This is a genomic window from Symbiobacterium sp., assembly GCF_040797425.1.
Taxonomy (GTDB): domain Bacteria; phylum Bacillota; class Sulfobacillia; order Symbiobacteriales; family Symbiobacteriaceae; genus Symbiobacterium.
The window spans coordinates 1-52,271 of sequence record NZ_JBFNEH010000026.1 but is presented as its reverse complement, the minus strand read 5'-3'; the positions used below and the strand labels follow the sequence as shown (position 1 = coordinate 52,271).

At 69.2% G+C, this 52,271-nt stretch carries 49 protein-coding genes and 1 pseudogene; 43 read left to right on the top strand and 7 right to left on the bottom strand.

Features of this window, described 5'->3' with window-relative positions; all coding sequences use genetic code 11:
- The first annotated feature begins 557 nt into the window (after positions 1 to 557).
- The 26 genes from AB2385_RS09805 to ileS all read left to right on the top strand — a co-directional run bounded on the left by AB2385_RS09805 (position 558) and on the right by ileS (position 28,632).
- The gene (locus tag AB2385_RS09805; protein ID WP_367654794.1) at positions 558 to 2,048 is read left to right on the top strand and encodes a UDP-N-acetylmuramoyl-L-alanyl-D-glutamate--2,6-diaminopimelate ligase; all 1,491 of its coding nucleotides are present in this window, start codon (positions 558 to 560) and stop codon (positions 2,046 to 2,048) included.
- 1 nt (position 2,049) lies between these two features.
- Complete coding sequence (gene murF / locus AB2385_RS09800) at positions 2,050 to 3,651, top strand: UDP-N-acetylmuramoyl-tripeptide--D-alanyl-D-alanine ligase (RefSeq protein WP_367654793.1); 1,602 nt, start codon at positions 2,050 to 2,052, stop codon at positions 3,649 to 3,651.
- A 45-nt stretch (positions 3,652 to 3,696) separates the two neighbouring features.
- Positions 3,697 to 4,701 carry a phospho-N-acetylmuramoyl-pentapeptide-transferase gene (gene mraY / locus AB2385_RS09795; protein WP_367654792.1) on the top strand — a complete coding sequence of 335 codons (1,005 nt, stop codon included), beginning with the start codon at positions 3,697 to 3,699 and terminating at the stop codon, positions 4,699 to 4,701.
- 97 nt (positions 4,702 to 4,798) lie between these two features.
- The gene (gene ftsW / locus AB2385_RS09790; RefSeq protein WP_367654791.1) at positions 4,799 to 5,899 is read left to right on the top strand and encodes a putative lipid II flippase FtsW; all 1,101 of its coding nucleotides are present in this window, start codon (positions 4,799 to 4,801) and stop codon (positions 5,897 to 5,899) included.
- Positions 5,900 to 6,015: 116 nt separating this feature from the next.
- A complete protein-coding gene (murG, locus tag AB2385_RS09785; protein WP_367654790.1) occupies positions 6,016 to 7,116 on the top strand; it encodes an undecaprenyldiphospho-muramoylpentapeptide beta-N-acetylglucosaminyltransferase in 1,101 nt (366 codons plus the stop codon).
- Between the two features lie 115 nt (positions 7,117 to 7,231).
- On the top strand, positions 7,232 to 8,158 hold the full coding sequence (murB, locus tag AB2385_RS09780) for a UDP-N-acetylmuramate dehydrogenase (RefSeq protein ID WP_367654789.1): 927 nt from the start codon (positions 7,232 to 7,234) through the stop codon (positions 8,156 to 8,158).
- A gap of 50 nt (positions 8,159 to 8,208) precedes the next feature.
- Positions 8,209 to 9,483: a UDP-N-acetylglucosamine 1-carboxyvinyltransferase gene (murA, locus tag AB2385_RS09775; protein ID WP_367654788.1), complete on the top strand. Its 1,275-nt coding sequence runs from the start codon at positions 8,209 to 8,211 to the stop codon at positions 9,481 to 9,483.
- Positions 9,484 to 9,640: 157 nt separating this feature from the next.
- Positions 9,641 to 10,522 (top strand): diacylglycerol kinase family protein, encoded by an 882-nt coding sequence (locus AB2385_RS09770; RefSeq protein ID WP_367654787.1) that lies wholly within the window; start codon positions 9,641 to 9,643, stop codon positions 10,520 to 10,522.
- A gap of 90 nt (positions 10,523 to 10,612) precedes the next feature.
- A complete protein-coding gene (locus tag AB2385_RS09765; protein WP_367654786.1) occupies positions 10,613 to 11,386 on the top strand; it encodes a cell division protein FtsQ/DivIB in 774 nt (257 codons plus the stop codon).
- Positions 11,387 to 11,407: 21 nt separating this feature from the next.
- A complete protein-coding gene (locus AB2385_RS09760) occupies positions 11,408 to 12,142 on the top strand; it encodes a DUF881 domain-containing protein (protein WP_367654785.1) in 735 nt (244 codons plus the stop codon).
- On the top strand, positions 12,142 to 12,522 hold the full coding sequence (locus AB2385_RS09755) for a small basic family protein (RefSeq protein ID WP_367654784.1): 381 nt from the start codon (positions 12,142 to 12,144) through the stop codon (positions 12,520 to 12,522). Before AB2385_RS09760 ends, AB2385_RS09755 begins: the two co-directional genes overlap by 1 nt.
- 159 nt (positions 12,523 to 12,681) lie before the next feature.
- On the top strand, positions 12,682 to 13,917 hold the full coding sequence (ftsA, locus tag AB2385_RS09750) for a cell division protein FtsA (RefSeq protein ID WP_367654783.1): 1,236 nt from the start codon (positions 12,682 to 12,684) through the stop codon (positions 13,915 to 13,917).
- A 24-nt stretch (positions 13,918 to 13,941) separates the two neighbouring features.
- Positions 13,942 to 15,006, top strand: coding sequence for a cell division protein FtsZ (gene ftsZ, locus AB2385_RS09745; RefSeq protein ID WP_367654782.1), 1,065 nt, complete (start codon positions 13,942 to 13,944; stop codon positions 15,004 to 15,006).
- A 330-nt stretch (positions 15,007 to 15,336) separates the two neighbouring features.
- On the top strand, positions 15,337 to 16,287 hold the full coding sequence (spoIIGA, locus tag AB2385_RS09740) for a sigma-E processing peptidase SpoIIGA (protein WP_367654781.1): 951 nt from the start codon (positions 15,337 to 15,339) through the stop codon (positions 16,285 to 16,287).
- A 52-nt stretch (positions 16,288 to 16,339) separates the two neighbouring features.
- A complete protein-coding gene (sigE, locus tag AB2385_RS09735) occupies positions 16,340 to 17,026 on the top strand; it encodes an RNA polymerase sporulation sigma factor SigE (protein WP_367654795.1) in 687 nt (228 codons plus the stop codon).
- Positions 17,027 to 17,165: 139 nt separating this feature from the next.
- Complete coding sequence (gene sigG, locus AB2385_RS09730; RefSeq protein ID WP_367654780.1) at positions 17,166 to 17,939, top strand: RNA polymerase sporulation sigma factor SigG; 774 nt, start codon at positions 17,166 to 17,168, stop codon at positions 17,937 to 17,939.
- A 206-nt stretch (positions 17,940 to 18,145) separates the two neighbouring features.
- A complete protein-coding gene (locus AB2385_RS09725; RefSeq protein ID WP_367654779.1) occupies positions 18,146 to 19,063 on the top strand; it encodes a site-specific DNA-methyltransferase in 918 nt (305 codons plus the stop codon).
- 536 nt (positions 19,064 to 19,599) lie between these two features.
- Positions 19,600 to 20,169, top strand: coding sequence for a stage II sporulation protein R (spoIIR, locus tag AB2385_RS09720; protein WP_367654778.1), 570 nt, complete (start codon positions 19,600 to 19,602; stop codon positions 20,167 to 20,169).
- A 159-nt stretch (positions 20,170 to 20,328) separates the two neighbouring features.
- On the top strand, positions 20,329 to 20,574 hold the full coding sequence (locus AB2385_RS09715) for a YlmC/YmxH family sporulation protein (RefSeq protein WP_367654777.1): 246 nt from the start codon (positions 20,329 to 20,331) through the stop codon (positions 20,572 to 20,574).
- Positions 20,575 to 20,745: 171 nt separating this feature from the next.
- On the top strand, positions 20,746 to 21,669 hold the full coding sequence (pgeF, locus tag AB2385_RS09710) for a peptidoglycan editing factor PgeF (protein WP_367654776.1): 924 nt from the start codon (positions 20,746 to 20,748) through the stop codon (positions 21,667 to 21,669).
- Between the two features lie 31 nt (positions 21,670 to 21,700).
- Positions 21,701 to 23,089 (top strand): HlyD family efflux transporter periplasmic adaptor subunit, encoded by a 1,389-nt coding sequence (locus AB2385_RS09705; RefSeq protein WP_367654775.1) that lies wholly within the window; start codon positions 21,701 to 21,703, stop codon positions 23,087 to 23,089.
- Between the two features lie 50 nt (positions 23,090 to 23,139).
- Entirely contained in the window at positions 23,140 to 23,832 is a 693-nt protein-coding gene (locus AB2385_RS09700; protein WP_367654774.1) for a YggS family pyridoxal phosphate-dependent enzyme, read from the top strand.
- 53 nt (positions 23,833 to 23,885) lie between these two features.
- The gene (locus AB2385_RS09695; RefSeq protein WP_367654773.1) at positions 23,886 to 24,503 is read left to right on the top strand and encodes a cell division protein SepF; all 618 of its coding nucleotides are present in this window, start codon (positions 23,886 to 23,888) and stop codon (positions 24,501 to 24,503) included.
- 38 nt (positions 24,504 to 24,541) lie between these two features.
- Positions 24,542 to 24,823, top strand: a complete 282-nt coding sequence (locus tag AB2385_RS09690; protein WP_367654772.1) for a YggT family protein — start codon at positions 24,542 to 24,544, stop codon at positions 24,821 to 24,823.
- A 21-nt stretch (positions 24,824 to 24,844) separates the two neighbouring features.
- Positions 24,845 to 25,348, top strand: a complete 504-nt coding sequence (locus AB2385_RS09685) for a DivIVA domain-containing protein (protein WP_367654771.1) — start codon at positions 24,845 to 24,847, stop codon at positions 25,346 to 25,348.
- 467 nt (positions 25,349 to 25,815) lie between these two features.
- On the top strand, positions 25,816 to 28,632 hold the full coding sequence (gene ileS, locus AB2385_RS09680; protein WP_367654770.1) for an isoleucine--tRNA ligase: 2,817 nt from the start codon (positions 25,816 to 25,818) through the stop codon (positions 28,630 to 28,632).
- A gap of 185 nt (positions 28,633 to 28,817) precedes the next feature.
- Here ileS and tatA read toward each other — a convergent pair whose 3' ends face one another.
- The 6 genes from tatA to AB2385_RS09650 all read right to left on the bottom strand — a co-directional run bounded on the left by tatA (position 28,818) and on the right by AB2385_RS09650 (position 35,527).
- The gene (gene tatA / locus AB2385_RS09675; protein WP_367654769.1) at positions 28,818 to 29,018 is read right to left on the bottom strand and encodes a twin-arginine translocase TatA/TatE family subunit; all 201 of its coding nucleotides are present in this window, start codon (positions 29,016 to 29,018) and stop codon (positions 28,818 to 28,820) included.
- 103 nt (positions 29,019 to 29,121) lie between these two features.
- The gene (locus tag AB2385_RS09670) at positions 29,122 to 30,003 is read right to left on the bottom strand and encodes an ABC transporter permease (RefSeq protein ID WP_367654768.1); all 882 of its coding nucleotides are present in this window, start codon (positions 30,001 to 30,003) and stop codon (positions 29,122 to 29,124) included.
- Positions 30,000 to 31,085 carry an ABC transporter permease gene (locus tag AB2385_RS09665; RefSeq protein ID WP_367654767.1) on the bottom strand — a complete coding sequence of 362 codons (1,086 nt, stop codon included), beginning with the start codon at positions 31,083 to 31,085 and terminating at the stop codon, positions 30,000 to 30,002. The genes AB2385_RS09670 and AB2385_RS09665 overlap by 4 nt, the downstream gene beginning before the upstream one ends.
- A complete protein-coding gene (locus AB2385_RS09660; protein WP_367654766.1) occupies positions 31,078 to 32,583 on the bottom strand; it encodes an ABC transporter ATP-binding protein in 1,506 nt (501 codons plus the stop codon). The genes AB2385_RS09665 and AB2385_RS09660 overlap by 8 nt, the downstream gene beginning before the upstream one ends.
- A gap of 74 nt (positions 32,584 to 32,657) precedes the next feature.
- Positions 32,658 to 33,764: a BMP family protein gene (locus AB2385_RS09655; protein ID WP_367654765.1), complete on the bottom strand. Its 1,107-nt coding sequence runs from the start codon at positions 33,762 to 33,764 to the stop codon at positions 32,658 to 32,660.
- A gap of 389 nt (positions 33,765 to 34,153) precedes the next feature.
- A complete protein-coding gene (locus tag AB2385_RS09650; RefSeq protein WP_367654764.1) occupies positions 34,154 to 35,527 on the bottom strand; it encodes a dipeptidase in 1,374 nt (457 codons plus the stop codon).
- Between the two features lie 327 nt (positions 35,528 to 35,854).
- Between AB2385_RS09650 and AB2385_RS09645 the strand changes: the two genes are divergently transcribed.
- The 14 genes and pseudogenes from AB2385_RS09645 to AB2385_RS09580 all read left to right on the top strand — a co-directional run bounded on the left by AB2385_RS09645 (position 35,855) and on the right by AB2385_RS09580 (position 49,159).
- The gene (locus AB2385_RS09645) at positions 35,855 to 37,624 is read left to right on the top strand and encodes a peptide-binding protein (protein WP_367654763.1); all 1,770 of its coding nucleotides are present in this window, start codon (positions 35,855 to 35,857) and stop codon (positions 37,622 to 37,624) included.
- Between the two features lie 36 nt (positions 37,625 to 37,660).
- Entirely contained in the window at positions 37,661 to 38,134 is a 474-nt protein-coding gene (locus tag AB2385_RS09640) for a DUF5665 domain-containing protein (RefSeq protein ID WP_367654762.1), read from the top strand.
- Positions 38,135 to 38,182: 48 nt separating this feature from the next.
- Positions 38,183 to 38,992 carry a yteA family sporulation protein gene (locus AB2385_RS09635; RefSeq protein WP_367654761.1) on the top strand — a complete coding sequence of 270 codons (810 nt, stop codon included), beginning with the start codon at positions 38,183 to 38,185 and terminating at the stop codon, positions 38,990 to 38,992.
- Positions 38,993 to 39,862: 870 nt separating this feature from the next.
- Complete coding sequence (gene lspA / locus AB2385_RS09630) at positions 39,863 to 40,321, top strand: signal peptidase II (protein ID WP_367654760.1); 459 nt, start codon at positions 39,863 to 39,865, stop codon at positions 40,319 to 40,321.
- Complete coding sequence (locus AB2385_RS09625; protein ID WP_367654759.1) at positions 40,318 to 41,232, top strand: RluA family pseudouridine synthase; 915 nt, start codon at positions 40,318 to 40,320, stop codon at positions 41,230 to 41,232. The genes lspA and AB2385_RS09625 overlap by 4 nt, the downstream gene beginning before the upstream one ends.
- Before the next feature lie 4 nt (positions 41,233 to 41,236).
- The gene (gene pyrF / locus AB2385_RS09620; RefSeq protein WP_367654758.1) at positions 41,237 to 42,190 is read left to right on the top strand and encodes an orotidine-5'-phosphate decarboxylase; all 954 of its coding nucleotides are present in this window, start codon (positions 41,237 to 41,239) and stop codon (positions 42,188 to 42,190) included.
- Between the two features lie 207 nt (positions 42,191 to 42,397).
- Positions 42,398 to 42,940, top strand: a complete 543-nt coding sequence (gene pyrR / locus AB2385_RS09615) for a bifunctional pyr operon transcriptional regulator/uracil phosphoribosyltransferase PyrR (protein ID WP_367654757.1) — start codon at positions 42,398 to 42,400, stop codon at positions 42,938 to 42,940.
- Between the two features lie 38 nt (positions 42,941 to 42,978).
- Positions 42,979 to 43,911 (top strand): aspartate carbamoyltransferase catalytic subunit, encoded by a 933-nt coding sequence (locus AB2385_RS09610; protein ID WP_367654756.1) that lies wholly within the window; start codon positions 42,979 to 42,981, stop codon positions 43,909 to 43,911.
- Positions 43,908 to 45,212, top strand: a complete 1,305-nt coding sequence (locus AB2385_RS09605; RefSeq protein WP_367654755.1) for a dihydroorotase — start codon at positions 43,908 to 43,910, stop codon at positions 45,210 to 45,212. Before AB2385_RS09610 ends, AB2385_RS09605 begins: the two co-directional genes overlap by 4 nt.
- Positions 45,209 to 46,144 (top strand): dihydroorotate dehydrogenase electron transfer subunit, encoded by a 936-nt coding sequence (locus tag AB2385_RS09600; protein WP_367654754.1) that lies wholly within the window; start codon positions 45,209 to 45,211, stop codon positions 46,142 to 46,144. Before AB2385_RS09605 ends, AB2385_RS09600 begins: the two co-directional genes overlap by 4 nt.
- A pseudogene (locus AB2385_RS09595) lies at positions 46,134 to 47,054 on the top strand (dihydroorotate dehydrogenase); the annotation flags it as partial. The gene AB2385_RS09600 and the pseudogene AB2385_RS09595, both read left to right, overlap by 11 nt.
- Before the next feature lie 469 nt (positions 47,055 to 47,523).
- Entirely contained in the window at positions 47,524 to 48,120 is a 597-nt protein-coding gene (gene pyrE / locus AB2385_RS09590) for an orotate phosphoribosyltransferase (protein WP_367654753.1), read from the top strand.
- A gap of 100 nt (positions 48,121 to 48,220) precedes the next feature.
- Positions 48,221 to 48,475, top strand: a complete 255-nt coding sequence (locus tag AB2385_RS09585) for a zinc ribbon domain-containing protein (protein ID WP_367654752.1) — start codon at positions 48,221 to 48,223, stop codon at positions 48,473 to 48,475.
- Between the two features lie 423 nt (positions 48,476 to 48,898).
- Positions 48,899 to 49,159, top strand: coding sequence for a hypothetical protein (locus AB2385_RS09580; RefSeq protein WP_367654751.1), 261 nt, complete (start codon positions 48,899 to 48,901; stop codon positions 49,157 to 49,159).
- Between the two features lie 36 nt (positions 49,160 to 49,195).
- On the opposite strand, the gene AB2385_RS09575 is transcribed toward AB2385_RS09580, so the two are convergent.
- Positions 49,196 to 49,567: a hypothetical protein gene (locus AB2385_RS09575; protein ID WP_367654750.1), complete on the bottom strand. Its 372-nt coding sequence runs from the start codon at positions 49,565 to 49,567 to the stop codon at positions 49,196 to 49,198.
- Between the two features lie 172 nt (positions 49,568 to 49,739).
- On the opposite strand from AB2385_RS09575, the gene AB2385_RS09570 reads away from it, so the two are divergent.
- From AB2385_RS09570 to AB2385_RS09560, 3 genes are all read left to right on the top strand, one after another.
- A complete protein-coding gene (locus AB2385_RS09570; protein WP_367654749.1) occupies positions 49,740 to 50,054 on the top strand; it encodes a YbjQ family protein in 315 nt (104 codons plus the stop codon).
- A 68-nt stretch (positions 50,055 to 50,122) separates the two neighbouring features.
- Positions 50,123 to 50,470, top strand: a complete 348-nt coding sequence (locus AB2385_RS09565) for a cupin domain-containing protein (protein ID WP_367654748.1) — start codon at positions 50,123 to 50,125, stop codon at positions 50,468 to 50,470.
- 200 nt (positions 50,471 to 50,670) lie between these two features.
- On the top strand, positions 50,671 to 51,771 hold the full coding sequence (locus AB2385_RS09560) for a glycerol dehydrogenase (RefSeq protein ID WP_367654747.1): 1,101 nt from the start codon (positions 50,671 to 50,673) through the stop codon (positions 51,769 to 51,771).
- The last annotated feature ends 500 nt before the right edge of the window (positions 51,772 to 52,271 follow it).

Sequence of the window (52,271 nt, the reverse complement as noted above, 5' to 3'; positions counted from 1 at the left end):
TGGGACGCGGTGGTCGGCGAGTCGTGAACCGTGAGTCCGGAAGGGATGGGCGGTGGGAGGTGTGCCGTGCGTGGGAGGCCATGGGCGGTGGGGGGGTGCGCCATGAGTGGGACGCGGTGGTCGGCGAGTCGTGAACCGTGAGTCCGGAAGGGATGGGCGGTGAGAGGTGAGCTGCGCGTGGGAGGCCATCGGCGGTAAGTGGTGGGCTGGGAGTGGGAGGTGGTAGGCGGCGAGTCGGGTGTGCGAGTGCGAGAGCGTGGGCTGTGAGCCCATGGCCGGTGAACCAGCGGCCTGCGGTGGGCGGGAGGCTGCCGCGGGGACTGCGCGTGGGCGGTGAAAGCCGGGGCGCGGGCGGTGCGCCCCAGGTTACGGCGATCCCCTGCGACGGCTTCCACGTCCGATCGCAATCCTGCCCCTGACGGCCCATGAGCCGCTACCCGGTGCTCGCGAAAAAAGACCAAAAGGGGACCGAATTCAGGCAGGTATTTCACATCTGTCATGTGGAAATAATGGGGGACAGAAGGTGCACCCTCCCGTAAAGTGAGGCGAATCGCTCGATGCGGGTGAAGGATTGCCTCTTCCTCGGCCGACTGCTCCAGGGGGATCCGGCGGCACAGATCACCGACGTCGTCTACGATTCGCGGCAGGTGGGACCAGGCGCCCTCTTCGTGGCCCTGCCCGGGCGGCGCACCGACGGCCACGACCACACCGGCGAGGCGGTCCAGCGCGGGGCCGCGGCCCTCCTGGTGGAGCGCCCGGTGCCGGCGCCGCCCCAGGTGGCGATGATTCAGACCGAGTCCACCCGCGCAGCCCTAAGCCGGGTGGCGGCGCGGTTCTGGCGCTACCCTTCCCGCCGGCTGCGGGTGGTGGGCGTCACCGGCACCAACGGGAAGACCACCACCACCCACCTCGTTAAGGCCGTGCTGGAGCGGCAGGGCCACCGGGTGGGGCTCATCGGCACCGTGCACACCCTCATGCCCGGTGAGGAGCTGCCCGCCAGCCTCACCACCCCGCAGGCCTCCGACCTGCAACGGCTGCTCCATCAGATGGTGGCCGCCGGATGCACTTACGCCGTGATGGAAGCCTCCTCTGAAGGACTCGACATGAACCGTGTAGATGATGTAGAGTTTGACCTTGGGATATTCACGAACCTAACACAAGATCATCTGGACTATCACGGCACCTTCAGCGCCTACCGCGAGGCGAAGGCCCGGCTGTTCCGCATGCTGGGCCAGCCGGGCTTCAAGCCCCGCAAGGCCGCGATCCTGAACGTGGACGACCCGGCCAGCCAGTACTACCGCACGGTGGCCGAGGTGCCGGTTTACACCTACGGTTTCAGCCCGCAGGCGATGGTCCGGGCCGAGGACGTGGACATCAGCGCTGCGGGAACCCGGTTCCGCCTGTGCACCCCCCACGGGGAGATCGACGTCGCCCTGCGGCTGGTGGGCCGGTTCAACGTCTACAACGCCCTGGCGGCCGCCACCGCCGGCGTCGTGGAGGGCGTCGACCTGCCCGCGATCCGGGACGCCCTGGAAGCGGAGGAGGGGGTGCCCGGCCGGCTGCAGCCGGTGCGGGCGGGTCAGCCGTTCGGCGTGTTCGTGGACTACGCCCACTCCCCCGACTCGCTGGAGAACGTGCTCCGCACCGCCCGGGGCTTCACCCGGGGGCGGCTGATCGCCGTCTTCGGCTGCGGCGGCGACCGGGATCCCACCAAGCGGCCGATCATGGGCCGCATTGCCGCCGCCCTGGCCGATCACACCATCATCACGTCCGACAACCCGCGGAGCGAAGACCCCGTCCGGATCGTCCAGCAGATCGAGGCCGGCCTGGTGGATCACCTCCCCCCGGGCCGCACCTACGAGGTGGTCATCGACCGGGCGGAGGCGATCCGCCGGGCCGTGAACATGGCCGAGGCCGACGACGTGATCGTCATCGCCGGCAAGGGGCACGAGACGTACCAGATCTTCAAGGACCGCACCATCCCCTTCGACGACCGGGAAGTGGCCCGCGCGCTGATTGAGGCGCGGGCCGGAAAGGGCGGATCGTGAGTTGACACATCTGTTTACCGCTGCGGAGATCGCCGCCATCACCGGAGGGCAGGTGATGGCAGGCGACCCGGAGGCCCGGGTCACGGGCCTGGCGTGGGACAGCCGGCAAGTCTCGCCCGGCGACTGCTTCGTCGCCCTCATCGGCGAGCGGGCGGACGGACACGACTACGCCGGCCAGGCCGCCGCGGCCGGCGCCTCCTGCATCCTGGCGGCGCGTCGGGTGGACGCGCCCGGCGCCGCCGTCGTGGTCTGCCGGGACCCATTGCTCGGTCTGGGCCAGCTGGGCCGTGTGCTCCGCGACCGGTATCCGCACCTCGTCGTGGTGGGGGTGACGGGCTCGGTGGGCAAGACCACCACCAAGGAGATGGTGGCGGCCGTGCTGGCCGAGCGGTTCCGGGTCTTCCGCACCCGGGGCAACCTGAACTCCCAGGTGGGCCTGCCCGCCTCGCTGGCCGGCCTCACCGCCGCTGACGACGTGGCGGTGCTGGAGATGGGCATGCGCGCCCTGGGCGAGATCGCGTACCTGGCCTCCATCGCCCGTCCCCAGGTGGGCGTCGTGACCAACGTGGGCATCACCCACCTGGAGCTCCTCGGCACCCAGGAGAACATCGCCCTTGCCAAGTCCGAGCTGGTGCGGGCGCTGCCCGCCGACGGCGACGCCATCCTGAACGCCGACGACCCGCGGGTCCGGGCCATGGCGGCCGTCACCCCGGCCCGGGTCTGGTTCTACGGCCTGACGGCGCCGGCCGCCGCGGCCGAGTGGGCCGCCCGGGAGAGCGCCAGGACCGGCAACGGGCACGGGGTCGAGCGGTGGGTCACCGCCGCGGACGCCCGCCCGGCGGGCGACATGGGCCAGCGGTTCAGACTCGTGAGCTCCCTGGGCGAGGTCGAGGTCGACCTGCCCGCCCCGGGGCAGCACAACCTGCTCAACGCCCTGGCCGCCGCCGCGGTGGGCCTCTCCCAGGGCCTCACCCTGGGGGAGATCGCCCGGGGCCTGGGCCGGTTCCAGAACACCGGCAGCCGGATGCGGCGGCTCACCGCCGGGGGCGTCCGGATCCTCGACGACACCTACAACGCCGCGCCGGCCTCCGTCATCGCCGCACTGGAGGTGATGCGGGGCATCGCCGGTCCGGCCGGCCGCTGCATCGCCGTACTGGGCGAGATGTACGAGCTGGGCGCGATGGAGGAGGAGGGCCACCGGCAGGTGGGTGCCGCCGCCGCCCGCCTGGCCGACGAGCTGGTGGCCGTGGGCAGGCTCGGCCGGCACATCGCCGCCGGCGCCCGGGACGCGCTGGCGGCGGCAGGGGAACGGGCACAGCGCGCACAGGGTGGCACGGCCGACGGGGCGCAGCAGGCGCTGGCCGCGTCCTCCGCCGACGGCCCCCCGGAGGCGCCGGGTGTCTCGGAGGGCGGTCACAGCGGCGCCGCAGCAGGCGTCCGGGTTGCCGCGATCCACGAGGTGCCTACCAATGCCGACGCCATCGCCTGCCTGAAGTCGCGCCTCAGGCCGGGTGACACGGTGCTGGTAAAGGGTTCCCGGGGCATGGCGATGGAGGAGATTGTACACGCCCTCGCGGAATACCTGGAGCAGACGCAGCCGTAAACCCGCAGCGCACTGCGGTAATACATGAAGGAAGGTTACGATCCTATGTTCAATGCCACGCTGCTCCGCCTGGCCGGCGCAGGCGTCCTCGCGCTGATCGGCGCGCTGGCGCTGGGCCCCGCGGTGATCCCGCTCATGCGCCGCCTGAAGTTCGGCCAGACCATCCGGGCGGAGATGTCGGCCCACCACCAGGCCAAGGCGGGCACCCCCACCATGGGGGGCGTCATCTTCGCCATCCCGGCCATTCTGGCCACGCTTATCTTCGCCCCCCGCACGGGCGACGCGCTGCCCCGCCTCATCATCGCCCTGGTGCTCACCGTGGGCCATGGACTGGTGGGCTTTGCGGACGACTACATCAAGGTGGTGCTGAAGCGCTCGCTGGGCCTGCGGGCCCGCGACAAGCTGCTGGCGCAGGTCTTCCTGGCGGCCGTGCTGGGTTACGGGGCGGTGGAGGTGCTCGGCCTGGGCACCGCCGTCACGCTGCCCTACCTGGACGTCAGCATCGAGTTGGGCAAGCCGCTCTACTACGTGCTGGTGCTGTTCATCGTGTGGGGCACCGCCAACGCGGTCAACTTCGCCGACGGGCTGGACGGGCTCCTCGGCGGGCTCAGCGTGATCACCTTCACCTTCTACGGCCTCTTCGTCGCCCTGGCCCTGGGGCAGACCGACCTGGCCGTGCTCAGCATCGCCCTGGTGGGCGGGTGCCTGGGCTTCCTCTACTACAACCACTACCCCGCCCGCATCTTCATGGGCGACGTGGGCTCCTTCACCCTGGGCGGCGCCCTGGCCGCCCTGGCGGTGCTCACCAAGACCGAGTTCCTGCTGGTGGTGGTGGGCGGCGTCTACGTGATCGAGGTCATCTCGGTCATCCTCCAGGTGGCCTCGTTCCGCCTCACGGGCAAGCGCATCTTCCGGATGGCGCCGCTGCACCACCACTTCGAGCTGCTCGGCTGGTCGGAGTGGCAGGTGCTTCTCCTCTTCTGGGGCGTGTCGCTCGTGCTGACGGTGCTGGGCTGGCTCGCACTTCCCGGCATGCTGGGCGGGCGGTAGCGTCGGCCCGGACGGCGCCGGCGCAGGACAGGCGCAACAAGAGAGGCCCGGCCGAAGGCAGGCCGGGACAGCGTCACATCGAGGGGGTCGGCTCTCCTTGCAGCCCATCCGCAGGAGTCCGGACTACACCCTCCTGGCAGTGGTTGCGCTCTTACTCGGCATCGGAATTGTTGCGGTGTATACGTCCAGTACCGCCATCGCAGAGGCGGACTTCGGCAACCGGTACTACTTCCTGATCCGCCAGGCGATCTGGGTGACCATCGGCCTCGGCGCCATGGCCATCTTCGCCCAGATTCCCCCGTGGTTCTGGCAGGAGCGGAGCCGCCCGGTCTTGGTGGTGGCCGTCGCGCTCCTCATCCTGGTCCTCATTCCCGGCGTGGGCATCTCCCGCCTCGGGGCGCGCCGCTGGCTGGGCTATGGTCAGCTGGCCTTCCAGCCCTCCGAGGTGACCAAGTTCGCCTTCATCATCTGGCTGGCCACCTACCTCGCCCGAAACGCCCGGAACGTGCAGGACTTCGTCCGCGGGCTCCTGCCGGCCCTGGCGGTGCTGGGCCTGCTGTTCGGCCTGATCATGCTCGAGCCCGACCTGGGCACCTCGCTCACGCTGGCCGGCACCGGCGCCCTCATGCTCTTCGCCGCGGGCGCCCGGCTGAGCCACCTTGCGAGCCTGGGCGTGGTGGGCGTGATCGGCATCTTCGTTCTGGCCCGCATTGACGAGGAACGCTGGAGCCGCATCACCACTTTCCTCAACCCGTGGGCCGATCCCACCGACTCGGGCTACCAGATCATCCAGGCCCTGCTGGCTTTCGGCTCCGGCGGCCTCTTCGGCGTGGGCCTGGGCGAGAGCCGGCAGAAGTACTTCTACCTGCCGGAGCGGCACACCGACATGATCTACGCCGTCTGGGGCGAGGAGATGGGCTTCATCGGCGCCGTGCTGGTGCTGCTTCTCTTCTTCGCCTTCGCCTGGCGGGGCTACCGCATCGCCATCCAGGCGCCGGACCGGTTTACGAGCCTGCTCGCCGCCGGCGTCACCTCGCTCATCACGCTGCAGGCGGCGCTCAACATCGCCGTCGTCACGGCCTCCGTCCCGTCCACGGGCATTCCGCTGCCCTTCCTGAGCTACGGCGGCACGTCGCTGCTCATCACCCTCTCGGGGGTCGGCATCCTGCTGGGGGTCTCACGGTACTGCCGCAGTTGATACCCGGGCGGGCGCTCGCCCGCGCCGGCGCGTCCGCGGGACGCCTTCTCAGCCCGGTCTGCCGCAGCTTTCGAGGCACTGCCACACTCGCGCACAGCTTGTAAGGGGGTTTTGCCATGCGCTACCTGATCACCGGCGGCGGCACCGGCGGCCACATCTACCCGGCGCTTTCCATCGCCCGCTCGCTCAAGGAACTCGATCCCGAGGCCGAACTGCTTTACGTGGGCACCGCCACCGGCCGCGAGGCGCAGATCGTGCCCCGGAGCGGCCTTCCGTTCGCCACCATCGCCAGCGGCGGCGTGGTGGGCCTGGGCCTCCGGCAGAAGCTGCGGGGCGGGTTCCGGGCCGCCCTGGGGGTGCTGGAGGCCATGCGCCACATCCGCCGCTTCCGCCCCCACGTGGTGATCGGCACCGGCGGCTTCGTCGCCGGGCCGGTGCTGGCTGCCGCCCGCGTGCTCCGGGTGCCGATGGTCATCCAGGAACAGAACGCCTTCCCCGGCGTTACCAACCGCCTGGCCGCCCGGTGGGCCGAGGCGGTCTTCGTGCCGTATGAGGAGGCGCGGGCGCACTTCCCGGCCCGGGCCCGGCTGGTGCGGGCGGGCAACCCCGTGCGGCCGGAGGTGGCGGAGGCCACCCGGGAGGCCGGCCGCGCCGCCCTGGGGCTCGACCCCCGGGACCGGGTGCTGGTGATCATGGGCGGCAGCGGCGGCGCCCGCGATTTCAACCGCGTCGCCGCGGAGGCCGTCCTCCGCCTGCAGGTGGACCGCCTGCGGGTGGTGCACATCACCGGCGAGCGATACTTCGAACAGGTGAAGGCGCAGTACGGCGACCGTGCACCCTTCGTCACACTGCTGCCTTATGCTCATAACATGCCAGAGGTCTACGCCGCCGCCGACGCCGGCCTCTTCCGCGCCGGCGCCCTCACGCTGGCCGAGATCCAGGTGCGGCGGCTGCCCAGCGTGCTCATTCCCAGCCCCAACGTCACCCACAACCACCAGGAGTGGAACGCCCGCTCCCTGGAGCGCCGGGGTGCGGCCCTGGTGCTGCGGGAGGCCGGCCTCACCGCCGACGCGCTGGCGCAGGCCCTCACCGCGGTCCTCACGGACGAGGCCGTTGCCGGGCGCATGCGGGCCGCCCTGGCGGAACTGGCGGACCCGGACGCCGGCCGGGAGATCGCGCGGCAGATTGTGGCCATTGCCGGCCGGCGCTCGCGCTGATGGGCCTCGGCCCGTCCGGCCGGGCGCCTGCTGCCGGGTGCCGTTCCCCCATCCCGACTGCCGGCCCGGGTTCCGCGGTGTGGCCCGGGGCCTGGCCCCGAAGGAGGATCACCCTATGTCACCCATCGACGCACGGCTGCGTAGCATAATCCGCGACCCGGGCCGCATCCGCCGGGATGAGCCCCTGAAGCGGCACACCACCTTCCGCATAGGCGGTCCGGCCGACTACCTGGTTCAGGTAGCCAACCGCCAGGAGCTCTCCGGCCTGTTGCGCCTCGCAGGCGAGGAGGGCCTTCCCGTCTACATCCTCGGCAACGGCAGCAACCTGCTGGTCTCCGACGAAGGGGTCCGCGGGCTGGTGCTGAGCCTCACGGGCGAGTTCGGCCGTCTCGCCGTGGAGGGCAGCACGGTCCGCGTCGGGGGCGGCTACAACCTGCCGAAGCTGGCCTACGAGGTTCAGAAGCGGGGCCTCGGGGGCATCGAATTCGCTTGTGCGATCCCCGGCACCGTGGGTGCCGGGCTGGTGATCAATGCCGGCGCGCACGGCGGCGATCTATCCCAGGTGGTAACGGAGGCGACCGTCGTGTGGGGCGACGGACGAGAGCAGCGCCTGACCCGCGACGAGATCGGATTCGGCTACCGGAGCACCCGCCTTCAGGGGACCTCGGCCATCGTGGTCGAGGTGGTCATGGCCCTGCACCCCGCCGACCCGGCGGAGCTGCAGGGGGCGATGCGGCAACATCTGGAGCGGCGCCGAGCCACGCAGCCCCTCGGCCACCCCAACGCGGGTTCCATCTTCAAGAACCCGCCGGGTGACTACGCCGGCCGCCTCATCGAGCTGGCCGGGCTGAAGGGGGCGCGGGTGGGCGACGCCCAGGTCTCCGAGAAGCACGCCAACTTCATCGTCAACCTGGGCCAGGCCACGGCGAAAGATGTGCTGATGCTGATGGACCGGGTTCGCAGTACCGTTGAACAGCGGTTCGGAGTGCGGCTGGAGGCCGAGGTGAAGATTTGGGGCCACAACCCCTACTTCCAGCCCTGACGGGCCGGCCTCCGGGAGGCGGGCTCCGGCCGCAGGAGGTCGCATGCAGTGTGAAGCAACATGAGCGCTACGTGGTCGCAGGCGGGCGCCGCCTGGTGGGGCAGGTGGAGGTCAGCGGGGCGAAGAACGCCGCCCTGCCCATCCTGGCGGCAGCGCTCCTGACGGCGGGCGAGTCGGTGATCCACAACGCGCCGGTGATTCGCGACGTCGCCGTGATGGTCGAGATCCTGCGCAAGCTCGGGGCCCGTGTGGAGGAGGGGCCGGTGGGGACTCACGGGCGCACCCTGCGGATTCGGGCCGACGGCCTGAACGGTCTCGAGGTGGGGGCAGACTTCACCCGTGAGATGCGCTCCTCCATCTTCCTGATGGGGCCGCTCCTGGCCCGCGTCGGGAAGGTTCGCATCTCCTACCCTGGCGGCTGTGCGATCGGCCCGAGGCCGATCGATTTTCATCTCCGAGGCCTGGAACTCCTCGGCGCCCGCATCGAGGAGCGCTTCGGCTTTATCGAGGCCAGCGTGCCCCGGCGGCTGAGGGGCACCGAGATCTACCTGGACTTCCCCTCGGTGGGCGCCACCGAGAACCTGATGATGGCCGCGGTGCTGGCCGAGGGGACCACCGTCATCCGGAACGCCGCGCGCGAGCCCGAGATCGTCGACCTCCAGGATTTCCTGAACAAGCTCGGGGCGAAGGTGCGCGGGGCGGGCTTCGACGTGATCCGCATCGACGGGGTCGAGCGGCTGGGCTCGGCGGAGCACACGGTGATTCCCGATCGCATCGAGGCGAGCAGCTTCCTGGCCGCCGGGGCGATCACCGGCGGTGAGGTGACGGTGCGGGGGGTAATCCCCGAGCATCTGGACGCGGTGACGGCCAAGCTCCGGGAGATGGGCGCCGTGGTGCGGGAGTCGGCCGACGCGGTGACCATCGCGGGCCCCGGGCGCCTCCTGGCGACCCACCTGAAGACGCTGCCCTACCCGGGCTTCCCCACCGACATGCAGCCGCAGATGATGGCGCTGATGGCCGTGGCGGATGGGACGAGCATCATCACCGAGACGATCTTCGAGAACCGGTTCAAGGTGGCCGATGAACTCCGCCGGCTCGGGGCCAACATCAAGACGGAAGGGCGCACGGCGGTGGTACAGGGGGTGCGGTCGCTCTCGGGCGCAACGGTGGTCTGTCCCGCCCTGCGGGAGGGCATGGCCCTGATCCTGGCCGGCCTGGTGGCCGAGGGTGAGACCGAGATCGAGGACATCTACCACATCGACCGGGGTTACCAGAACCTGCAGGAGAAGCTGAGCCAGCTGGGCGCAGCGATCAAGCGCATCTAGGACACCGGGACCGGCGGGGGCCGGTCCCGGTGCTGCGCGCCGGGCCGGGCGGTGCGCATGCGCGCGGCGGCTGATCCCCATAATTCGGAAGGAAATTGAGTGCGGCGGAGGGAATGACCTACAAGGAGCCGCATACCCCGCCCGGAGGTGGTCGCTGATGCCCCGCGTCTGTTTCATCGTCAACCCCGTCGCCGGACACGGGCGTGCGCTGGCCGAGTGGAAGCGGATCGAGCCGCTGGCGGCGCAGCTGGGCGAATACTGCGTGAAGTTCACGAAAGGCCCCGGGCACGCCACCGAACTGGCCCGGGAGGCGGTGCGGGAGGGGTACGACCGCGTCGCCTCCATGGGGGGCGACGGCACCCTGAACGAGGTGGGCAACGGCCTCGTGGGCAGCGGCGCCGCGTTGGCGGTGATTCCGGCGGGCACCGGCAACGACTGGGTGCGCACAGCCGGGGTGCCCCGGGACTCGGCGGAGGGCTGCCGCCTGGCGTTCCAGGGGCGGGTGGCCAAGATGGACGTGGGTCTCGCCCACGGCCACCGCTACTTCTTCAACGGGGCGGGCTTCGGGTTCGACGCTGAGGTCTGCGCGCGGGTGAACTCCTACGGGCCGCGGTTTCGAAAGCTGAGCTACGTCCGGGGGGTTTTCGACGCCCTCAACCACTTCACCGGCGTGCCGGTGGACGTGGAGATCGACGGACAGACGCTGCACCTGCCGCGGGTGCTGTTGCTGGAGGTGGGCAACGGACGCTACTTCGGCGGCGGGATGCAGATCTTCCCGGGCGCCGACTTCTCTGATGGTCGCTTCGAAATCGCCTGGGGCGAAAACCTGAGCCGGCTGGAGCTGCTCCGGCTCGTGTCGCTGATCTACAGCGGCAAGCACGTCGGCTATCCGAAGGTGCGGATGATGCAGGGGCGCAAGGTGTCGGCCAGCTCCCCGGAGCGGGTGGTCTTTCAGGTGGACGGCGACGTGATCGGCCGCCTGCCGGTGACCTTCGAGCTCATCCCGCAGGCGCTGGATGTGGTGCTGCCAATCTCGTAATCGCCTGACACAAATGACCGGCGGCGTCGGTCGGGCGGTCTGCGCTATAATTGATTTGCCTTCTGAATGAAGGGGCGGTGACGGCTGAGCATGAGTGAGGTGCGGAAAGTGGGGGCCCGGACCGCACGCTCGTCGGGCCGGTGGGGTCTGGCCCTCGCACTGCTGGTCCTGCTCTGCACCTGCCTGTTCGCTGCCTACCGCTCGGCCCTGTTCCGGCTGGAGCGGGTGCAGATCGCCGGCAATCAACGGCTGAGCCAGGCCGACGTGATGGCGGTCGCCGGGGTGAGCCCCGGGGCGCTCCGGTGGGAGCTGACGGCCGACCGGGTGCGGGAGCGGCTCCTGGCCGAGCCGTGGATCGAGTCGGCCACGGTCACCTGGAACCGCAACGCCCTCCTGATCAACATCACGGAGCGGTCGCCGCTGGCGCTCCTGCAGTACAGCGGGCGCTTCTACCTGGTGCTGGACGCCGAGGGGCGCATCCTCGAGCAGCGCATGCTGGAGGAAGGCGAGCGGCTGCCGGTGGTGAGCGGCGTGAAGGTGGACCGGGCGCTGCGGGGCGAGGTGATCGACGACCTGGGCCTGCGGGATGCGCTCACGCTGCTCTGGTGGACCGGCGATCCGCTGCTGGAGCAGCTCTCCGAGGTGCACGTGCGGGAAGACCGCTACCTCAGGCTCTATCTCACCGGCGGCACCACCGTGGAGGTGGGCGTGCTGCCGGATGACGCCGCCCAGCGGGAGCGGCACATCCAGACGCAACTGAAGGGTCTGCTGGACCACCTGGACCGGGTTCCTGCGACGGCCCGTGCCACCTGCCAGATCGACCTCCGGGTCTTCGGCAAGGTGCTCGGGCTGCAGTGTCAATAACGCGGGGGTGGGGGCGAAGCCATGATGAACAGGCTGCGGCGCGTGCCCTGGGCCACGGCGCTGGTGAGCGTTGCGCTCGGCCTCATGCTCTCCATGCAGTTCAAGGTGCAGCGGCAGGTGGCCCTGGCTGACCTGGCTGCGGTACAGCGCACCGAGGAACTGGTGGCGCAGCTGGCCGAGGCCGAGAAGCACCGGGACGAGCTGGCCGCCGAGGTCGAGCTCCTGCGGCAGCAGCAGCTGATTTCGGTGAAGACGCAGAACGAGTTTCAGGCCCTGGCGGAGCAGCTGGAGCAGGCGCAGCTGCACGCGGGCCTGCTGCCCCTGGTGGGGCCGGGCGTCACGGTGACGATGGCAGACTCTTCCCTGCCGGTCACCCCGGGTGAGAACCCCAACAACTTCATCATCCACGACGAGGACGTCCTGCGCGTGATCAACGAGCTGCGGGCCGCCGGCGCCGAGGCCATCGCCATCAACGGGCAGCGGGTGACCGGCCGCACCGAGATCCGCTGCACCGGCCCCGTCGTCACCATCAACGGCGTGCGCACCGCGCCGCCCCTCACCATCGTGGCCATCGGCAACCCCGACGAGCTGGAGCGGGCGATCATGATGAAGGGCAGCGTCGCCGAGTCGCTGAAGTTCTGGGGCATTCAGGTGACGGTGAAGAAGGAGACTTCGGTGCGCGTGCCCGCGTACACAGCCCGCCTGCGGCTGGAGTATGCCCAGCCGGCGCTGGAGGTTGAGGAGGTCGCCCCCTGATGTGGATCGTCATCGTCGGGTTCGTGGTCGGAATTCTGCTCGGCGTCTTCTCGCCGTTCACCCTGCCCATCGCCTATGCCCGTTACCTCTCCATCGCCGTGCTGGCGGCACTCGATACCACCTTCGGCGGCCTGCGGGCCAGCCTGGAGGGCACGTACGATAACAACATCTTCATCACCGGCTTCTTCACCAACGCCCTGCTGGCGGCCGGCCTGGTCTACCTTGGCGACCGGATCGGCGTGGAGAACCTCTACCTGGCGGGCGTGGTGGCCATGGGCATCCGGATGTTCCAGAACCTGGGCATCATCCGGCGGCTGCTTCTCAAGCGGTGGGGCTTCCCCGGGCGCGACGAGAGGCCGCAGTCCGGTACCGACCAGTGAACGAACGGCCTGTTCCCCTGCGGGACAGGCTCCTCTTGTACCCGGGGCCGCTCCCAAGATTTATAGCGCCACCCATATTCAGGAGGAGGATTCGCAAACCGGGCGTGGAATGAACTTAAGAAGTGCACGCACGATCGGAGAGTGGAGGGGGCTGGCTCGGTGGCGGAGAACCTGGTGCTGGGTCTTGACCCCGGCAGCAGCCACGTGGCCGCGGCCCTGGCGGAGCGGACCGCCGAAGGCGACGTGCAGATCATCGGCGTCGGGCTGGTGCCCTCGGCCGGCGTCTACCGGGGGCTGATCAGCGACCTGGGCGCAGCGGCAGACGCCATGCGCCGTGCGGCCGACGCCGCCTGTGCGATGGCCGACCGCCCGCGCGTGAGCCGTGCCGTGATCGGCGTTTCCGGTGCACACCTGCGTTCCGAGGTGGGCGTGGCGGAGGTGTCGGTGCCCCGGCCCGCGGCGGGGGTGTCGCCCGAGGCCGTGCGCAGCGCGCTCGACGCCGCAGGGGCGGCGGTGGCGCCGGAGACCGGCCGCGAGCGGGTACACGTGATTCCGCGCAGCTACCGCCTCGACGGCAGCGTGCCGCTCCGGGATCCTCTCGGCCTGTGTGGCCGCACCCTGGAGGCGGAGGTCCTGGTGGTCACCGGTGACGCCCTGCAGGTCCAGAACCACCTGCGGGCCGCACGGCACGCCAGCTTCGAGGTGGCCGACTACCTGGTGACCGTCCGTGCCGCCGGCGAGGCGGTGCTCACGCCGGAGGAGCGGGAGCAGGGCGTCCTGCTGCTGGACATCGGCGGTGGGACCACGGGCGTCGCCGTCTACGACGGGGGCCATCTGTTCCACCTGGCGGTGCTGCCGGTGGGCGGGGACCACATCACCCACGACCTGGCCACCGTGCTCCGCCTGCCGGTGGAGACGGCGGAGCGGGTGAAGCGGGAGAAGGGATGGGCCTCGCCGCTTCTGGCGCCTGAGGGCAGCTTCGAGGTGCCCACCCCGTCGGGGCTGAACCGCCGGGAAATCACAGTAAAGCATGTGGCAGAGATCATCGGCTCGCGCGTGGAGGAAATCCTCCAGATGGCGGCCGCTGCAGTGAAGCGATCAGGTTACACAGGTCTTTTTCCGGCAGGGCTTGTGCTCACCGGAGGGGGAAGCCGCCTTCAGGGGCTGGACGCCTTCGCCGGCGACTGCCTGAATCTGAAGGCGCGGATCGGCACGCCGCCGGGTCCGCTGGCCGCTGAGCCGGAGATGGCCGTGGCTGTCGGCCTGGCCCTGTGGGGCGCCCGGGCGGTGCCGGGCGACGAAGCGGAAGCCCGGGACGAGCCCGAGGAACCGGCCCGGGAGAAGCCAGCCCGGACAGGTCGGATCCGAGACTGGCTGAGAGCCCTGTTCCACTAGCGCCACGCAAGGAGGATCACAGCCGTGAACGAGTATCAGCCGGGGTTTGAGCAGTTTGCCTGCATCAAGGTCATCGGCGTTGGTGGCGGCGGCAATAATGCGGTGAACCGCATGATTTCGGCCGGCCTCAAGGGCGTCGAATTCATCGCCGTCAACACGGACGCGCAGGCGCTGAAAAACGCACAGGCTCCAACCCGGCTCCAGATCGGAGCCAAGCTCACCAAGGGGCTGGGCGCGGGCGCCGATCCTGACATTGGCACCCGGGCGGCCGAGGAGAGCCGGGAGGAGATCGCCAACGCCCTGCGCGGCGCGGACATGGTCTTCGTGACGGCCGGCATGGGCGGCGGCACGGGCACCGGCGCGGCGCCCATCGTGGCGGAGGTGGCCAAGGAACTGGGCGCGCTCACCGTGGGCGTGGTCACCAAGCCCTTCACGTTCGAGGGCCGCAAGCGGATGACCCAGGCGGAGAAGGGCATCCAGAACCTGCGGGAGAAGGTCGACACCCTGATCACCATCCCCAACGACCGCCTGCTGCAGGTGGTGGACAAGAAGACCAGCCTGATGGAGGCCTTCCGGGTCGCCGACGACGTGCTGCGTCAGGGAGTGCAGGGCATCTCCGACCTGATCGCGGTGCCGGGGCTGATCAACCTCGACTTTGCAGACGTTCGCACGATCATGTCCAACACCGGCTCGGCCCTGATGGGCATCGGCGTGGGCCGGGGCGAGTCCCGCGCCGCCGATGCGGCCCGGGCCGCCATCTCGAGCCCGCTGCTCGAGACCTCCATCGACGGCGCCAAGGGCGTGCTGCTGAACATCACCGGCGGCGCGGACCTGGGCCTGATGGAGGTGAACGAGGCCGCCGAGATCATCGCCCAGTGTGCGGACCCCGAGGCCAACATCATCTTCGGCGCGGTGATCGACGAGTCCATCCAGGACGAGATCCGGGTCACCGTCATCGCCACCGGTTTCGGCGACGTGGACTTCCCCGGCTGGGGACGGCGCCGGCCCGGCCAGGCGCAGGTGGGCGAGGTGAAGCCCGTCCTGGACGAACTGGACATCCCGGCGTTCCTCCGGCGCAAGCCGCAGTAGCGGCGCCGGCGGAGCCTGCTGCAGTTGCATACGGTCTGTGGCGGGGCGCCCCCGGGTGGGGGCGCCCCGTTCGCACGCCCGGGCGGACGTGGGTCTGGGCGACCCAGGCGGCGGGCGCCTCGGGATGGTGCGCCTCCCGGGGGGCGGACCCGTGCTTCTCACACCCGGGTTTGCGCCGGCAGCGACCCGCTTCGACAAGAAGCGCCAAGAAAAGCCGCCAGCTTCCGACCGCAACCGACAATGCCGCTGCGCTAAGATGGTGGCATAAATCCGGGACTTGCTTCGTACTCTCGCGCTGCGGGAAGGGGAGCCGACACAGGGGGGCCGGGCGTGCACTACCGTTGGGATCTGGTCTTCCTGATCAACCTCGTCCTGGACCTGGCCCTGCTGGGCTTCGCCGCCCGCGTGGCCCGGGTGCGCTTCCGCGTCTGGCGTCTCTGGGTGGCGGCGCTATTGGGGGCGAGCCTTGCGGTGGCGGGGCCGGCAGCCTTGTCGGCTGCGGCCGGCGGAGGCGGGGGATGGGTCGTCCCGGTGGCCGCGCTGATGGCCGCCAGCGGGCTGATGGTGCTGCTTCTCGTCTGGCCTGGCCCCTGGGGGCGGTTCGCCGCCGTGTTCGGCTTCTTCTGGGTCGGCCTGGCCGCGGCGGGCGGCCTGCTCTACCTTCTGGCAGAGCGCTATCCTGCCCTCTTCGACTCCCCGCCGGCCATCCTGGTGGCCACGGGGGTGGGAGTGGCCCTCGGCGGCGTGCACCTGGTCTGGCAGGCCCAGCGGGAGCGGGCCGAGGTGGACGACGGGCTCTTTGAGCTGGAGGTGCGCCTCGGGGGCGCACGCTCGGTCGTGGTCGCCCTGCTCGACTCGGGCAACCACCTGCGCACCCCCGTCGGCCGGGCGCCGGTGGCCGTTGTGGAAGGCGAGCGGCTGCGTTCCTGCCTGCCGGAGGAGGTGCTCCGCGCCGCCGGAGGCGGACTGGACGCCCTGGATGGGCTGCCCCCCCAGTGGCAGACCCGGTGCCAGCTCGTACCCTACGCGGCGGTCGGGCAGACCGGCCGGCTGCTCCTGGTGGTGCGGCCCGACGGCCTGGCCGTTCGGCCCCGGGGGCGGGGCGACTGGGCCAGGGTAGAGGGGCAGATCGGGCTGACGACCGGCCCGCTGGATCCGGAGGGGCGCTACGCCGCGCTGCTGCCCGGGGAGATGGTGGCGGAGGCCCGCCATGCATTCAGCCGGAGGCTGAACCACACGGGAGAGAGAGGAGAGGAGAGGCCCGATGCACAGGTTCACTAGGCCACACCTACTGGCGCTGCAGGGAGCCCTCTTCCGGCTGTACGCCCGCGTGATGCGTTGGCTGGTGGCCAGGCGCCTCGTGAGGCCCAGGCCGATCTACTACGTCGGCTCCAGCGAGGCGCTGCCGCCGCCGCTCACGGGGGAAGAGGAGGCCGCCCTCCTCGCCCGCCTGACGCAGGGCGACGAGAGCGTCAAGAACACGCTGATCGAGCGGAACCTGCGGCTGGTGGTCTATATCGCCCGCAAGTTCGACAACACCGGCGTGTGGGTGGAAGACCTGGTCTCCATCGGCACGATCGGGCTGATCAAGGCGGTGAAAACCTTCGATCCGTCCAAGCGGATCAAGCTGGCCACCTATGCTTCCAAGTGTATTGAAAACGAAATTCTAATGTACTTGCGCCGTTCGGCGCGCACCCGCAGCGAGGTCTCTTTCGATGAGCCGCTCAACAAGGACTGGGAGGGGAACGAACTCCTCCTCTCGGACGTGATGGGCACCGACAGCGACATCACCTACCGGGGCCTGGAGGAGGAGGTGGACCGCCTCCTGCTGCGCAAGGCCATGGCCAAACTCACGGGCCGGGAGAAGCGCATCATGGAGCTGCGCTTCGGCCTGAAGGACGGCCGCGAGCGCACCCAGAAGGAGGTGGCCGACCTGCTCGGCATCTCGCAGAGCTATATCTCGCGGCTGGAGAAGCGGATCTTCAAGCGGCTGAAAAAGGAGATCCTCCGGATGGAATGACCATCCGCGGTATCGTTTAGAGTAATACATTATATGTAAGCGCTTACGGAACATGGAATAGCGGTTCGGAGCCGTGGACATACTCCCACTTGAATGGGGCAGCCGTCCGGCGCCCCCATGGGGGAGGCATTGTCCCGGCATGATGATCAACAAAGTGGAGATCCCCGGAGTCAACACCGCCAAGCTTCCGGTTCTGACCAACGCCGAGATGCGGGAACTGTTCGTGCGGATGCGCAGCGGTGAGACTCAGGCCCGCGACCAGTTGATCACCGGAAACCTGCGCCTGGTGCTCAGCGTCATCCAGCGCTTCAACAACCGGGGGGAGTACGTGGACGACCTGTTCCAGGTCGGTTGCATCGGCCTGATGAAGGCGATCGACAACTTCGACCTGAACCAGAACGTGAAGTTCAGTACGTACGCCGTTCCCATGATCATCGGCGAGATCCGGCGCTACCTGCGCGACAACAACCCCATTCGGGTGAGCCGCTCCCTCAGGGACATCGCCTACAAGGCCCTGCAGGTGCGCGACAACCTGGTCGGGCGTCTCTCCCGGGAGCCGACCGTGCAGGAGATCGCCGACGAGCTGGGACTCCCGCTGGAGGAGATCGTCTACGCCCTCGACTCGATCCAGGAGCCGGTCTCCCTCTTCGAGCCGCTCTACCACGACGGGGGCGACCCCATCTACGTGATGGACCAGGTGAGCGACGAGTCGCAGCACGACGGCCAGTGGCTGGAGGGCATCAGCATCCGCCAGGCCCTCCACCGGCTGAACGAGCGCGAGCGGCTGATCCTCACCCTCCGGTTCTTCGAGGGGAAGACCCAGATGGAGGTGGCCGAAGAGATCGGCATCTCCCAGGCCCAGGTGAGCCGCCTCGAGAAGGCCGCGCTCTCCCACATGCGGAAGTACGTCTGAATCGCTGCATACGGGGCCCCGCCCAGGTTCGGGTGGGGCCTGTACGTTTTTGGCGCGGGAGGGCCCGTCCGGCGCCGCCGCCAAGCAGGACGAATCCCCGCGAGCGCCGAAACTCACGTCACCAGTCTTTTCCCCGGCACCCAGTCCCCGGGGCGGTGAGGAACTGGAGCAGGTCGAACCAGCACGATGAAGAGGTGGGGAAACGGATGGCGAAAAAGACGGCGACGTCCTCCTTCGGCACGCCCAGGCGGGAGGGGCACGACGCCTCTGAGTTCTACAGCCGCAACCTGTATGCCGGGTTGCCTGCGCTCCGGGTGGACCTGGACCTGCCCGGCGCCGACGAGGTCCGATCGGTGCCCGACCGGCCCCGGGAGGAGTGGGTCGACCAGATTTACTGTCATACGTCCGAGCGGATGGTGCACGTGCCGGATGACTCGGTGGCCCTGGCCTTCACCTCACCCCCGTACAACGCGGGCAAGGAGTTCGACGAAGACCTGGACCTCGCCGAGTACTTCGGTCTGATCAGCCGGGTGGCCCGGGAAGTCTACCGGGTGCTGCAGCCGGGGGGCCGGTACCTGGTGAACATCGCCAACCTGGGGCGCAAGCCGTACATCCCCATGCACGCCTACTTCTACGCGCTGCACATGGCGGCCGGCTTCCTCCCGGCCGGGGAGATCATCTGGCGGAAGGGCAGGGGCATGAACAGCAACTGCGCCTGGGGCACCTGGCGCTCGGCGCGCCGTCCGGTGCTGCGCGACGTGCACGAGTACATCCTGGTCTTCAGCAAGGAGCGGTTCGGCCGGCCGGATGCGGGCGAGAGCACCATCTCGGGCGAGGAGTTCATGGAGGCCACGCTCTCCGTGTGGGAGATCCAGCCGGCGTCGGCCCGGAAGGTGGGTCACCCCGCCCCCTTCCCGGTGGAGCTGGCGGAGCGGGCAATTCGGCTCTACACCTACAAGGGCGACGTGGTGCTCGACCCCTTCAACGGCTCGGGTGCCACCTGCGTGGCGGCCCTGAAGAACGGCCGGCACTACGTGGGCTACGACATCGTGCCGGAGTACTGCGAGCTGGCCCGGAAAAACCTTGCCGCTGTATCCGGCGGCCCCACGGGTCCACAGGGGTAACCGCCAGGCCCCTTAGCACCCTTCAGCGATAGCTGGAAGGACCCTTGACGTGGTTATCAGGCCCGGTGGGACCGGCCGTGTCCAGTGTTTCAAACGTGAACGGTAACGCAATGAGCCACGGGCAGGAGGGGGAGTGGCTCAAATCGTTACCGCTCCGCCTTTCGGCCTACCCCCAAAGGGTGGGGAGCCAGACAGACACGGCCCCTTGAGCACCCCTCAGAAGTGGCTGGAGGGGCCCTTGACGTGGTTTTCAGGCCCTGTAGGATCGGCAACGACCAGCGGTCTGAACGTGAACGGTAACGAAATGAGCCACGGATTGGAGGGGAAGTGGCTCAAATCGTTACTGTTCAGCCCCAGGCTGAACCGTTGGGGGCGTCCGCTGGGGGGAGCTCACCCGGGCCACCTCTGGAGAGCAGCTATCCGGACACGGGTTGTAATGTGCGAGTCATTATGTCACCGCGTATAGATTATCGTCAACCTGGCAAGACTCTTCCTGAGGAGACGGGGGCACCACCCCCGCCGAGGGAGGAGAAACGATGAACCGGAAGCTGATCACCGGCTGGCTCCTGATCGCCCTGGGCCTGGCGCAGGTGGCCGGGGGCGTGGCCATCGCCCGGGCCGCCGGCCCCGCGGCCGGGCTGGCCGATCCGAACCTGGTGCGCATCCACGTGATTGCCCACAGCGACGACCCCGCCGACCAGGCCCTGAAGCTGGCGGTGCGCGACGCCGTGCTGGACCGCCTGCGGCCCGCCCTGGCCGGGGCCGGGAGCCGCGCGGAGGCCGAGGCGGAGATCCGGAAACTGCTCGGCGAGCTGGAGCGCACCGCGGCCGCGGTGGTCGCCGCCCAGGGGTTCGAATACCCTGTGCGGGCGGAACTGGGCAGCTTCCACTTCCCGGGCAAGGCCTACGGTGACCTCTACCTGCCCGCGGGCCGGTACCGGGCCCTCCGCATCCTCATCGGCGACGCTCGGGGGGCCAACTTCTGGTGCCTGGTCTACCCGTCGTTCTGCTACACCATCCGGGAGGTGCGGATCCCCGCTGTACAGACGGCGGCCGCGGCCGGCCTTCCCCGGCCCCTCATCTGCCCCTGCGTGTGCCCGCTGTAGCCCGCCCCTCGGGGACGGGCAGGTGGCCCGCCCTGCGAACAGGGACTGGCCGAACAGCCCGGCAGCGGGGCGCCCGGCGCCGACGGCCCGCCTCCGCGCAAACGGACAATCCCTCCCCGCATAGGATGGGGTGATCAGCGCGGGAGGAGGGCGGTCGTGGTGGCCAAGGCGTCGGACCTGCGCAAGGACGTCATCGACATTCGATCCGGGCGGCGGCTGGGCGAGTTAATCGACATCGAGATCGATGAGAAGTCCGGGCGCATCACGGCAATCGTGGTTCCGGGGGAAGGGCGCTGGTTCGGCCTCTTCGGCGGCGGCCCCGACATCGTGATCCCCTGGACGAAGATCGTCTGCATCGGGCCGGACTGCATCCTGGTCGAGATCGACCGGCCGGTGCCGCTCTGAGCCCGGGCCCTGACCACGCCCGCATACATCCCGTGCGGAGCGGTTCACCCTTCGGCGTGGTGAGCCGCTCCGCACGTTTGCCGCGACCGTGCGGCGCGGCGCATCGCACACACCGATTCTCTGGTAGAATAATGAATATGAAAAATGCACGATGAGAGGGGTTGGCGCCGGGTGGGCGAGGCCGCGTGGGGCGAACATGACGGGGTGGCGCTGCTGCACCTGACCGCCCTGGAGGCGCTGGGAGGCGTGCAGGCCGTGTTCACCGGCCGGCACGGCGGGGTGAGCGCCCGCTGGGGCGACGGCCTCAACTGGAGCATGAGCGTGGGCGACCTGCCCGAGAACGTGGAGGAGAACCGGCGGCGGAGCCTGACCGCGCTGGGCCTTGCGCCCGGCGATGCCGTGATGGCCGGCCTGGTACACGGCAGCCGGGTGGTGGCGGTGCCGGCGGACGAACCGCCGGAGCGGGTGTGGGGCCTCGGCGGAATGCTGCCCGCCGGCGGGCCGGGGAATCGTACGCCGGGCGCGCGCGGGGGGCCGGATGCCGACGGGGCGCGGAGGTCCAACGTGCCTGGGGCCGGGCAGATTCGGGTGGTGCCGGATACCGACGCACTCATCACCGACCGGCGCCGCCTGGCCCTGGTGGTCACGGCGGCCGACTGCGTTCCCATTTACCTCTACGATCCCGTCCGCCGGGTGATCGGCGTGGCCCATGCGGGCTGGCGCGGCACCGTGGCCGGCATCGCCGCCGCCACGGTTCGGGCGATGGCGGTCCGGTTCGGCTGCGACCCGGCGCAGGTGCACGCCGCCATCGGCCCCTCGATCGGCCCCTGCTGCTACGAGGTGGACGAGCCGGTGGCCGGCCCCGTCCGCCAGTACTACGGAGACCGGGCCGCGGCACTGCTGCGCCCCGCCGCCCGGCCCGGGCGGTACATGCTCGACCTCTGGAGCGCGAACCGGCTGGACCTCGAGTCCGCCGGGGTGCGGTATGTGTCCACGGCGGGCGTCTGCACGTCGTGCCGGTGTGACCTGCTCTTCAGCCACCGGGCGGAGAACGGCACCGCCGGCCGCGGCGCGGCGATCATCGCCCTGCGCTGAAGACCTCCACTCGAGCCGGGAGGGGGTTGGCATGCCCTCGCAGAACCACAGACCGCCTCGACTCAGGCACCGTCGCCGGCGGCGTTGGCCCGTCCTGCTGCTGGCGGGCAGCGCCGTCGTGGTCGCCGTCTACGCCTTCCGGGGCGGGCCCCTTCCGGCCACCGTGGCCGAAGACCCGGAGCCGCTCAGCGGGGTGCGCGTCGGCACGCTGGCGGTCACCCTGGATGCCGACGCGGTCCTCGTCCGGCGTGAGCAGGTGGTGCGGACACCCCGGGCGGGCTTCGTCCGCCACCTGGCTGAGGAGGGTGCCCGGGTGCGCGTCGGCGGCGAGGTGGTCGAGTTCACCCCCGGTGGGGCGGCAGCGGTGACGGTCCAGGAGCAGCCCAGGCAGAACACCCCGGTTCCGGCCGGCAGCGGTGAGTCGGGGTCCGGCGCCCCGACCCGAGACGCCACCGGGCCGCTGCCCTTGCTGCCCTCCGCCGCCCGCCAGGAGTTCGAGCGGCTGGCGGCCGACATCCACGCCACGGCGGTGGCCCTGAACGAGGCGCAGGCCCGGGGCGAGCCCACGGCCGCGTACCAGGAGCGGCTGGACGAGCTGGCCCGGGCCCAGAACGCGCTGCTGCCGGCCCTGCGGGAAGAGGCGGCCAGTGGCGGCGGCGCTGCGGCGTCGCTCCCTTCGCTGCCGGCGCGGTCGGCGTCGACGGCCGGCGGGGCCGGAGGCGCCGCGACGGGCCCGGGCGGGGGGACGGAATGGGCGGAAGAGCCGATGTGGACCGGCGAGGCGCAGGTGGTCACCACGTCCGTCTCCGGCGTCGTGCTCTACCAGACCGACGGCCTCGAGGAGGTGCTCACGCCGGAGGCCGTGGCCCGCTGGGGCCCGCGGGACCTGCTGAACCTGCCCTACGCGGACGTGACCGAGCTCGCCGAGGGGCCGGTGGCCCGGGGCGGTGCGCTCTTCAAGCTGGTGGACGATCTGGAGATGGAGATGCTGCTCCTGGTGCCGGCAGACCGCCTCACGGCCGGCATGCGGTCCGATCTGCTCGAGCGGGGGGCGTCGCTGGAAGTGGCCGGCCGCGATCTGCCGCTCCAGGCGACGGTGCTCCGCATCGCCGAGGAGGGCGAGCACGTCCTGCTGCACCTGAGCGCACCGCTGCCCTCCGGCGATGCGCTGCGGCTCCGGCGCATGCGGGTGACCCTGCGGCTGGCCGAGTACGAGGGCACGATCCTGCCCCGGGCGGCGGTGGACGTCCAGGAGGGCCGGACGGGGGTGTGGGTTGCACGACGGGGCGGCTACGCGTTCGTGCCGGTACGGGTCCTCGGCGGCACCGCCGACGAGGTGGCGGTGGAGTCGAACCTGCCGCGCGACGCCCAGGTGCTGGTGGCGCCGCCGCCACCGGCCGCCCGGCGGCTCACGGAGTAGAGACAGAGGTTGGGAAATCCATCCGGCACTGGAAGGGAAGTTGATTCGCGGTGTCGAACATCAAGGAAAACATAGGGTTGATTCAGGAACAGATCAGGCAGGCCGCGCTGCGGGCCGGGCGCGACCCGGCCGGGGTGAAGCTGATCGCCGTCTCCAAGACCCGCACGGTCGCCGAGATCGAGGAGGCCCTCGCCTGTGGGATCCGCGACTTCGGCGAGAACCGGGTGCAGGAGCTGCGCAGCAAGGCCCCGCTATTGGCGGAGGAGGGCCCGACGTGGCACCTGATCGGCACATTGCAGACCAATAAGGTAAAGCAGGCTCTGGAATGGGCCGAGCTGATCCACTCGCTGGACCGGGTGTCGCTTCTGGAGGAGCTGGTCAAACAGGCGGAGCGCCGCGGGCGTCCCTGTGACGTACTGGTGCAGGTGAACGTCTCCGGCGAGGCGACCAAACACGGCCTGGCTCCGGGGGATCTGGAGCCGTTCCTGCGCCGGGTGGCGCAGCAGCGGTGGGTGCGGGTGCGTGGCCTGATGACCATGGCGCCGTATTCCCCCGACCCCGAGCAGGCCCGCCCCTACTTCCGCCGCCTGCGGGAGCTGCGGGACCAGATGCGCGCCCTGGGGCTGGAGGGGGTCAGCATGGAGCACCTGTCCATGGGAATGTCCGGCGACTTCGTCGTCGGTGTGGAGGAGGGCGCCACCATGGTCCGCGTGGGCACCGCCATCTTTGGCCCGCGGGACTGAGGGGCGAGTGAATGGGGCACGTGGAAAGAAGCACCCGGGGAGGTAACCTGTACATGCCGAACAAGCCGGGCCTGTGGAGTAGACTGGTTGACTACCTGGGGTTCGGTCCCGAAGAGGACGAGTTTGAGGACGAGGAGCTGGAAGAGGAGGTCGCTCCCGTCGCGTATCAGGAGGAACCTCGCCGTACGGCTGTGACCGACCGGCGGGACAAGGTCGTACCCATCAGCGCGGTTCCGGCAAAGCAGGGGGCGCTGAAGGTGATCGTCGTGGAGCCCCGCTCCTTCGAGGAGGTCCAGACGATCGTCGACCAGATGAAGGCCAGGCGGCCGGTCATCCTCAACCTTGAGGGGCTGGACAAGGATCTGGCCCAGAAGATCCTCAACTTCCTCAACGGCGCCATCTACGCGCTCAACGGCGAGACCCAGCGCGTGTCGGCGGGCATCTTCTTCTACGCCCCGCCCGGCGTGGACGTCTCCACCATGGGCCGCGGGCTCACCGGCACGGCGATCGGCGGCGGCGCTGTCGACCTGCCCCCCGGTGTGCTCGAGAAGCTGACGGGCCAGACGGCCAGCACCCGCGAGAACGATCTCCTGGCCAGGGCGACTGGGCGCAAGGAGGAGGGCGCCCCGACCTCCATCGACCGGTCGAAGTTCGACTGGCGTAACAGCTAGGCGCCCCCTGACTTCGTACGAGAGGAGATCCAAACTGGATGATGGGACTCCTTTACCGCACCCTCAGCATCTTCCTCTCCATCGTCGAGGTGCTGATCTGGGCGCGTGTGCTCATGTCGTGGTTCCGACCCCGTTATCGAACCAGCAGCAACAGCTGGTTCTTTCAGCTTGAGGAGTATGTTTGGCGGGCGACGGAGCCGTTGCTTGCCCCCATCCGCAACATCCTCCCCAACACGGGCATGGTGGACTTCTCGCCCTTCGTGTTGTTGATCCTCGTAGCGATGGTGCGGCGTTTGCTGGTGGGGTTGCTCCTCTACTAGGGGCAGGAGGACGAGAACAAGATGGCGCTCACCCCTGTGGATATCAGCAATAAGGAATTCCCGGTGCGGATGCGCGGCTACGACCGCGATGCGGTGGACGATTTTCTCGACCAGGTGGTGCAGGAGTTCGAGCAGCTGATCCGGGAAAACACCAGCCTGCGGGAGCAGATTGAGCAACTGCAGCAGCGGCTGGAGCAGTACAAGGACCTCGAACAGTCGATCAACCGGACGCTGATGCTCGCCGAGCAGGCGGCGGAGGAGATCAAGGAGAGCGCCCGCCGCGAGGCGGAACTGCTGATGAGCCAGACCCGGGCCCAGGTGGAGCGCATGTTGGAGAACGGCCAGGCCAAGGCGCGGCAGATCATGGCCGAGAACAGCGACCTGATCCGGGTGCTGGAGACCCTGCGCACCCAGGTGCGGGCCATGCTGAAGGCACAGCTGGACGCCCTGGATGGGCTGCCTGACCCGCTCAGCCAGCTGACCGCGCCGCGGCTGAACAGCCCCGGCAACGGCGATCAGGGTTAGCGAAGCGCCTTGACAGCCCGGACCGCCCGTGGTAACCTAAGCCAATAATGTCACCGGCGATGATGAGGACGAGTAGCAGGCGGACGCGGGTCAGAGAGCCGGTCACCGGGTGCGAGACCGGTCCCGGGCGCAGCCTGTGAAGATCACCTCGGAGCTCCTGCCCGAGCCCCGCACAGGGTGCAACCCCGGCGGGAGGTAGGCGCAGGCGGTTTCGCCACCGTTATCCCGGCGTCAGAGTGCGCAACAGGCACGGGCCGTTGCAGACAGCGGGCGGGTTGCAGGCGGCGGACGGGGTCCGCGAGGCTCCCCCGTTCCGGCCCGGATTTCCGGATGGGGAACGACTCGACCCGCTGACCAGCACGTCCCGGGATCGTGTGGCCTGTTGCACAAGAAGGGTGGTACCGCGAGCAGAGCCTCGCCCCTTACCGGGGCGAGGCTTTTCAGTTCTTCTGGGGGGAGTTGCATCGATGTCTGAGAAAACCGACTACAAGGCAACGTTGAACATGCCCCGCACCGACTTCCCGATGCGGGCCAATCTGCCCACCCGGGAGCCGCAGCAACTCAAGGCCTGGGAGGAGATGGACCTCTACCACACGGTTCAGCGGGCCACGGCCGGCCGGCCGAAGTTCGTGCTGCACGACGGCCCTCCCTACGCCAACGGCAACATCCACCTGGGCACGGCCCTGAACAAGATCCTGAAGGACATCATCGTCAAGCACGCCACGATGGTCGGCTACGACGCCCCGTACGTGCCCGGCTGGGATATGCACGGCCTGCCCATCGAGCTGCAGGCCCTCAAGGAGATGAAGATCGACCGCAGCAAGATCGATCCGCTGGAGCTGCGGAAGCGCTGCCACGAGTTCGCCCACCACTGGCTGAACGTCCAGCGGGAGCAGTTCAAGCGGCTGGGGGTCCGGGGCGACTGGGACCATCCTTACAAGACCCTCAGCCCTGAGTTCGAGGCCAAGGAGGTAGAGGTCTTCGGCGCCATGGCGGCGCAGGGCCACATCTACCGGGGGCTGAAGCCGGTCTACTGGTGCCCGCACTGCGAGACCGCCCTGGCCGAGGCCGAGATCGAGTACGCCGAGAAGACCTCGTTCTCGATCTACGTGCGCTTCCCCGTGGTCGATGCCCGGGGCCGGCTGCCCGAGGGGAGCTACCTGGTGATCTGGACCACCACCCCGTGGACCATCCCCGCCAACCTGGCGATCTGCGTTCACCCCGACGTGGAGTACGGCATCTATCCCACCGAAAAGGGCACGCTGGTGCTGGCCACCGCCCTGGCGGAGAAGTTCTTCGCCGCCGTGGGCCTGCCCGCCGCAGAGGCGACCGCCACCCTGAAGGGGTCCGAGCTGGAGGGGATCACCTACCGCCACCTGCTCTACGACCGGGTTTCGCCGGTGATCCTGGGCGAGCACGTCACCACCGAGGACGGCACCGGCCTGGTGCACACGGCCCCGGGGCACGGCCAGGAGGACTTCGAGGTGGGCCAGAAGTACGGGCTCTCCGTGCTGAACCCGGTGAACGACAAGGGCGTGTTCACCGAGGAGGCCGGGCCCTTCGCCGGGATGTTCATCGAGAAGGCGAACCCGGAGATCATCCGGGCCCTGGACGAGGCGGGCATGCTCATGGCCCAGGGCAAGATCCGGCACCAGTACGCCCACTGCTGGCGCTGCAAGAACCCGGTGATCTACCGGGCCACGGTGCAGTGGTTCGTGCGGGTGGAGGGCTTCATGGACGCCGCCAAGGAGGCCATGAACCACGTCCGGTGGATCCCCGAGTGGGGCTATAACCGCATGTACAACATGATCGAAGGCCTGGCCGACTGGTGCATCAGCCGGCAGCGCTCCTGGGGCCTGCCGATCCCCATCCTCACCTGCTCCCACTGCAACGAGCCCTCCTTCGACCCGAGGGTCTTCGCCCGGGTGGCCGAGATCTTCCGCACCGAGGGCTCGGACGCCTGGTGGCGCCGCCCGGCCGAGGACTTCATGCCCGAGGGCGGCCTCACCTGCGCCAAGTGCGGCTCCCACAGCTTCCATAAGGAGAAGGACATCCTCGACGTCTGGTTCGACTCCGGCTCCACCCACGTGGGCGTGCTCGAGACCCGGCCCGAGCTCACCTGGCCGGCCGACATGTACCTGGAAGGCTCCGACCAGCACCGCGGCTGGTTCAAGTCGTCGCTGCTCACGTCGGTGGTGGCGCGGGGCGGCAAGCCGCCCTATAAGGCGGTGCTCACCCATGGCTTCACCGTCGACGAGCAGGGGCGGAAGATGTCCAAGTCGCTGGGCAACGTGGTCGACCCGGCGAAGGTCATCCAGCAGTACGGCGCCGACATCCTGCGCCTCTGGGTCGCCTCCACCGACTACCGGAACGACATGGCGCTCTCGGAGAACATCCTGAAGCAGGTGGCCGACGCCTACCGGAAGATCCGGAACACGCTCCGCTACCTGCTGGGCAACCTGTACGACTTCAACCCCGAGACCGACATGCTCGGGCGCGACGACCTCCTGGAGATCGACCGCTGGCAGATGCACCGCCTCCAGGAGGTGGTGAAGCGGGTCTCCGACGCCTACCGGAAGTACGAGTTCCACGTGGTCTACCACACGCTGAACAACTACTGCGCGGTGGACCTCTCGGCCGTCTACCTCGACATCCTGAAGGACCGGCTCTACACCAGCGCCCCCGCCTCCCGCGAGCGGCGTTCGGCGCAGACCGTCCTCTACCACGTGGCCGACGCCCTCATCCGCATGCTCACGCCCATCCTCTCGTTCACCGCCGAGGAGGCCTACGGCTACCTGCCCAAGCCGGCCGATTCGCCGATTACCTGCCAGTTGCTCACGATGCCCGAGGTGGACCCCGCCTGGGTGGACGACGCCCTGGCCGAGGAGTGGGCGAAGCTGATGGAGGTGCGTGAGGCGGTGCAGCTGGTGCTGGAGAAGGCCCGCACCGACAAGCTGATCGGCTCCAGCCAGGAGGCCGCCGTCCACCTCTACACCACCGGCGGCGAGGGGTCGCTGGCGGAGCTGCTGGAGAAGCACCTGCCCGACCTGCCCTCGGTGTTCATCGTGTCGGATGTGAAGCTCTTCACGGGCGGCCAGTCCGCTCCCAGCGGCACCTACTTCGGCGAGGGCCCCGGCGACCTGTCGGTCGAGGTGGTGAAGGCCAGCGGCCAGAAGTGCGAGCGCTGCTGGAACTACCGGGAGCTCGGGGTGGTCGCCGAGCACCCGACGCTCTGCGAGCGCTGCGCCGGCGTGGTGCTCTCGCTGAATCTCGAACAGGGCTAGTCGTTCCCTTTCGGCCCCGCAGGCGAAGGCGGTTCCGCCGCAGCCTGCGGGGCCTCGCCGCGCCGGCGGGCGCCCGGCCGTGGCCGGAACGGGAAGGAGGGCGACCCCGGAGCACCCAGACAACAGCGCAGGGCTGCGGCCTGAGGCCACAGCCCTGCGTCGTGATCCGCGTACCGATCAGGGAGCTACTTCGTCACGCTCTCCTTGATCTCCTCAATCTCCTTTTTCACCTCGGCGATCTCTTCATCGGCGCCCTTGACGGACTCCTTGAAGCTCCGGATGGACTCGCCGAGGGACCGCGCCAGCTGAGGCAGCTTGGCGGGTCCGAAGATGAGGAGGGCGACGACGAGAATCAGGATCACCTCGCCGGCTCCGAACCTGCCCATGGGTACTCCCCCCAACATCCGGGCCTTTCTCGGTCGTGCGTCAACTGGGAAAGAGCCGGGCTCAACGGTTGACCTGGGATGGCCCTACCCAACGGTACGCTGACTAGGTGGTCTTCTTGTACGGCACGCCGTCGGCCGCAGGGGCGACGGACTTGCCCACGAAGCCGGCCAGGATCAGCATGGTGAGCACGTACGGGATCATGTTGAAGAACTGGGACGGGATGCCCTCGATGCCCATCAGCTGGAAGATCGTGCTCAGCGACTGTGCGGCGCCGAACAGCAGCGTGGCACCCATGGCGCCGATCGGGTTCCAGTTGCCGAAGATCATGGCGGCGAGGGCGATGAAGCCCTTGCCGGCGCTCATGCCGCGGACGAACCGGGAGAGCAGGCCGATGGAGAGCGCCGCACCCGCCAGGCCGCCCAGGACGCCGGAGAGGAGCACGCCGGCGTAGCGCATCTTGAACACGTTGATGCCGAGGGTATCGGCCGCCAGCGGATGCTCACCCACCGACCGCAGCCGCAGGCCCCAGGGGGTCCGGTACAGGACCACCCAGGAGAGGATGGCCAGGCCGAAAGCGATGTAGACGATCAGGTTCAGGGGGCCGATGTCCGGCAGCGAGGCGACCTTGGGCGAGCCGCCGCCCTGGCCCCAGACCCGGTTCAGCATGAACTCGGTGAAGCCGGTGGCCAGCAGGTTGATGGCCGTGCCGCTCACCACCTGGTCGGCGTGGTACTTGATCGAGGCGATGGCGTGCAGCCCCGCCATGACCACGCCGATGGCGATGGCGCCCAGCAGGCCGAGCCAGGCACTGCCGGTGAGGAACGAGACGTAGACCGCACCCCAGGCACCCGCCAGCATGATGCCTTCCAGGGCGATGTTGACGACGCCCGACCGCTCCGAGAAGACGCCGCCCAGCGCCGCCAGCAGGAGCGGGGTGGCCGCCCGCAGGGTGGCGATGACGAAGGTGAAAAGCGCCCAGCTCATGCCGCCGGCACCCCCTTCTTCGCGCTGCGCTTCTGCAGGAAGTTCCAGAGGCTCTCAGCCGCGACGAACAGGATGACGATACCCTGCACGATGGAGACCACGGCCTTGGGCACGTCAGCCATCGCCTGCATCAGGGGACTGCTGGCGTCAAGCGCACCGAAGAGCAGCGCCGCAAGACAGACGCCCACCGGATGCAGCCGGCCCACCAGGGCGACGGCGATGCCGTCGAACCCGTAACCCACCAGCGTCGAGGTTTCGTTGAACCGGTGGTTCAGGCCCATGGTCTGAACCGAGCCGGCCATGCCGGCGATGGCGCCGGAGATGGCCATGGTGAGGATGAGTGCCTTGGCGACCGAGATGCCGCCGTACTCCGCCGCACCCGGCGAGTAACCCACGGCGCGGATCTCGTAGCCCAGCGACGTCTTGAAAAGGATGAACCAGACCACCACGGCGGTGGCCAGGGCGATCCAGATGCCGGTGTGCAGCCGGGAGCCGGGGATGAGCCCCTGCGTCAGCCAGGCGGTCTCCTGCAGGTCGTAGGAGGAGGCCCGGCTGTTGTCCGGCCGCAGGTAGGTCTTCAGGAGCCAGTCGCAGAGGAAGAGGGCGATCCAGTTCATCATGATGGAGTTGATGACCTCGTGGACGCCCTTCCAGGCCTTGAGCAGGCCCACGATGCCGCCCCAGATGGCGCCTGCGACGGCGCCCGCGGCCAGCGCCAGGATGGGGTGCAGCCACGCAAACCCCTGCGGCGGGGTCCACCAGACGCCCACCACCACCGTGGCGACCTGGGCCACCAGATACTGGCCTTCCACGCCGATGTTGAACAGGCCGGCCCGGTAAGCGAAGGCCACCGCCAGGCCCGTGAAGATGAGCGGGATGGTGGAGACCAGGACGTTACCGAACATACGGGGGCTCCCGGCCACCGCCTGCACAAAGGCCTGAGCAGCTTTGACCGGATCCTTCCCTGCGACGATGATGCAGAGGATGCCGACCGCCAGGCCCACCACGGTGGCCAGCACGGGTACGGCAAAGGTCCGCAACCCCTGCTTGAGCGTTTCCTTCCACCGAGCTTCCTCAGGCACCGGCGCCACCTCCCATCATCAGGAGACCAAGCTTCTCCTCGGTGGCTTCGTGCCCGGGCACCTCGGCCACCACCTGGCCCTTGTACATCACCAGGATGCGGTCGGCCAGGTTCATGATCTCGTCCAGCTCAAGCGAGACCAGCAGCACGGCCCGGCCTGCATCCCGCTCCGCCACCAGGTTGCGGTGAATGAACTCGATGGCGCCCACGTCGAGGCCCCGGGTGGGCTGGACGGCGATGAGCAGCTTCGGATTCCGGAGGATCTCGCGGCCCACGATGACCTTCTGCTGGTTGCCGCCGGAGAGCGACCGCGCCAGGTAGTCGTAGCGGGGCGGGCGCACGTCGAACTCGCTGATCACCCGCTTGGCCTCGTCGACCATCTTCTGGTAGCTCAGGACTCCCCGCCGTGCAAACGCCCGGTGGTTGCCCAGGGCGGCGTTCTCGGCCACCGTGAAGTTCAGCACCAGGCCGCGCTTCTGCCGGTCCTCGGGGATGTGGCCCACCCCGGCCTCGCGGATGCGCCGCGGGCTCTGGCCCGTCACGTCCTGGCCGTTCACCACGACCCGTCCGGCGGTGGGTTTGCGCAGGCCGGTGAGGCACGCGATGAGCTCCGACTGGCCGTTGCCGTCCACGCCCGCGATGCCCACAATCTCGCCGGCCCGTACCTGGAACGAGACGTCCTGCACTGCCGGCACGCCCCGGTCGTTCTTGGCGTGCAGGTGCTCCACCTGCAGCACCACTTCCTTCGGCTCTGCGGGCTTCTTGTCCACCCGCAGCACGACCTCGCGGCCCACCATCAGGCGTGCGAGTTCCTCCTCGCTCTGACCGGCGGCGTCCAGCGTGGCGATCTTCTTGCCGCGCCGCAGCACGGTCACCCGGTCAGCGAGGTGGAGGACCTCCTTCAGCTTGTGGGTGATGATGATGATCGTGTGGCCGTCGGCCACCAGCCGCTTCATGACCTTGCCCAGCTCCTCGACCTCCTGCGGCGTCAGCACCGCCGTCGGCTCGTCGAGGATGAGGAGCTCAGCGCCGCGGTAGAGCGCTTTCAGAATCTCCACGCGCTGCTGCTGGCCCACGGAGATGGACTCGATCCTGTCGTCGGGGTTCACCTCCAGGCCGAAGCGCTGAGAGAGTTCCAGCACCTGCCGCCGGGCTTCCTTCATATCCAGCAGGTGGTTCCTCCGGGCCACCTCCTTGCCCAGGGTGATGTTCTCGGCCACGGTGAAGACCGGCACCAGCATGAAGTGCTGGTGCACCATGCCGATCCCCAGGTCAATGGCCTGCCGGGGATTCCGGATCTTCACCTCCTGGTTTTTCCAGAAGATGCGTCCTTCGTCCGGCGTGTACAGGCCGTAGAGGATGTTCATCAGGGTCGTCTTGCCGGCGCCGTTCTCGCCGAGGAGGGCGTGAATCTCGCCCTCACGGACCTCCAGGTCGATGTGGTCGTTTGCCACCAGCGACCCGAACCGTTTGGTGATTCCTTCGAGTCTCAGTAGCATCTGATAGGTAAAGGGTGGGACCGGAGTCCCACCCTTTTTCCCCCCTTCTCCCGGTGATCCTGACCGTCAGGGTCTTACAGTGCAGGCGGGGTCCAAGTGTCGGCCTCCTCAGGCGTCTCCGGGACGGTCACCTTGCCCTCCTTGATAGCCTGCGCCCACTTGTCGACCTCATCCTTGGTGCCTTCGGGGATCTTGTCCCACAGGGTGGTGTCGGCGTAGCCCACGCCATCGTCAGCGAGGCCGAACCGCATCACCTGACCGGCGGGGAAGTTGCCCTCGACGGCCTGCTTGATCACGTCGTAGACCGCCACGTCAACCCGCTTGATCATCGAGGTGAGGACGTTGTTCGGGGCCAGGTAGTTCTGGTCGGAGTCGACGCCGATGGCGAAGAGGTTCTTCTCCTCGGCCGCCTCGATCACGCCCTGGCCGGTGCCGCCGGCGGCGTGGAAGACGACGTCAGCGCCCGCGTTGAACATCGAGAGGGCGATGTCCTTGCCCTTGGCCGGGTCGTCGAAGGCGGCGGCGTAGATCACGTCCACCTGGCAGTCGGGGCAGGCGGCCTTCACGCCAGCCCGGTAACCGGCCTCAAACCGGCCGATAACGGGGCTCTCCACGCCACCGACGAAGCCGACCCGCTTGGTCTGGGTGGTCTTGCCGGCGATGTAGCCGACCAGGAACGAGCCCTCCTGCTCCTTGAACAGGACGGAAGCAGCGTTGGGCTGGTTCACCTGCTCGTCGATCAGGGCGAACTTGTGGTCCGGGTTGTTCTTGGCCACCTCGTCCAGGGCAGCCTGCATCATGAAGCCGACGCCCCAGACCAGGTCAGCACCGCCGTCGATCAGGGTCTGCAGGTTGGTGATGTAGTCCTCCTGACGCTTCGACTCGATGACGATCTTGTCGATGCCGAGTTCCTCAACAGCCCGCATGATGCCCCGGTAAGCCGCTGCGTTGAAGGAGTCGTCGTCCAGGCCGCCAACGTCCGTGGCCATGCCGACGGTGAAGTCGACCTTAGCCGGCGTCTGCTCCTGCGGCTGCTGGGTCTGCTGCTCCTCCTGCTGCTGCTGCCCCTGCTGGGCCGGAGGCTGCTGGCTGGGCGTCTCCTGCTTGGCGCCGCCACAGCCTGCCAGCAACGACAGGGTCAGGGCCGCAACGGTGAGTTTCGCGAACCATTTGTGAGCCATCCACATTACCTCCTACGGCTGATCTTTGTGTGCTCCAGAACCAACGGCCCGGGCCAAATCATACCATGCGTGAAACGCTGTTTCCAGCATGGATGATTGGGGCAGAGCTGCCGGGCAGCCCTGCACTTTCCGGACGCATACACAATTTCGCTGATGAGGTGGGCTTCTCCTCTCCGCACCTCCAAAATCTTCACGCGTTCACAAGTGTGGACCTGGCAACGGCCGCTTGGATGCAGTATGCCCCGGGCTCCGGGTTTGTCTGCACCGGCGGCCGCCGCGGCGCCGGCACACGCCTGGCGCTGGCGGTTTGGCGATCGCCGGACCGGCGGGCGCCGGTGCGCGCAGCGGCTCGGGTCGCGGCTCCCCACAGTGGCAGGGGCGAGGGGCACCTAGCGCATGTTCTCCGCCAGGTGGTGCCAGAAGCGGTACAGCGCCCGCATGCCGGCGTCGAAGTTCTCGAGGTGGAAGTGCTCGTCCGGAGCGTGGAAGTTCTCCTCCTCCAGGCTGAAGCCCATCATCACGATGGGCGCGCCCAGAACCCGCTGGAAGGTTCCCACCACCGGGATCGAGCCGCCGCTGCGGATGAAGCGGGCCTCGGCGCCGTACGCCTCGGTGAGCGCCTGCATCGCCGCCTGGATGGCCGGGTGGTCGATGGGCGTGATCACGGCGGGGGCGCCTCCGCCGCGCCGGACCTCCACCTTGACGCCGGGCGGGCAGTGGGCCTTCAGGTGCGCCTCGACGGCGTCGAGCACCCGCTCCGGGTCCTGGTCGGGCACGAGCCGGCAGGTGATCTTCGCCCCGGCCCGGCACGGGATGACCGTCTTGGTGCCCTCGCCTTGGAAGCCGCCGAAGATACCGTTGATCTCGAGCGTCGGCCGGGCCCAGAGCCGCTCGAGGGCGGTGTAGCCGGGCTCGCCGGGCAGGGCGGTCACGCCCAGGTCGGCCATGAAGGCCTGCTCGTCAAACTGCAGGGCGGCGAAGGAGTCCCGCTCCTCCTGGGAGAGCGGCCGTACCTGGTCGTAGAACCCCTCCACGGCCACGGCCCCGTCGGGACGGTGCAGGGTGGCCAGCAGCCGGGCCAGCGCCTGGGCCGCGTTGGGCGCCGCACCGCCGAAGGCGCCGGAGTGCAGGTCGCCCTTGGCCCCGACCACGTGCACCTCCAGGGCGGCCAGGCCCCGCAGGGCATACGTCAGCGACGGCACGCCCCGGGCGTAGAGGGCGGTGTCGGAGATGACCACCACGTCGGCCTTCAGCAGGTCGGCGTGGGCGGAGACGAACCGCTCCAGGTTCTCGGAGCCGGACTCCTCCTCGCCCTCGATGAGCAGTTTCACGTTGACGGGCAGGCGGCCCTCCACCGCCAGCAGGGCCTCGATCACCTTCAGGTGCATGAAGACCTGGCCCTTGTCGTCGCTGGCGCCGCGGGCGTAGAGCTTGCCGTCCCGGATGGTGGGCTCGAACGGGGGCGTCGTCCAGAGGTCCACGGGGTCCACGGGCTGCACGTCATAGTGGCCGTAGATCAGTGCCTTGGGCCCGCCGGGGCAGTCCATCCGCTCGGCGTGGACCACCGGGTGGCCCCCCGTCTCCATGACCTCCACCCGGTGGAGCCCGATCCGGCGCATCTCCCGGGCCAGCCACTCGGCGGCCCGGCGCACGTCGGCCTTGTGCTCCGAGAGGGCCGAGATGGAGGGGATGCGCAGCAGTTCCATGAGCTGCTTCAGGTGTTCCTCGCGGTGCGCGGTCAGGTATGCGTCTCCCTGATGCACGATCAACACGCTCCTGTAAAGAAATCCAGAGCACCCGCCGCGGCGGCGTGCTCCGTCCGGCGTCTGGCAGCCTGCGGCGGCAGTGCCCTGATGCCTAATAGTTCTTCAGAGGAAATGCGTGACATTCCTCCCTCTCCACGGCCCGCCTTCGCGGCGGAACCTTCCTCATCCCCGGCCTCACAGGTCCCACCGGGGCTCGGTCTCCGCTCCCGGCGCGCAGTAACACCGAACAGTGCTTGCCGGGATGTCGTCTAATGTTCGGAAATGGGTGTACGCCGGGCCGGTGCCAGCCGGCCGGCGTGCGGTGGGAGATGAGGGGGACCGGAGATGTCCGAACTCGTGCCTGGGCCCTGTGCGAGGCGGAAGCGCCCGCCGGGGCTTCGAGGGGCGGCCGGGTTCTGTGCGCTGCTGCTCCTCTTCGGCTGCGGGGCTGCGCCGCTGCCGGACCAGACCACACCGAAGCCGGAACCGACCACGCTGATCTACGCCACGCCAGGGGACGCATCGGTGCTGATTCCGACCCTGACGGTGGACACCGCCTCCAGCTTCGTCACGCAGTTTATCTACGACGGCCTGGCCATCTACGACGATCAGCTCAACCCGCACCCGGCCCTGGCCGAGTCGTGGCATGTGGAGGACGACCGCATCTACACGTTCCGGATCCGCAAGGGGGTCACGTTCCACGACGGGGCGCCGCTGACCGCCGAAGACGTCCGCTTCACCTTCCTCACCATCGCCCACCCTGACTACCAGGGCGTCCGCTTCGGGGACTTCACGGCGGTGAAGGGGTGGGAGGAGCTGGCCCGGGCCTACGAAGTCGCCGACGCTGCCCTGGCGGAGGGCCGGGTGTCGGCGGAGGAGTGCCGCCGGCGGAAGCTGGAGGCCTACGAGCACTTCGTCAAGACCGGCGGCCTGCAGGTGCCGGACCCGTACACCTTCCGGGTCGAGGCCGCCTATCCGTTCGCCCCGCTCTTCACCCGGCTGACGGGCTACGGCATCATGCCGAAGCACCTGCTGGAGCCGTACATCTCAGACCTCGCCGGGTCGCCCTACGCCACCCGTCCGGTGGGGACGGGCTCGATGAGCTTGGTGGAGTGGGTCAGGAACGAGCGCATCGTGCTCGAGCGGAACCCCGAGTGGCGCTACTCGCTCTCGGGGGAGCCGGCGAAGATCGACCGGCTGATCATCCAGGTGGTGCCCGACCAGCGGGAGGCGGTGGCGGCGCTGGAGCGGGGCGAGGCCGACGTGGCGGGCATTCCGCCCGAGATGGCGACTCACTTTCGGGAGAGCGTTCCGGGCGTCAACGTGTACCAATACGCGGCCTTCATGTACACCTTCCTGGGGTATAACCTGAACCACCCGACCTACGCCGATCTGCGGGTGCGCCGGGCCATCACCCACGCCCTCGACCGTGACGCCATGGTGGAGCAGGTGTTGGGCGGCCACGGCCAGGTGGTGCACAGCCACGCCTCGCCGGCCCGGTGGGACTACAATCCGGACGTGCCGGTGCTCCCCTACGACCCGGCGGAGGCGGCGCGGCTCCTGGACGAGGCCGGCTGGCTCCTCGGTGCGGACGGGCTGCGCTACAAGGATGGCCAGCCGTTCGTGATGCGGCTCGCCATCAACGTGGAGAGCCAGCTCTACGGGGAGACCGCCGCCTTCGTGCAGCAGGCGCTGCGGGAGGTGGGCATTCAGGTGGAGATCACCCCCATGGCCTGGGAGGACTTCCTGGCCCACATCTCCAGCGAGGCCAAGGAGACCTACCTCCTGGGCTGGAGCCTGGGCTTCGACCCGGACCCCCACTCGATCTTCCACTCGCAGGGCGGATTCCGGGACATCACCGGGTACGCGAACCCCGAGGCGGACCGGCTGATCGAGGAGGGCCGGGCCACCACCGACGTCGCCCGGCGCAGGGAGATCTACGGCCGCCTGCAGGAGGTGCTGGCGGAGGAGCAGGTCTACACCTGGCTCTTCGCGCAGGACTCGGTGGTGGGCGTGAGCACCAGGGTGCAGGGCGTGCGCCACGGCTCGCCGCGGGGGCTCTTCTGGAACTGGGAGGAGTGGTCCGTTAATCCGTCGCCCGGGGGAGCAGAATAAGGGCGAAAGCCCACGTTCCGGGCGGGAGGGTGACCCATGGGGCTGCGCTATCGGGTGAAGCGGGTGCGGCGTTCCCCCGTGCGCCCGGCTGCCGGTGCCGATCGGCACCCGGCCGGGCGCTCAGATGTACCTCTGCCAAGCGGCCTGCCCGGTGGTGCTGTTCGCGGCCCTGTGTTTCGCCGTTCCCTTTCGGTCCCCCACCGCAAGCCCCTGACCGAACGATCTGCCGCCGGCAACGAGTCCCTGGCCGAACTGGTCGAGCGGCTGGCGTTGGCGCTGGAACGGTCGAACGTCCTGGACTACACGATCCTGCTGCAGCACCCCTGGCGGATGTTGTGGATCAACTTCGTGGGCGGCGCGGCCCGGGGCCTCGGGATTGGCATCGGCTTCACGGTGCTTTCGGCGGTACTGCTCTATATTCTGCGCGGCCTCATGATGGCCAATCTGCCGGTGATCGGCGACCTGATCGCCACCATTGTCCGGATGGTGGACCAGCAGCTCAGGCCGTAAGAGCGACATAACGCGGGCAGACTACCCCCGAGAGGGGGCAGTGAGCGCATGAACCTTGAGTCGTTGAGGCAGAAGCTGCTGGACGAGCGGGAGGCGTACCAGCGGCAGGTGGCGATGATCGAGGAGACCGGCCTCGGCACATCGCAGGGGGACCAGCTGCAGGAAGACAGCACGCTGGACAACCACCCGGCGGACCTGGGCACGGAGACCTTCGAGCGGTCGAAAGACCTGGGGCTGCGCGCCAACGCGCTCCACCGGCTCAGCGAGATCGACGCCGCTCTGGAGCGGATGGAGCGGGGCGACTACGGCATCTGCGAAGACTGCGGCCGCCCGATCGCCCCCGAGCGGCTGGAGGTCTTCCCCAGCGCGACCACCTGCGTCGAGTGCCAGCAGCGGCGGGAGGCGATGCAGGGCCGGTTCCACCGTCCGATCGAGGAGCAGGTGACCAGCCCGCCCTTCGGCCGGACTTTCCGCGATCGCTCGGGCGACCCCGGCTACGACGGCGAGGACGCCTGGCAGGAAGTGGCCCAGTACGGCACGTCCGAGACGCCGCAGGATGTCCCCGGCGCCGTTTCGTACGAGGACATGTACAACTCCGACGAAGATGTCTACACCATCGTGGAGCCCACCGACGCCCTCGTGGACGAGAACGGCGAGCCGCTGCAGCGGGACGACCGCGACTGGGACGGCGGCACGGTGCAGTACGACGACGGCCTGACCGGAACGCTCTATGGCCCCGACGACATGGGCGGGGACTACGACTGGGTCCCGGGCCTCTACTTCCGGGGTGTGCTGCCGGAGAAGCAGTTCCGCCGCAGTCGCTTCCCCCGCCGCCGCATGGGCAGCCCGGGAGGGTAGACCACCGTCGGCCAGGACGGCGCCGCGCAAGGCGCCTGGTCCTGGCCGCTTCTGTTGCCCGGTGCCGACTGGACCGGCCTGGCGGGGGTCCCGTCGCAAGCGCCGACTCACCGGCCGAATGGTAACGAAATGAGCCACGCCTCACCTGCCGCGTGGCTCATTTCGTTACCCTTGAGGCTTGAATGGTTGTGCCCGAGGGTTAGTGCCCGGCTACTCGAGCCCAGTACGAGGGGACAGGATCGTTCAACCGCCCGCATGCCGGGCAAACCGCCTATGAGGACGTCTCGAGACACGGGCCGTGCTGGCGCAGGGTCTGCACCAGTGGAATGGGTTGCGAGGTCGGCGCGGGCTGGAGCGCAGCACCCGGGAGGCCCGGGGTGCCCCCGGCCGCCGGGAGCCGGGGTTGTTGAGAGCCCCCGTCGTCAACAGTAGATTAGAACAGAGCGGAAGGCGGGCGGGAGGGGTGGGGGGTAAGGCTCCGAACCCATCAGGGGTGAACAAGTCAGTCCTGAAACTCGCACATCATGATGGGGTTGACCTGCCATGTCCGGTCAGATCCAGTTCAAGCGGAGGCCGAGCCGGGCGACGGGCTCCGGGTGCTTTGCACCGCCATGTGGCCGCGGGGCGTGAAGAAGACGGCCGTGGACCGGTGGTACCGAGCGCTGGGGGGCGCCCCGGGAGATCATCCGGCCTGACCTGGTCGGCGAGATGGGCTGGGACGAGTTCAGGCAGTGGGTCTGGGAATCCCTGCATACCCCCGAGACTCAGGAGGCGCTGGCGGAACTGGCGGAAGAGGTCCCGGGATGGCGCCTTGGCACCCCCATCCAGCCTGTGGTAGACTGGGACAGGTAAGATGGGAGGCTGGCGAGCGTGCCAAGTATTCTGATTGCGGCCGTTGCCGTGATCCTGGACCAGTTGACCAAATGGCTGGTCGCCACGCGCATGGCCGAGTTCGAGGAAATCCCGGTCATCTCCGGCTTCTTCTCCCTGCAGTATGTGCACAACACGGGCGCCGCCTTCGGCATGCTGAAGAACGCCCGCTGGTTCTTTGTGGGCGTGGCGGCGGCGGCCGTGATCGGCATTCTGTACTACCTCAGACAGCCGGAGGCCCGCCACCCGCTGCTCCGTGTCTCGTTGGGGCTGATCATGGGCGGCGCGGTGGGAAACATGATCGACCGCATCCTGAACGGCCGGGTGGTCGATTTCCTCCTCTTCTACTGGCGTGACTACTACTTCCCCAACTTCAACGTGGCAGATATCTGCGTCACGGTTGGGGTCGGACTGCTGTTCCTCTACCTGCTTCTCTCGGAAAGGGCGAGCAAGGCGTGAGAGAAATCCGGATTGTTGCCGCGGAGAGCCACGGTCGCCTCGACGCCTTTCTGGCCGGGCGGGAGGAGCTGGGGCTCTCCCGTTCTCGCATCAAGGGGCTGATCGACGAGGGGTACGTCACCCTGAACGGGGAGATTCCCAAGGCGCGCCAGCCCGTGGCGCCGGGGGATGAGATCATCGTGCAGGTTCCCGACCCGGAGCCGATCGACCTGGTGCCGGAGGACATCCCCCTGGACATCGTTTTCGAGGACGAGGAAGTGCTGGTGATCAACAAGCAGCGGGGGCTCGTCGTGCATCCGGCCGCCGGCCACTGGACCGGCACGCTGGTCCACGCCGTGCTGGACAAGGTGGAGGACCTGGAAGGCATCGGCGGCGAGCTGCGCCCGGGAATCGTCCACCGGCTGGACAAGGACACCACCGGGCTCCTGGTCGTGGCCAAGACCGAGCGGGCGATGGCCAGCCTGCAGGAGCAGATCCGGGAGCACCGGGCCCGGCGCATCTACTGGGCGCTGGTGCACGGCAACAACATGCCTGACACCGGTCGGATCGAGGCGCCCATCGGCCGCCACCCGAAAGACCGCAAGCGCATGGCGGTGAACACCAAGACCGGGCGGGAGGCGGTCACCTGGTTCCGGGTGCTGGAGCGGTACCGCGGGTACGCCCTGCTCGAGTGCCAGCTGGAGACCGGCCGCACGCACCAGATTCGCGTGCACCTTTCGTTCATCGGCCACCCGGTGGTCTCCGATCCCCTCTACGGCACCCGCAAGCCGCACCTGGGCATGCCGCCCCAGGCCCTCCACGCCCGGCAGCTGGGCTTTTTCCACCCGGTCACGGGCCAGTGGATGGAGTTCACCGTGGACCCGCCCGCCGACATGATGGCCGTCATCCAGCGACTGCGGGAGGAGGCCTGATCGTTTGAACCGGAACTTTGCCGACCGGCTTTGCGCCGCCGTGAAGCTGCGCCGCTCCCACGCGGTGGTGGGGCTGGACCCCGTGCTGCCGCGGCTGCCCGAGTTCATCAAGCGGGAGGCGGCAGCGCAGTATGGCAAGACCGCCCGGGGCGCCGCGGCGGCCATCCTGGCCTTCAACCGGCTGGTGATCGACGCGGTGGCCGATCAGGTGGCCGCGGTCAAGCCCCAGTCCGCCTTTCACGAACTGTACGGCGAGCACGGCGTGGCCGCCTTCTGGGAGACGGTGCGCTACGCCCGCAGCAAGGGGCTCCTCGTCATCGCTGACGCAAAGCGGGGCGACATCGGCTCCACCGCCGAGGGGTACGCCTCCGCCTACTTCGGTCATCCGAACCCCCTGGAGACCTGGGAGGAGCCCGACCAGTGGGCTGACGCACTCACCGTGAACCCCTACCTGGGCAGCGACGGCCTGGTGCCCTTCGTCCGGCGGGCGGAGGCCCGCGGGACGGGGGTGTTCATCCTGGTGAAGACGTCCAATCCCTCCTCCGGCGAGTTGCAGGACCAGCCGCTGCTCTCCGGCGAGACGGTGGCCGATCAGGTGGCGAAGCTGGTCGACTCGCTGGGGGAACGGCTGGTGGGGCAGTCGGGCTACTCGGCGGTCGGGGCGGTGGTCGGCGCGACGTATCCGGAGGACCTGCGGCACTACCGGGCGGAGATGCCCCGGGCCATCCTGCTGGTGCCGGGCTATGGCGCACAGGGCGGCACGGCGGCGGACGTGGTAGGCGCCTTCAACCTGGACGGCCTCGGGGCGGTGGTGAACGCCTCCCGGTCGGTCATCTACGCCTACCCGGGCACGGACCCGTCGCCGGCTGAGGCGGCGCAGGCCATCGCGGGGGCAGTGGAGCAGATGAACCGGGAGATCAACAGCGCCCTCCGGGCGGCGGGCAAGCTGGCGTGGTGAAGGGCGGCCCCTTGACCTTGCAGTCCCCAAATGGTAACGTGGTCCCAGGACATGCGACTTTAAATCAGCCCCGTGAGGCTGGTAAGGAGCAACCATACGGCGATCGCAGGTCCCGCCGCGGGTCGCGGGCGGGCGCTGCACGAGACGGGTACCTCCTTGCCGGCAGCGGGCAAGGAGCTTTTTCGTGCCCACGAGGAGGTGGCTTCCGTGTCCCGGCCCAAAGCGCTCCTGATGGACGCGACGCAGATGAACCGGGCCCTTTCCCGCATCGCCCACGAGATCATCGAGCGGAACAAGGGCACCGAGCAGGTGGCCCTGGTCGGCATCCGCCGGCGGGGCATCCCCCTCGCCCAGCGCCTGGCCGCACGGCTGAAGGCGTTCGAGGGCCGCGAGGTGCCCGTCGGTAGCCTCGACATCACCCTCTACCGCGACGACCTCAGCGAGCTGGCCTCCCTCCCGGTGGTCCACAAGAGCGAGGTCAACTTCAAGCTGCCCGGGCGCGTGGTGGTGCTGGTGGACGATGTGATCTACACCGGCCGCACGGCCCGCGCCGCGCTGGACGCCCTGCTGGACATCGGAAGGCCGGCCGCCATCCAGCTGGCCGTGCTGGTAGACCGCGGCCACCGCGAGCTGCCCATCCGGCCCGACTACGTCGGCAAGAACGTGCCCACCTCCCGCCGAGAGCGGGTGGAAGTGCACGTGACCGAGATCGACGGCGAGGACTTCGTGGCCCTGTACGACAACGAGTGACCCGGCCCTGGCTCCTGAGCCCCACGAGGAGGTTGCGCATGCCCGGACTGAAGCGGAAGGACATCCTGGGCCTGCAGGAGATGACGGTCGAGGAGATCGATCTGATCCTGGACACGGCAGAGGCGTTGAAAGACCTGGCCACCCGCCCCGTCAAGAAGGTGCCCACCCTGCGGGGCAAGGCGATCGTCACCCTGTTCTACGAGAACTCCACCCGCACGGCCAAGTCGTTCGAGCTGGCGGCCAAGTACCTGGGGGCCGACGTGATCCACGTCTCCGCCGCCACCAGCTCGGTACAGAAGGGGGAGACCCTCAAGGACACGGCCCGCAACCTGGAGGCCATGGGCGTCGACGCCGTGGTGGTGCGTCACTCCATGGGCGGTGCGCCCCACCTGCTGGCCCGGTCACTCCGGGCGTCGGTCATCAACGCCGGCGACGGTATCCACGAGCACCCCACCCAGGGGCTGCTGGACATGCTCACCATCCGGCAGAAGAAGGGCGGCTTCAAGGGCCTGAAGGTCGCCATCGTGGGCGACTCCTACCACAGCCGGGTCGCCCGGTCCAACATCTACGGCCTCGCCAAGTACGGGGCAGAGGTCTGGCTCGTCGGCCCGTCCACCCTCCTGGCGCAGGGCTTTGAGGAGTACGGCGTGCGCACCACCACGCGGGTGGAGGAGGCGCTGGAGGGGGCCGACGTGGTGAACGTCCTCCGCCTGCAGCTGGAGCGGCAGGAGAAGGGGCTTTTCCCCACGGTGGCCGAGTACCACAGGTTCTGGGGCGTCACGGCAGAGCGGCTGCGCCTCGCCAAGCCCGACGTACTGCTGATGCACCCCGGCCCCATGAACCGGGGCGTGGAGATTGCCACGGCGGTGGCCGACGGGCCGCAGTCGGTGATCACCGAGCAGGTGACCAACGGCGTGGCCGTGCGCATGGCCCTGCTCTACCTGCTGCTGGGAGGGGGCGAGGCGGCATGAGCGTGCTCTTGATCCGGGGTGGCCGGCTGCTGGACCCCGCCCGCGGCCTCGACCGGGTGGGCGACTTGCTGGTGGAGGGCAGCCGGATCCGGGCCATCGGGACGGACCTGCCGGCGCCGGAAGGCGCCCGGGTGGTCGACGCCACCGGGAAGGTCGTGGCGCCGGGCTTCATCGACATCCACGTGCACCTGCGGGTCCCGGGCCAGGAATATAAGGAAGACATGCGCACCGGCACGGCCGCCGCGGTGCGGGGCGGGTTCGTCGGGGTGGTCTGCATGCCCAATACCCGCCCGGTGGTGGACAGCGCCCCGCTGGTGAGCCACCTGCTGGACCTCGCCGCCCGTGAGGGGCTCTGCCGGGTCTGGCCCGCCGGGGCGATCACCAAGGGCCTGAAGGGCGAGGAGCTGGCCGAGATCGGCGAGATGTGGGCGGCCGGCGCCTGCGCCATCACCGACGACGGCCGGCCCGTCGACCGGGCCGAGACGATGCGGCAGGCCATGATCTACGCCCGGCAGTTCGACCTGCCGGTGATGGACCACTGCGAGGACCGGTCGCTCTCCGGAAGCGGCTGCATGCACGAGGGGCGGGTCTCGTCCCGGCTGGGGCTGAAGGGGATGCCCGCCACGGCCGAGGAGGTGCACGTGGCCCGGGACATCCTGCTGGCGCTGGAGACCGGCGCCCGGGTCCACCTGCAGCACCTCTCCAGCCGCCGCTCGGTGGAACTGGTCCGCTGGGGCAAGGCCCTGGGGGCCCGGATCACGGCAGAGGCGACGCCGCACCACTTCACCCTCACCGACCAGATCGTGGCCGAAATGGGCTACTCCGCCAACACGAAGATGAATCCGCCCGTCCGGGAGGAGGCGGACCGGCAGGCGATCCTGGAGGGGCTGGCCGACGGCACCATCGACGTGATCGCCACCGACCACGCCCCGCACCACGTGGACGAGAAGGACGTGGAATACCCGCTGGCCGCCTTCGGCATCACGGGGCTCGAGACGGCGGTGGGTCTCGCCCTCGACCGGCTCGTCCGGCCGGGGGTGATCAGCCTGGAGCAACTGATCCTCCTCATGTCCACCCGCCCGGCGCAGCTCATCAACCGGACCCCGCCGGCCCTGGCGGAGGGGGCTGAGGCGGATATCACGGTGCTGGACCTGGGTCGCACCTGGACCGTGCGGGCCGAGGAGATGGCGTCGAAGTCGAAGAACTCGCCGTTTATCGGCTGGACCCTCACCGGCGCACCCTACGCCACGATCGTGGGCGGCCGGCTGCGGATGCTGGAGATGAAGGTGATCGCGGAATGAGGCCGGGCGATCTTGTGGCGCCGCCGGCCTTGCGTCAGGCCCAGGTCCGGGCCGAGTGGGTGCGGGAGGCGGCGCGGGTGCTGGCCCACGAGGGCGACGGCGAGATCTACAAGCTCGTTCTCGCCGCACCGGAGATCGCCCGGCGGGCCACGCCCGGGCAGTTCGTGCAGGTCCACCCGGTGCCGGTCGCTCCGGCCTTGCCGCCGGGCCCGGTGGCGTCTGGCCCCGCACCGTCAGGGGCGCCCGCCGTCGACCCCCTGCTCCGCCGGCCGCTCTCGCTCTGCGAGATCCGGCCCGAGGCGGGGGAGGTCAGCCTGATCTACCGGGTGGTGGGCCGGGGCACGCGGATCCTGGCTGGGATCCGGCCCGGGGTGGTGCTGGATTTGCTCGGTCCCCTGGGCCGCTCCTTCCCCGATCCCCGGTCCGGGCGGGGGCGGCTCGTGCTGGTGGGCGGCGGCCTGGGCATCCCGCCGCTGGCGGCGGCGGCCCGGTGGGCGGTGGAGTCGGGCCGGCCTGCGGTGGCCGTGCTCGGCGCCCGCAGCGCCCGCTACCTCGCCGGCGCCCGGGAGGTGACGGCGGCGGGGGTGCCGGTGTTCATCGCGACCGATGACGGCTCGGCGGGGGAGCAGGGACTGGTCACCGCCCCGCTGGAGCGGTTGCTGCGCAGCGCGGGCGTCGGCGCGGACGGTGCGGGCGCTCCGCTGGAAGTCGGCGAGGTCTGGGCGTGCGGGCCGGAGCCGATGCTTTACGCCGTGAAGGAGCGCTGCGCCGCCGCCGGCGTGCCCTGCTTCGTGTCGGTGGAGCGCTTCATGGCCTGCGGGTTCGGCGCCTGCCTCGGCTGCACGGTGCCGGCGGCCCGCGGCGGCTATCTGAAGACCTGCCAGGACGGGCCGGTCTTCCCGGCGGAGGAGGTGATCCTCGGTGGTTTCTGAAGAAGGTGTCGCCCCAGACCTTCGCGTGCGCCTCTTCGGCCGGACCTTCAAGACCCCGGTCTGGGCCGCCTCGGGCTGCTTCGGCTACGGCCGCGAGTTCGCCGGGGCGGTGGACCTCTCCGCCATCGGCGCGATCTGCGTGAAGGGCACGTCTCTGGAACCCTGGGAGGGCAACCCGGGAACCCGGGTGGTGGAGACTCCCGGCGGCATGCTGAACGCCATCGGCCTGCAGAACCCCGGCATCGACCATTTCCTGAACGTCGACTGGCCGTGGCTGCAGGAGCAGGGGGCCACGGTGATCGTCAACATCGTCGGCCGCACCGTCGACGAGTACGCGGCCGTCGCCCGGCGGCTGGAGGGGACCGGCGTGGCGGCGGTGGAGCTCAACATCTCCTGCCCCAACGTGAAGGAAGGGGGGATGGCCTTCGGCACCACGGCCAGAGGCGCGGCGGAGGTGACGGCGGCCGTCCGCCGGGCGACCACCCTGCCCCTGATCGTGAAGCTCTCGCCCAACGTGACGGATGTCGTGGAGATCGCCCGGGCGGTGGAGGCCGCGGGTGCGGACGGGATCGCAGTGATGAATACCCTCCTGGGAATGTCGATCGACATCCGCCGCCGACGGCCCCACCTCGGCAACGTGTTCGGCGGCCTTTCGGGCCCGGCCGTCAAGCCGGTGGCGCTGCGGATGGTCTGGCAGATGGCCGGCGCGGTGAAAGTGCCCGTCATCGGGATTGGCGGCATCATGACGGGTGAGGACGCCGTCGAGTTCCTGATGGCGGGCGCATCGGCCGTCCAGGTGGGCACCGCCTGTTTCATCGACCCCCCCGCCCCTGTGACCATCGCCGCGCAGCTGGCCCAGTTCATGGCGGAGCAGGGCTACCGGCGGGTGGCCGACCTGGTGGGTGCGGCGCGGCCGGAGGCGGGCAGGACCACGGTCGCCCGACAGCCCGTGGAAGGCGCCGCCCGGTCCTCGGAGGGGGCCTCACGGGCCGTCGGGAGCGCCTCGCAGCCCGGCGGCGGGGGCGACCCCTGTCCGGCCGCGAGCGCCCATCAGTCCGGCGGTGGAGACGGCCCCCTCCCGACGGGGGGCGCCCACCCCGCCACGCCCGGCGCCAAACCGTCCAGACGGCCTGCCACGGGCGAGGCGGCCGAGAGCCTGCGCCAGTTCCTGAAGGATGCCGACCGTGCGTGATCCCCGGGGCCATTACCATGCTGCCGCGGCGGTGCCTGCACGCGGCAGCAGTCGGCCACCGGCTGCCACCACGCGTGCGCCGGCCGCCACGACGGGTGCAGCGGTACCCGCCCACCTGGTGATGGCGGTGCGCCGGGGTCGACGACCCTCCCGGGGCGCTTCCCCGGAGTAACGAGGAGGATCCCCCATGCGTGCGAACCTTGACCCTGAAGGCGTGCTGAGCCTGCTGCGGGCGACGGGCTCCCTGCTGGAGGGCCACTTTCGCCTGACCTCCGGCCGCCACTCCGACCGCTTCTTCCTGATGCCCCACACGTTCCAGCACCCCGCCGAGACCGAGCGGCTCTGCGCCGGACTCGCCGCCCTGTTCGCCGCCGATGGCGTGGAGACGGTGGTCGGCCCGGCCACGGGCGGGATCATCCTGGCCTACGAGGTCGCCCGCCAGCTGGGCCGGCTCACCGGGCGACCCGTGCGGGCCATGTTCACCGAGAAAACGGAGGACGGCGGCATGGCCCTGAAGCGACAGTGGCGCCTGCGGGCGGGCGAGCGGGTGCTGGTGGTGGAAGACGCCGTGACCACCGGCGGGTCGGTGCGGAAGGCCATCGCCGCGATCCGGCCGTACGAACCTGCCCTGGTGGGGGTGGGCTGCATCGTCGACCGGTCGGGGGGGCAGGTGGATTTCGGCGTGCCGCTTCGCTCGCTGGTGCAGGTTGCGGTGGACTCCTGGGCGCCGGCGGAGTGCCCGCTCTGCCGGGCGGGTGTGCCGCTGGTTCTGCCCAAGGCATGAGTTAGCACTCACCGGTGATGAGTGCTAAGATCCCCTTGAATCTCCCCTTGCACCCGGGTAAAATTGGGGCATGATGTTAACGCAAGGGGGGGAGACTGGTATGCCGATCTATGAGTTCAAGTGCAACGCGTGCAACCATGTCTTTGAGGAACTGGTGCCGCTGAATACTTCTGGTGAGGCGCAAAAGTGCCCGAAGTGCGGTCACGTTGGCGCCCGGCGTCTCGTCTCCGCCTTCGCCGCCCATGGCCTGGAGAACGGCCACATCGCCGTGGGCTGGAAGCTGACCGGTAAGGACAAGGCGGCTTCGGAGTCGAAGTCGGAGTCGTCGGGCGAGAAGGCCACCAAGTCCGCATAACGGAGCCTGAAGGGGAGACCGGCGAGCGCCGGCCTCTCTTGTTTTGTGTCTGCGGAGGTTCGGCCGCGGGTGGTCGGCTTTTCCGGTGCGTCATGCGCCAGCCGCGGTGGTCCGGCCGCGCAGTCCACTGCCCGTGGACCAGGTTCCGGTTTCCTTCTTTGGAGGGGCACCCGCCGGGGATCCCCTCGTCGCCGGTCAGCAGATGGCCAGTGCCTTTTACTCGCAACGTGGCAGGCGAGGGCGGCGCTGGTCCTTGTGAGCCCCTGCACAGGGACCGCACATCGTGGACCGCCTGGATGCACCCCGCTGGCGGATCTCCTGGACCCGCATGGCCACGTACGCCGCGCCAAGGGATGGCTCTTCCGCCGCTCTTGCCGGTCGATTCCGGCAAGTGTTATGATGCTGGCAGGGAGGGGACAGTGCATGCGGCGCATCAAGTACCAGAACGAAGAGTACCTGATTCACACCCGCTCTGGCATGAGGCTGCTCGACGCCCTGCTGGAGCAGGGCATTCCGGTCACCTGCGACTGCGACGGCAGGGGGCACACCACCGAGCAGTGCCTGGTGCAGTGGCCGAAGGACACGGCCTTCCTGCTCACGGAGCCGACGCCGTTCGAGCGGCAGCAGCTGGGGGACCGCCTGGAGAAGGGGCTCCGCCTCGCCTGCCAGGCCCTGTTCAAGTGAGCGTGAAGGAGCGCCGACGCCGGTCGGCGCTCCCTTTTACCAGTCCGTTACGACGATGACTTGCCCGTTTGCCTGCGCAGGATCGGACGGGCGCATGCCTTCGAGCCATACCTGTATACGCTGGCCTTCCCTGAGGTCCGTGTGCGCGATGTTGCGATGATCACCGGATTCTGCGGAGAGAATTTCGGTATCCTCGCCGACTGTCACCCACACCCGACCCCAGTTCCCTGACTCTCCCCGAACCAGGATCTGCACCAAACCAGCGTTCTGCGGCTCCCGCGCGGCCTCCACAACCCCGGATACATCGGGCGGCTCCGAAGGCACCGGGTTCTGCTCGCTGCGAGCACATCCCATCAGGGCGCCAACAAGTAGAGCCGGAAGAAATCCCCATCTGAACAGGGGCTTCATCTCGCTCCCCCTCCCTGGCTGCACAGACGGAGTGAGCGGGTCGCAAGTTTCACCAGACTGTGCCACACGCCTTGCGAGCGTGGAGGCGCCAGGAGCCATCCGCAGCGCTCGAACCTTTGGACGGAGACGAGCGCTCTCGACTCATGAAGACCACGACGAGGGAGGAAGGCGCGTGATCCTGACCACGACCCACTGGATTCAGGGGCGGGAGATCAGCGAGTACCTGGGTGTGGTGAGCGCAGAGGCGATCCTGGGGGCCAACTTCCTGCGCGACTTCGCGGCGTCCATCACCGACATCATCGGCGGGCGGTCGCGGGCTTACGAATCCAAGCTGCGCGAGGGGCGCGAGGAGTGCCTGCGGGAGCTGGAGAGCGAGGCGCGGGCCCTGGGGGCCGACGCCGTGATCGGCATCGATATCGACTACGAGGTGCTGGGGCAGTCGATGCTGATGGTGACTGCCAGCGGGACGGCCGTGAAGCTGCGCTGAGCCGGAAGGCCGGATGGGTGCGATAGGGACGGAAAATCCGGGGGATGCTAGGGCGGAGGTGGTCGCACATGGAGAAGGTGAACCTGTCCCAGCTCACAGTGGTGTCCGAGGGCGGGCTGGCGAAGCGGATCGGCTTCAGCCATCCGCAGGTGCTGGTCTTCGTGCTTACCCTCACGCCGGGGCGGGAACTGCCGAAGCACAAGCACCCCGGATCTTCCCTGGTGATCCACGTCGTCGCCGGTTCCGGAGTCGTCGTGGTCGACGGGAAGGAGACGCCGGTGGCGGCCGGCGACCTGCTGCTGGTCGAGGGGGAGGAGGAGTTCTCCGCCCGCAACACCGGCCTCGAGGCGCTGGTGCTCCTGGCCAGCCTGAGCCCGCGCCCGGCCGATCCGCGGTACGCGCAGCCCGTCGGATAGCGGGCGGCACCGTTGGGCCCGCACCGGCGGGTGGCACCATCGGGCCCGCACTGGCGGTTTCGCCCCGGCGGGCGGCCCCGTTCAGCGGGCCAGGTTTGCTCCGGAGGCGCCCGCCTGTGCCGACCGGGCGTCTGCGGCTCGCCCACCACCGTGCACCAGTCTTCGGCAAGACTACTGCGCAGCACTGGAGGAAATGGACCTTGAGCAGGATCATCGTCGCACCCACAAGGTACATCCAGGGTCCGGGAGAGCTGGACCGGCTGGCGGAACACACCGGCCGACTCGGCACCCGGGCCTTCGCCATCGCGGACGAGTTCGTGATGAACCTGACGCAGTCGCGCATCCGTGCGAGCTTCGCAGCGGCCGGGTACGAGCTCACGATGGAACGCTTCCACGGCGAGATCACCCGCGCCGAGATCGAACGGCTCACCGACCTGTGCCAGCAGTCCGGGGCCGAGGTCGTGGTGGGGGTCGGGGGCGGCAAGACCCTCGACACCGCCAAGGCCGTGGGCTACTACTGCCGCAACCTGCCGGTGGTGATCGTGCCCACGGTGGCGTCCACCGATGCCCCGTGCAGCGCCCTGTCGGTGATTTACAAGGAGGACGGCACGTTCGACCAGTACCTCTTCCTGCCTGCCAACCCCGCTGCCGTGGTCGTCGACAGCGCCATCATCGCCCAGGCGCCGGCGCGCCTCCTGGTGGCCGGCATGGGCGACGCACTGGCCACCTACTTCGAGGCGCGGGCGGTGGCGCGGGCGAACAAGCGGAACATCGCCGGCGGCCGGGTGACAGCCGCGGCCCTCGCCCTGGCCCGGCTCTGTTACGACACGCTGCTGCAGGAGGGCATCAAGGCCAAGGCGGCGGCTGAGGCCCACGTGATCACCGACGCCCTGGAGCGGATCATCGAGGCCAACACCTACCTGAGCGGCGTGGGCTTCGAAAGCGGCGGGCTGGCGGCGGCCCATGCCATCCACGACGGCCTCACTGCCCTGGAAGAGGCGCACGGCATGTACCACGGCGAAAAGGTGGCGTTCGGGACCCTCTGCCAGCTGGTGCTGGAGAACGCACCCCTCGACGAGATCGAGGAGGTCATCGAGTTCTGCCTGAACGTGGGCCTGCCCGTCTGCCTGGAAGACCTGGGGGTGCGGACGATCCGGGAGGAGCAGATCCGCAGGGTGGCCGAACTGGCCTGCGCCGAGGAGGAGACCATCCACAACATGCCGTTTGAGGTGACCCCGGACATGGTCTACGCCGCGATCCTGGCCGCGGACCGGCTGGGCCGCCAGTACCGGGATAGCTGAACCACGGACTCTCATCGCGCTGGACCCGGTCCGTACGGGGACCCATTTTGGACAGGACACGGCGTGTGCGAGGCCCGGCTCCCGAGTGGGGGCCGGGCTTTGTGCGCCGTCATGTGACCCCGGTAGGGTGGATTGGGAACACGGGAACGCTGCCGGGCCCAGGGGTGAGTTTCAGGAAAAAGCAGCCCACGTGGCGGGGGGTGTGCTGTTTCTTGACACTCCCGGCGTGTCAGGCGGCCGGGAGGGGAGGATGAACCGGGTTAGATTCGGGATTTGGGGGATGAACGGGGTGGCGGGCAGGTGGACGAGGGGTCGACTGTCAAGAAACAGTCGGCCACGTGATGGAGGGTGTGCTGTTTTTTGACAGTCCCGGGAGGTCAGGCGATCTGGAGGGGCGGATGAACCGGGTTAGGCCCGGGATTTGGGGGATGAATGGGGTGGTGGACAGGTGGACGAGGGGTCGACTGTCAAGAAACAGTCGGCCACGTGATGGAGGGTGT

Bases quoted from the DNA above. Each gene is read 5' to 3' on its own strand.
- AB2385_RS09805 (WP_367654794.1), top strand. From the start codon at position 558: ATGCGGGTGAAGGATTGCCTCTTCCTCGGCCGACTGCTCCAGGGGGAT.
- mraY (WP_367654792.1), top strand. From the start codon at position 3,697: ATGTTCAATGCCACGCTGCTCCGCCTGGCCGGCGCAGGCGTCCTCGCG.
- murG (WP_367654790.1), top strand. From the start codon at position 6,016: ATGCGCTACCTGATCACCGGCGGCGGCACCGGCGGCCACATCTACCCG.
- murB (WP_367654789.1), top strand. From the start codon at position 7,232: ATGTCACCCATCGACGCACGGCTGCGTAGCATAATCCGCGACCCGGGC.
- AB2385_RS09770 (WP_367654787.1), top strand. From the start codon at position 9,641: ATGCCCCGCGTCTGTTTCATCGTCAACCCCGTCGCCGGACACGGGCGT.
- AB2385_RS09765 (WP_367654786.1), top strand. From the start codon at position 10,613: ATGAGTGAGGTGCGGAAAGTGGGGGCCCGGACCGCACGCTCGTCGGGC.
- AB2385_RS09760 (WP_367654785.1), top strand. From the start codon at position 11,408: ATGATGAACAGGCTGCGGCGCGTGCCCTGGGCCACGGCGCTGGTGAGC.
- AB2385_RS09755 (WP_367654784.1), top strand. From the start codon at position 12,142: ATGTGGATCGTCATCGTCGGGTTCGTGGTCGGAATTCTGCTCGGCGTC.
- sigE (WP_367654795.1), top strand. From the start codon at position 16,340: ATGCGTTGGCTGGTGGCCAGGCGCCTCGTGAGGCCCAGGCCGATCTAC.
- sigG (WP_367654780.1), top strand. From the start codon at position 17,166: ATGATGATCAACAAAGTGGAGATCCCCGGAGTCAACACCGCCAAGCTT.
- AB2385_RS09725 (WP_367654779.1), top strand. From the start codon at position 18,146: ATGGCGAAAAAGACGGCGACGTCCTCCTTCGGCACGCCCAGGCGGGAG.
- spoIIR (WP_367654778.1), top strand. From the start codon at position 19,600: ATGAACCGGAAGCTGATCACCGGCTGGCTCCTGATCGCCCTGGGCCTG.
- AB2385_RS09705 (WP_367654775.1), top strand. From the start codon at position 21,701: ATGCCCTCGCAGAACCACAGACCGCCTCGACTCAGGCACCGTCGCCGG.
- AB2385_RS09695 (WP_367654773.1), top strand. From the start codon at position 23,886: ATGCCGAACAAGCCGGGCCTGTGGAGTAGACTGGTTGACTACCTGGGG.
- AB2385_RS09690 (WP_367654772.1), top strand. From the start codon at position 24,542: ATGATGGGACTCCTTTACCGCACCCTCAGCATCTTCCTCTCCATCGTC.
- AB2385_RS09685 (WP_367654771.1), top strand. From the start codon at position 24,845: ATGGCGCTCACCCCTGTGGATATCAGCAATAAGGAATTCCCGGTGCGG.
- ileS (WP_367654770.1), top strand. From the start codon at position 25,816: ATGTCTGAGAAAACCGACTACAAGGCAACGTTGAACATGCCCCGCACC.
- tatA (WP_367654769.1), bottom strand. From the start codon at position 29,018: ATGGGCAGGTTCGGAGCCGGCGAGGTGATCCTGATTCTCGTCGTCGCC.
- AB2385_RS09670 (WP_367654768.1), bottom strand. From the start codon at position 30,003: ATGAGCTGGGCGCTTTTCACCTTCGTCATCGCCACCCTGCGGGCGGCC.
- AB2385_RS09660 (WP_367654766.1), bottom strand. From the start codon at position 32,583: ATGCTACTGAGACTCGAAGGAATCACCAAACGGTTCGGGTCGCTGGTG.
- AB2385_RS09655 (WP_367654765.1), bottom strand. From the start codon at position 33,764: ATGGCTCACAAATGGTTCGCGAAACTCACCGTTGCGGCCCTGACCCTG.
- AB2385_RS09645 (WP_367654763.1), top strand. From the start codon at position 35,855: ATGTCCGAACTCGTGCCTGGGCCCTGTGCGAGGCGGAAGCGCCCGCCG.
- AB2385_RS09640 (WP_367654762.1), top strand. From the start codon at position 37,661: ATGGGGCTGCGCTATCGGGTGAAGCGGGTGCGGCGTTCCCCCGTGCGC.
- AB2385_RS09635 (WP_367654761.1), top strand. From the start codon at position 38,183: ATGAACCTTGAGTCGTTGAGGCAGAAGCTGCTGGACGAGCGGGAGGCG.
- AB2385_RS09610 (WP_367654756.1), top strand. From the start codon at position 42,979: ATGCCCGGACTGAAGCGGAAGGACATCCTGGGCCTGCAGGAGATGACG.
- AB2385_RS09605 (WP_367654755.1), top strand. From the start codon at position 43,908: ATGAGCGTGCTCTTGATCCGGGGTGGCCGGCTGCTGGACCCCGCCCGC.
- AB2385_RS09600 (WP_367654754.1), top strand. From the start codon at position 45,209: ATGAGGCCGGGCGATCTTGTGGCGCCGCCGGCCTTGCGTCAGGCCCAG.
- pyrE (WP_367654753.1), top strand. From the start codon at position 47,524: ATGCGTGCGAACCTTGACCCTGAAGGCGTGCTGAGCCTGCTGCGGGCG.
- AB2385_RS09585 (WP_367654752.1), top strand. From the start codon at position 48,221: ATGCCGATCTATGAGTTCAAGTGCAACGCGTGCAACCATGTCTTTGAG.
- AB2385_RS09580 (WP_367654751.1), top strand. From the start codon at position 48,899: ATGCGGCGCATCAAGTACCAGAACGAAGAGTACCTGATTCACACCCGC.
- AB2385_RS09575 (WP_367654750.1), bottom strand. From the start codon at position 49,567: ATGAAGCCCCTGTTCAGATGGGGATTTCTTCCGGCTCTACTTGTTGGC.
- AB2385_RS09565 (WP_367654748.1), top strand. From the start codon at position 50,123: ATGGAGAAGGTGAACCTGTCCCAGCTCACAGTGGTGTCCGAGGGCGGG.